The 54,751-nt window shown below is 62.9% G+C and carries 61 protein-coding genes, 1 tRNA gene and 1 pseudogene (1 of these 63 cut by a window edge); 4 read left to right on the top strand and 59 right to left on the bottom strand.

Annotated elements, in window-relative coordinates; genetic code table 11:
• The 7 genes in view from LGM89_RS33505 to LGM89_RS33475 are tightly spaced (at most 41 nt apart) and all read right to left on the bottom strand, a layout consistent with a single transcriptional unit that may run on beyond the window.
• On the bottom strand, window positions 1–585 hold the beginning of the coding sequence (locus LGM89_RS33505) for a deoxyguanosinetriphosphate triphosphohydrolase (protein WP_089493957.1). Its footprint begins 624 nt before the window's first position; the window shows 585 of its 1,209 coding nt (coding positions 1–585); it begins with the start codon at window positions 583–585; its stop codon lies beyond the left edge, outside the window.
• A 41-nt stretch (window positions 586–626) separates the two neighbouring features.
• Window positions 627–1,706 carry a 3-dehydroquinate synthase gene (gene aroB / locus LGM89_RS33500; protein ID WP_089439053.1) on the bottom strand — a complete coding sequence of 360 codons (1,080 nt, stop codon included), beginning with the start codon at window positions 1,704–1,706 and terminating at the stop codon, window positions 627–629.
• Complete coding sequence (locus LGM89_RS33495) at window positions 1,703–2,257, bottom strand: shikimate kinase (protein ID WP_089424313.1); 555 nt, start codon at window positions 2,255–2,257, stop codon at window positions 1,703–1,705. The genes aroB and LGM89_RS33495 overlap by 4 nt, the downstream gene beginning before the upstream one ends.
• Before the next feature lie 40 nt (window positions 2,258–2,297).
• On the bottom strand, window positions 2,298–3,929 hold the full coding sequence (locus LGM89_RS33490; protein WP_226275296.1) for a type IV pilus secretin PilQ: 1,632 nt from the start codon (window positions 3,927–3,929) through the stop codon (window positions 2,298–2,300).
• Window positions 3,926–4,795 (bottom strand): pilus assembly protein, encoded by an 870-nt coding sequence (locus LGM89_RS33485; protein WP_226275295.1) that lies wholly within the window; start codon window positions 4,793–4,795, stop codon window positions 3,926–3,928. The genes LGM89_RS33490 and LGM89_RS33485 overlap by 4 nt, the downstream gene beginning before the upstream one ends.
• Complete coding sequence (locus tag LGM89_RS33480) at window positions 4,792–5,400, bottom strand: fimbrial protein (protein WP_226275294.1); 609 nt, start codon at window positions 5,398–5,400, stop codon at window positions 4,792–4,794. Before LGM89_RS33480 ends, LGM89_RS33485 begins: the two co-directional genes overlap by 4 nt.
• Window positions 5,397–6,323: a competence protein ComA gene (locus LGM89_RS33475; RefSeq protein WP_226275404.1), complete on the bottom strand. Its 927-nt coding sequence runs from the start codon at window positions 6,321–6,323 to the stop codon at window positions 5,397–5,399. Before LGM89_RS33475 ends, LGM89_RS33480 begins: the two co-directional genes overlap by 4 nt.
• 220 nt (window positions 6,324–6,543) lie before the next feature.
• Here LGM89_RS33475 and LGM89_RS33470 point away from each other — a divergent pair, with 220 nt between their 5' ends.
• Entirely contained in the window at window positions 6,544–8,934 is a 2,391-nt protein-coding gene (locus LGM89_RS33470; RefSeq protein ID WP_226207868.1) for a penicillin-binding protein 1A, read from the top strand.
• A gap of 91 nt (window positions 8,935–9,025) precedes the next feature.
• On the opposite strand, the gene cyaY is transcribed toward LGM89_RS33470, so the two are convergent.
• A complete protein-coding gene (cyaY, locus tag LGM89_RS33465) occupies window positions 9,026–9,355 on the bottom strand; it encodes an iron donor protein CyaY (RefSeq protein WP_069246934.1) in 330 nt (109 codons plus the stop codon).
• Between the two features lie 36 nt (window positions 9,356–9,391).
• Here cyaY and lptM point away from each other — a divergent pair, with 36 nt between their 5' ends.
• Complete coding sequence (gene lptM / locus LGM89_RS33460; protein WP_089455451.1) at window positions 9,392–9,667, top strand: LPS translocon maturation chaperone LptM; 276 nt, start codon at window positions 9,392–9,394, stop codon at window positions 9,665–9,667.
• 78 nt (window positions 9,668–9,745) lie between these two features.
• Here lptM and msrQ read toward each other — a convergent pair whose 3' ends face one another.
• The 5 genes from msrQ to LGM89_RS33435 all read right to left on the bottom strand — a co-directional run bounded on the left by msrQ (window position 9,746) and on the right by LGM89_RS33435 (window position 15,874).
• On the bottom strand, window positions 9,746–10,432 hold the full coding sequence (gene msrQ, locus LGM89_RS33455; protein WP_226275292.1) for a protein-methionine-sulfoxide reductase heme-binding subunit MsrQ: 687 nt from the start codon (window positions 10,430–10,432) through the stop codon (window positions 9,746–9,748).
• 20 nt (window positions 10,433–10,452) lie between these two features.
• Window positions 10,453–11,448, bottom strand: a complete 996-nt coding sequence (gene msrP / locus LGM89_RS33450) for a protein-methionine-sulfoxide reductase catalytic subunit MsrP (RefSeq protein WP_089493949.1) — start codon at window positions 11,446–11,448, stop codon at window positions 10,453–10,455.
• A gap of 158 nt (window positions 11,449–11,606) precedes the next feature.
• On the bottom strand, window positions 11,607–12,797 hold the full coding sequence (gene ccsB, locus LGM89_RS33445; RefSeq protein WP_222215005.1) for a c-type cytochrome biogenesis protein CcsB: 1,191 nt from the start codon (window positions 12,795–12,797) through the stop codon (window positions 11,607–11,609).
• A 4-nt stretch (window positions 12,798–12,801) separates the two neighbouring features.
• Window positions 12,802–15,018 carry a cytochrome c biogenesis protein ResB gene (locus LGM89_RS33440; protein WP_089493947.1) on the bottom strand — a complete coding sequence of 739 codons (2,217 nt, stop codon included), beginning with the start codon at window positions 15,016–15,018 and terminating at the stop codon, window positions 12,802–12,804.
• Between the two features lie 202 nt (window positions 15,019–15,220).
• On the bottom strand, window positions 15,221–15,874 hold the full coding sequence (locus tag LGM89_RS33435) for a c-type cytochrome (RefSeq protein ID WP_089493946.1): 654 nt from the start codon (window positions 15,872–15,874) through the stop codon (window positions 15,221–15,223).
• A gap of 214 nt (window positions 15,875–16,088) precedes the next feature.
• On the opposite strand from LGM89_RS33435, the gene yihA reads away from it, so the two are divergent.
• Both yihA and hemB read left to right on the top strand, forming a co-directional pair.
• The gene (gene yihA, locus LGM89_RS33430; protein ID WP_089444802.1) at window positions 16,089–16,748 is read left to right on the top strand and encodes a ribosome biogenesis GTP-binding protein YihA/YsxC; all 660 of its coding nucleotides are present in this window, start codon (window positions 16,089–16,091) and stop codon (window positions 16,746–16,748) included.
• Window positions 16,749–17,000: 252 nt separating this feature from the next.
• The gene (gene hemB / locus LGM89_RS33425; RefSeq protein WP_089424302.1) at window positions 17,001–17,999 is read left to right on the top strand and encodes a porphobilinogen synthase; all 999 of its coding nucleotides are present in this window, start codon (window positions 17,001–17,003) and stop codon (window positions 17,997–17,999) included.
• A 151-nt stretch (window positions 18,000–18,150) separates the two neighbouring features.
• On the opposite strand, the gene dsbD is transcribed toward hemB, so the two are convergent.
• The 46 genes and pseudogenes from dsbD to LGM89_RS33195 all read right to left on the bottom strand — a co-directional run.
• On the bottom strand, window positions 18,151–20,007 hold the full coding sequence (gene dsbD, locus LGM89_RS33420) for a protein-disulfide reductase DsbD (RefSeq protein ID WP_226275290.1): 1,857 nt from the start codon (window positions 20,005–20,007) through the stop codon (window positions 18,151–18,153).
• Window positions 20,000–20,326: a divalent-cation tolerance protein CutA gene (cutA, locus tag LGM89_RS33415; protein WP_226208120.1), complete on the bottom strand. Its 327-nt coding sequence runs from the start codon at window positions 20,324–20,326 to the stop codon at window positions 20,000–20,002. The genes dsbD and cutA overlap by 8 nt, the downstream gene beginning before the upstream one ends.
• Window positions 20,327–20,528: 202 nt before the next feature.
• Window positions 20,529–20,924 carry a 50S ribosomal protein L17 gene (gene rplQ / locus LGM89_RS33410; RefSeq protein WP_006477175.1) on the bottom strand — a complete coding sequence of 132 codons (396 nt, stop codon included), beginning with the start codon at window positions 20,922–20,924 and terminating at the stop codon, window positions 20,529–20,531.
• Window positions 20,925–21,062: 138 nt separating this feature from the next.
• Window positions 21,063–22,040: a DNA-directed RNA polymerase subunit alpha gene (locus LGM89_RS33405; protein WP_006477176.1), complete on the bottom strand. Its 978-nt coding sequence runs from the start codon at window positions 22,038–22,040 to the stop codon at window positions 21,063–21,065.
• A gap of 124 nt (window positions 22,041–22,164) precedes the next feature.
• On the bottom strand, window positions 22,165–22,788 hold the full coding sequence (gene rpsD, locus LGM89_RS33400; protein WP_021161733.1) for a 30S ribosomal protein S4: 624 nt from the start codon (window positions 22,786–22,788) through the stop codon (window positions 22,165–22,167).
• Window positions 22,789–22,942: 154 nt separating this feature from the next.
• Complete coding sequence (rpsK, locus tag LGM89_RS33395; protein ID WP_004197937.1) at window positions 22,943–23,344, bottom strand: 30S ribosomal protein S11; 402 nt, start codon at window positions 23,342–23,344, stop codon at window positions 22,943–22,945.
• A 28-nt stretch (window positions 23,345–23,372) separates the two neighbouring features.
• On the bottom strand, window positions 23,373–23,738 hold the full coding sequence (gene rpsM / locus LGM89_RS33390) for a 30S ribosomal protein S13 (protein WP_006477178.1): 366 nt from the start codon (window positions 23,736–23,738) through the stop codon (window positions 23,373–23,375).
• A 38-nt stretch (window positions 23,739–23,776) separates the two neighbouring features.
• Complete coding sequence (gene rpmJ / locus LGM89_RS33385; RefSeq protein WP_004199844.1) at window positions 23,777–23,893, bottom strand: 50S ribosomal protein L36; 117 nt, start codon at window positions 23,891–23,893, stop codon at window positions 23,777–23,779.
• A gap of 20 nt (window positions 23,894–23,913) precedes the next feature.
• Window positions 23,914–24,132 (bottom strand): translation initiation factor IF-1, encoded by a 219-nt coding sequence (gene infA / locus LGM89_RS33380; RefSeq protein ID WP_004521905.1) that lies wholly within the window; start codon window positions 24,130–24,132, stop codon window positions 23,914–23,916.
• Between the two features lie 7 nt (window positions 24,133–24,139).
• A complete protein-coding gene (gene secY / locus LGM89_RS33375) occupies window positions 24,140–25,489 on the bottom strand; it encodes a preprotein translocase subunit SecY (RefSeq protein WP_006482915.1) in 1,350 nt (449 codons plus the stop codon).
• Between the two features lie 42 nt (window positions 25,490–25,531).
• Window positions 25,532–25,966 carry a 50S ribosomal protein L15 gene (gene rplO, locus LGM89_RS33370; protein ID WP_006482880.1) on the bottom strand — a complete coding sequence of 145 codons (435 nt, stop codon included), beginning with the start codon at window positions 25,964–25,966 and terminating at the stop codon, window positions 25,532–25,534.
• Between the two features lie 26 nt (window positions 25,967–25,992).
• Window positions 25,993–26,175, bottom strand: a complete 183-nt coding sequence (rpmD, locus tag LGM89_RS33365; RefSeq protein WP_006400644.1) for a 50S ribosomal protein L30 — start codon at window positions 26,173–26,175, stop codon at window positions 25,993–25,995.
• Between the two features lie 15 nt (window positions 26,176–26,190).
• A complete protein-coding gene (gene rpsE / locus LGM89_RS33360; RefSeq protein WP_006482895.1) occupies window positions 26,191–26,709 on the bottom strand; it encodes a 30S ribosomal protein S5 in 519 nt (172 codons plus the stop codon).
• A gap of 14 nt (window positions 26,710–26,723) precedes the next feature.
• A complete protein-coding gene (gene rplR, locus LGM89_RS33355; protein WP_006477183.1) occupies window positions 26,724–27,089 on the bottom strand; it encodes a 50S ribosomal protein L18 in 366 nt (121 codons plus the stop codon).
• Window positions 27,090–27,101: 12 nt separating this feature from the next.
• On the bottom strand, window positions 27,102–27,632 hold the full coding sequence (gene rplF, locus LGM89_RS33350) for a 50S ribosomal protein L6 (RefSeq protein ID WP_006758786.1): 531 nt from the start codon (window positions 27,630–27,632) through the stop codon (window positions 27,102–27,104).
• Window positions 27,633–27,650: 18 nt separating this feature from the next.
• Window positions 27,651–28,046, bottom strand: coding sequence for a 30S ribosomal protein S8 (rpsH, locus tag LGM89_RS33345; RefSeq protein ID WP_011350677.1), 396 nt, complete (start codon window positions 28,044–28,046; stop codon window positions 27,651–27,653).
• 14 nt (window positions 28,047–28,060) lie between these two features.
• Window positions 28,061–28,366, bottom strand: coding sequence for a 30S ribosomal protein S14 (gene rpsN / locus LGM89_RS33340; protein WP_011350676.1), 306 nt, complete (start codon window positions 28,364–28,366; stop codon window positions 28,061–28,063).
• Window positions 28,367–28,373: 7 nt separating this feature from the next.
• Window positions 28,374–28,913 carry a 50S ribosomal protein L5 gene (rplE, locus tag LGM89_RS33335; RefSeq protein WP_006477186.1) on the bottom strand — a complete coding sequence of 180 codons (540 nt, stop codon included), beginning with the start codon at window positions 28,911–28,913 and terminating at the stop codon, window positions 28,374–28,376.
• A 16-nt stretch (window positions 28,914–28,929) separates the two neighbouring features.
• Entirely contained in the window at window positions 28,930–29,238 is a 309-nt protein-coding gene (gene rplX / locus LGM89_RS33330; RefSeq protein ID WP_006477187.1) for a 50S ribosomal protein L24, read from the bottom strand.
• 9 nt (window positions 29,239–29,247) lie between these two features.
• Window positions 29,248–29,616 carry a 50S ribosomal protein L14 gene (gene rplN / locus LGM89_RS33325; protein WP_006482918.1) on the bottom strand — a complete coding sequence of 123 codons (369 nt, stop codon included), beginning with the start codon at window positions 29,614–29,616 and terminating at the stop codon, window positions 29,248–29,250.
• 309 nt (window positions 29,617–29,925) lie between these two features.
• Window positions 29,926–30,198 (bottom strand): 30S ribosomal protein S17, encoded by a 273-nt coding sequence (gene rpsQ, locus LGM89_RS33320; RefSeq protein WP_006477189.1) that lies wholly within the window; start codon window positions 30,196–30,198, stop codon window positions 29,926–29,928.
• The gene (rpmC, locus tag LGM89_RS33315) at window positions 30,195–30,389 is read right to left on the bottom strand and encodes a 50S ribosomal protein L29 (protein ID WP_006400652.1); all 195 of its coding nucleotides are present in this window, start codon (window positions 30,387–30,389) and stop codon (window positions 30,195–30,197) included. Before rpmC ends, rpsQ begins: the two co-directional genes overlap by 4 nt.
• Before the next feature lie 9 nt (window positions 30,390–30,398).
• The gene (gene rplP, locus LGM89_RS33310) at window positions 30,399–30,815 is read right to left on the bottom strand and encodes a 50S ribosomal protein L16 (protein ID WP_006482873.1); all 417 of its coding nucleotides are present in this window, start codon (window positions 30,813–30,815) and stop codon (window positions 30,399–30,401) included.
• A 2-nt stretch (window positions 30,816–30,817) separates the two neighbouring features.
• Window positions 30,818–31,618, bottom strand: coding sequence for a 30S ribosomal protein S3 (rpsC, locus tag LGM89_RS33305; RefSeq protein WP_006482899.1), 801 nt, complete (start codon window positions 31,616–31,618; stop codon window positions 30,818–30,820).
• Window positions 31,619–31,629: 11 nt separating this feature from the next.
• On the bottom strand, window positions 31,630–31,959 hold the full coding sequence (gene rplV, locus LGM89_RS33300) for a 50S ribosomal protein L22 (protein WP_004199272.1): 330 nt from the start codon (window positions 31,957–31,959) through the stop codon (window positions 31,630–31,632).
• Between the two features lie 12 nt (window positions 31,960–31,971).
• The gene (gene rpsS / locus LGM89_RS33295; RefSeq protein ID WP_004199273.1) at window positions 31,972–32,247 is read right to left on the bottom strand and encodes a 30S ribosomal protein S19; all 276 of its coding nucleotides are present in this window, start codon (window positions 32,245–32,247) and stop codon (window positions 31,972–31,974) included.
• A gap of 10 nt (window positions 32,248–32,257) precedes the next feature.
• Window positions 32,258–33,085, bottom strand: coding sequence for a 50S ribosomal protein L2 (rplB, locus tag LGM89_RS33290; RefSeq protein ID WP_006482900.1), 828 nt, complete (start codon window positions 33,083–33,085; stop codon window positions 32,258–32,260).
• 2 nt (window positions 33,086–33,087) lie between these two features.
• Window positions 33,088–33,402 carry a 50S ribosomal protein L23 gene (gene rplW / locus LGM89_RS33285; protein WP_004199275.1) on the bottom strand — a complete coding sequence of 105 codons (315 nt, stop codon included), beginning with the start codon at window positions 33,400–33,402 and terminating at the stop codon, window positions 33,088–33,090.
• Window positions 33,399–34,019, bottom strand: a complete 621-nt coding sequence (gene rplD, locus LGM89_RS33280) for a 50S ribosomal protein L4 (RefSeq protein WP_011350675.1) — start codon at window positions 34,017–34,019, stop codon at window positions 33,399–33,401. The genes rplW and rplD overlap by 4 nt, the downstream gene beginning before the upstream one ends.
• The gene (rplC, locus tag LGM89_RS33275) at window positions 34,019–34,669 is read right to left on the bottom strand and encodes a 50S ribosomal protein L3 (protein ID WP_006482922.1); all 651 of its coding nucleotides are present in this window, start codon (window positions 34,667–34,669) and stop codon (window positions 34,019–34,021) included. The genes rplD and rplC overlap by 1 nt, the downstream gene beginning before the upstream one ends.
• A gap of 177 nt (window positions 34,670–34,846) precedes the next feature.
• The gene (gene rpsJ, locus LGM89_RS33270) at window positions 34,847–35,158 is read right to left on the bottom strand and encodes a 30S ribosomal protein S10 (RefSeq protein ID WP_004199280.1); all 312 of its coding nucleotides are present in this window, start codon (window positions 35,156–35,158) and stop codon (window positions 34,847–34,849) included.
• A gap of 286 nt (window positions 35,159–35,444) precedes the next feature.
• Window positions 35,445–36,635 (bottom strand): elongation factor Tu, encoded by a 1,191-nt coding sequence (gene tuf, locus LGM89_RS33265; protein ID WP_011350666.1) that lies wholly within the window; start codon window positions 36,633–36,635, stop codon window positions 35,445–35,447.
• Between the two features lie 39 nt (window positions 36,636–36,674).
• Window positions 36,675–38,777 carry an elongation factor G gene (fusA, locus tag LGM89_RS33260; RefSeq protein ID WP_006482929.1) on the bottom strand — a complete coding sequence of 701 codons (2,103 nt, stop codon included), beginning with the start codon at window positions 38,775–38,777 and terminating at the stop codon, window positions 36,675–36,677.
• Between the two features lie 123 nt (window positions 38,778–38,900).
• Window positions 38,901–39,371, bottom strand: a complete 471-nt coding sequence (gene rpsG / locus LGM89_RS33255) for a 30S ribosomal protein S7 (protein ID WP_006477195.1) — start codon at window positions 39,369–39,371, stop codon at window positions 38,901–38,903.
• Between the two features lie 172 nt (window positions 39,372–39,543).
• Entirely contained in the window at window positions 39,544–39,924 is a 381-nt protein-coding gene (gene rpsL, locus LGM89_RS33250; RefSeq protein ID WP_006400662.1) for a 30S ribosomal protein S12, read from the bottom strand.
• Window positions 39,925–40,151: 227 nt separating this feature from the next.
• The gene (gene recQ, locus LGM89_RS33245; RefSeq protein WP_089460336.1) at window positions 40,152–41,999 is read right to left on the bottom strand and encodes a DNA helicase RecQ; all 1,848 of its coding nucleotides are present in this window, start codon (window positions 41,997–41,999) and stop codon (window positions 40,152–40,154) included.
• Between the two features lie 240 nt (window positions 42,000–42,239).
• On the bottom strand, window positions 42,240–46,484 hold the full coding sequence (rpoC, locus tag LGM89_RS33240) for a DNA-directed RNA polymerase subunit beta' (RefSeq protein WP_046544763.1): 4,245 nt from the start codon (window positions 46,482–46,484) through the stop codon (window positions 42,240–42,242).
• Window positions 46,485–46,505: 21 nt separating this feature from the next.
• Window positions 46,506–50,612 carry a DNA-directed RNA polymerase subunit beta gene (gene rpoB / locus LGM89_RS33235; RefSeq protein ID WP_039339224.1) on the bottom strand — a complete coding sequence of 1,369 codons (4,107 nt, stop codon included), beginning with the start codon at window positions 50,610–50,612 and terminating at the stop codon, window positions 46,506–46,508.
• A gap of 377 nt (window positions 50,613–50,989) precedes the next feature.
• Window positions 50,990–51,364 carry a 50S ribosomal protein L7/L12 gene (rplL, locus tag LGM89_RS33230; RefSeq protein WP_021161757.1) on the bottom strand — a complete coding sequence of 125 codons (375 nt, stop codon included), beginning with the start codon at window positions 51,362–51,364 and terminating at the stop codon, window positions 50,990–50,992.
• A 63-nt stretch (window positions 51,365–51,427) separates the two neighbouring features.
• Window positions 51,428–51,925 (bottom strand): 50S ribosomal protein L10, encoded by a 498-nt coding sequence (gene rplJ / locus LGM89_RS33225; protein WP_021161756.1) that lies wholly within the window; start codon window positions 51,923–51,925, stop codon window positions 51,428–51,430.
• A 308-nt stretch (window positions 51,926–52,233) separates the two neighbouring features.
• Window positions 52,234–52,932: a 50S ribosomal protein L1 gene (gene rplA / locus LGM89_RS33220; RefSeq protein WP_006482906.1), complete on the bottom strand. Its 699-nt coding sequence runs from the start codon at window positions 52,930–52,932 to the stop codon at window positions 52,234–52,236.
• On the bottom strand, window positions 52,933–53,364 hold the full coding sequence (rplK, locus tag LGM89_RS33215) for a 50S ribosomal protein L11 (RefSeq protein ID WP_006477201.1): 432 nt from the start codon (window positions 53,362–53,364) through the stop codon (window positions 52,933–52,935).
• 142 nt (window positions 53,365–53,506) lie between these two features.
• Window positions 53,507–54,064 (bottom strand): transcription termination/antitermination protein NusG, encoded by a 558-nt coding sequence (nusG, locus tag LGM89_RS33210; protein ID WP_006400672.1) that lies wholly within the window; start codon window positions 54,062–54,064, stop codon window positions 53,507–53,509.
• Window position 54,065: 1 nt separating this feature from the next.
• Entirely contained in the window at window positions 54,066–54,446 is a 381-nt protein-coding gene (gene secE, locus LGM89_RS33205; protein ID WP_006482892.1) for a preprotein translocase subunit SecE, read from the bottom strand.
• A 43-nt stretch (window positions 54,447–54,489) separates the two neighbouring features.
• Window positions 54,490–54,565: transfer RNA gene (locus LGM89_RS33200), tRNA-Trp, on the bottom strand.
• A 59-nt stretch (window positions 54,566–54,624) separates the two neighbouring features.
• Window positions 54,625–54,751: pseudogene (locus LGM89_RS33195) on the bottom strand (elongation factor Tu); the annotation flags it as partial.

Here is a 54,751-nt window from a genome sequence, read left to right as displayed (position 1 = left end):
GAGCTTGCGCGCATTCTCGCGCGAGCAGTGCTTCAGAATGCCTTCGCGCGTCTCGAAGCACAGGTTCAGCCCGTCGAACGCGCCGTAGTGCTCCTCGAGCTCGTCGACGACCGCGAGGCTCTGCAGGTTGTGCTCGAAGCCGCCATGCTCGCGCATGCAGGCATTCAGCGCGTCCTGCCCGGCATGGCCGAACGGCGTATGGCCGAGGTCGTGCGCGAGCGAGATCGCTTCGACGAGATCCTCGTTCAGGCGCAGGTTGCGCGCGACCGAGCGCGCGATCTGCGCGACTTCGAGACTGTGCGTGAGACGGGTGCGGAACAGGTCGCCTTCGTGATTGACGAAGACCTGCGTCTTGTATTCGAGCCGGCGAAATGCGGTCGAATGGACGATGCGGTCGCGGTCGCGCTGGAATTCGGTGCGCGCCGCCGGCGGTGCTTCCGGATGGCGACGGCCGCGCGACTGCGACGCATGTGCCGCATACGGAGCGAGATGGGCTTCCAGCGCCGCCAGCGTCGGCGGCTCGGCCACCGGCGCAACTGACGCGTGGCCGGCTTCGGGCAGTGTGCTGCTGGATGTCTCGCTCACGTCTCCTCCATGTCAGGGGCGCCGGGGCATCCGGGCCGCCGTTAGCGGGTGGTCTGCGCCAGTGTGGCGAACACGGCTTCGTCCGGCGCCTGCGTGATCAGCGTATCGCCGAATCGCTTCAGCAGGATGAACTTGATCGCGCCGGCCTCGGCCTTCTTGTCGACACGCATCAGGTCCATATAGCGCGCATCGCCGAGCGCGGGCCCGCGGGTCGGCAGGTGCGCAGCCGCGATCACCGCATCGAGGCGCTGCCGCGACGCTTCGTCGAGCAGGCCGAGCCGCACCGACAGATCACCCGCCATCACCATCCCACAGCCGACCGCCTCGCCGTGCAGCCATTCGCCGTAGCCGAGCCCGGCCTCGATCGCATGGCCGAACGTGTGGCCGAAATTCAGGATCGCACGCAGGCCGCCTTCGCGTTCGTCGGCCGCCACCACGCTTGCCTTGATCTCGCACGAGCGCTTCACCGCATGCGCGAGCGCAGCCGGGTCGCGACGGTTCAGCGCGTCGACGTTCGCCTCGATCCAGTCGAAGAATTCCGCATCGGCGATCGCGCCGGTCTTGATGATCTCGGCGACGCCGGCTGCCAGTTCGCGGTCGGGCAGCGTCGTCAGCGCGCCGATGTCCGCGATCACGGCCTGCGGCTGGTAGAACGCGCCAATCATGTTCTTGCCGAGCGGGTGGTTGATGCCCGTCTTGCCGCCGACCGACGAGTCGACCTGCGACAGCAGCGTCGTCGGCACCTGGATGAACGGCACGCCGCGCATGTAGCACGCGGCGGCAAAGCCCGTCATGTCGCCGATCACGCCGCCGCCGAGCGCGACGAGCGTCGTCTTGCGGTCCGCGCGGTCGGTCAGCAGGCCGTCGAAGATCAGGTTCAGCGTTTCCCAGTTCTTGTACGCCTCGCCGTCCGGCAGCACGACCGTCGACACGCGTTTGCCGAGCGGCGCAAGCGCCGCGCGCAGCGCGTCGCCGTAGAGCGGATCGACCGTCGTGTTCGTGACGATCGTGACGGACGAGCCCTTGATATGCGGCGCGAACAGCTCGGCGCGACCGATCAGGCCGGCGCCAATGTGAATCGGATAGGCGCGGTCGCCCAGGTCGACGTTGACAGTAATCATGCTTGTAGCGGCTTGGCGATGACGCCGGCCAGTTCGAGTTGCATCAGCACCATGTTGACGAGACCGTTGACCGACGGACGGCCGGTCTCGATGACGAAATCCGCGCATTCGCGGTACAGCGGGTCGCGTACCTCGTACAGCGCTTCGAGACGCCCCTTCGGATCTTCGGTCTGCAGCAGCGGGCGATTCTTGTCCTTGCGCGTGCGCAGCCACAGATCGTGCGGATTGGCACGCAGGTAGACGACGATGCCGTGGTTTTTCAGGCAGTCGCGGTTTTCCGGGCGCAGCACCGCGCCGCCGCCCGTCGCGAGCACGATGTTCTCGCGCTGCGTGAGATCGGCGATCACCTGCGTTTCGCGATCGCGAAACCCGGCCTCGCCCTCCATCTCGAAGATCACCGGAATGCGCGCGCCCGTGCGGGCCTCGATTTCGTGGTCGGAGTCGAAGAACGTCCTGTCGAGACGGCGCGCGACCGCACGGCCCACGGTGGTCTTACCCGCTCCCATAAGGCCGACGAAAAATACGTTTGCATGTGGGTCCCGCGCTTGCAACGGCTTCCTCTGCTTCAATCTTGCTGGTGTGTGGCGCAGCTTACTGGCAAAGCGGCTGCCTTGTCGAGCCTGCGCCGGCGGCTTCCGGCCCCGTTTTCTCGGCATCCGTGCTGACCGCGCCGCGCGCATTACAGCGCGCATCGACGACGGTCGGCGTGATGAAGACGACCAGCTCGTTACGTTGATCGCGTTGCGCGCGGTGCCGGAAAAGCGCGCCCAGAAACGGTATTTTGCCCAAGAGCGGCACGCGCGTCACATCGTTCCGGTTCAGTTGTTCATAGATCCCGCCGATCGCGACCGTCCCGCCGTTCTCGACCTCGACGCGCGTCTGGACGTGCTTCGTATGGATCGCCGGGCCGGCCGCCGTCGGCTCGCCGATACTGTCCTTCGTCACGTCCAGGTCGAGCACCACGCGCCCGTCCGGCGTGATTTGCGGCTCGACCTCCAGTTTGAGCGTGGCCCGGCGGAACTGCACGCCGCTCACGCCGTTCCCGACCTTCGCCTGGTACGGCAACTCCGACCCCTGTTCGACGATGGCCTTGACGCGGTCGGCGGTCACCACGCGCGGGCTCGAAACGATCTGGCCCCGCCCCTGTGCCTCGAGCGCGCTCAGTTCGACGTCGAGCACACGGCTGAGCGGCGCGGCGAACAGCGTGAAGCCGGCGGTTGCCGCTTCGAAGCCGCCGAGCGGCCGTGCAGCCAGGTCGAGCGCATTGCGGGCACCGGTCGCTAACGTGGCGCTCTCGCCCGACGGCGGCCGCTCCTGCGCGCGCAGCGCGACACGTGCGCCGAGATTGCGCGAAAAACCCTGCTCGCCCTCGACGATGCGGGCCTCGATCCGGACCTGCCGCGACGGCCGGTCGATCGCCTCGATCAGGCTCGCGACCTGGTCGAGACGCGGCGCGAGATCGGTGACGAACAGCAGGTTCGTGCGCGGATCGGCCGCCGCTGCGCCACGCTTCGACAGCAGCCGCTGGCCGGTCGCGCCGGCCAGCAGTCGCTGCACGTCCTGCGCGCGCGGGTAGTGCAGCGCGAACGTCCGGCTCGCAAGCGGCTCCAGATCGGCGGCCCGCGCGTGCATTTCGAAGCGCTCGCGTTCGCGGGCGGCCAGTTCGACCGCCGGCGTGACCCATATCACGTTGCCCCGCCGGGTCATCGCGAGCCCGTGCGTGTCGAGTAGCGTGTCGAAGGCATCGCGCCAAGGGACATTGTTCAGACGTAACGTGACGGTGCCGCGCACCTGCTCGCTGACGACGATATTGAGCCCCGTGAACCGCGCGAACGCGTCGAACGCGGCCGCAAGCCCTGCGCCCTGCAGATTCAGCGAGATCCGCCGCGTGTCGTCCGCATCGCCCGGTTGCCGGGCCGCAGCGTCGCCCATCCGGGCCGGCGGCGCCAACGGGATCGGCGGCCCCTCCAGCCCGGGTGCCGAGGTGGCGGCCTCCGCCTGAAACGCCGCGCGAGCCGCCTGGTCGAACGGCGGCGGCCCGGCCTCCGTCGCTACGGCGTGATCCGCCCCGTCCACCCCGCCTTGTGGCAATGGAAGGCCCGGCACCTGCGCATCCAACGATGCGGCAGGCCAGACGGCCGGCAGCGGCGGCAATGACGCGCTTGCACTGGCCGCGGTCAAGCCGACCCAAACGGCGAGCACCCGGCATCCGTGCTTGATCATGGCCGCCTCCCGTCGTCCAGCGTGACCCGGTACGCGCCATCCGCCGTTGCGAGCGTCACGGTGACGGGGTCGACGCGCACCACTCGCGCGGCCCCGAGGGTATCGCCGGGAACCACGGCCGTGAACGCGCCGCCACCGTCGTCGAACAGCGCGAGACCTGCATGACCGTCGCGAATCGTGCCAGCCAGGCGGGCAGCCGCCCCGTGCGCTTCGGACGAACCGGCCTCGCCGAACGGATCGGCGCCGGGTGCGCCGGCCAGAACCGACGCCTCCCCGCCTGTGAACGTTGGCGCCGGCAACGCCGGAAACACGTCGACGGACATTTCAACGCGCGCGGCCTCCTTTCCCCGTTCGACACGCAGCGCGGACGGCACTGCCAGCACCGGGAAGCGGGCCAGCTCGCCGACCATCTGCAGCAACGCGTGAAAGCGGCCCTCCGCGACGATGCGCACCGTGCGCCTGCCGTCCGGCACTGCGCCGTCGGCGCGCAACGGTTCGATCGATACGTCGCGCAGCCCGCTCGACGCGGCGCGATCCGCCAGTTCCAGCATCAACGCAGCCCATTCCGGCGTACGCGGCGAGCGATCGCCGTGTGCCGCCGCCGGCTGCACGCCGCGTTGCCGTGCAGCGGCAGCCAGGACACGCCGCGCGTCGGCCTCCCGCATCTGCGCCGCGGCGAGCAACGCGCGGCCATGCGCGAGCCCGCTCCAGTCGGCAGCATTCGCCAGATGAATGCCGCCCGCGAGCACGGCCGCGAATGCGAGCCCACAGCCTGCGAGGTGCGCAGCCGCCGGCGACACGCGCCGCATGCCGCCTCGCCATCCGTCGCTGCGCAGTGCGGACCGATGCGCGAGCACCGCCGTCATGCGCCACCTCCCGACGCTTTCCGGGACGCCATCGCGTCGAGCCAGCGCAGCTGGATCGAGAACCGGAACGGCATCCCGCCTGTCACGACCGGAGCACCGGAAGCAGGCTTCAGTGCATCGATATCGATCCGCCAGCCACGTTGCTCGCGCGCCATCCCCCCGAGCCATCGCGCGGCCGCCCGGTAGCTCGCGGCACGCGCGTCGAGCACGGCACCGGCCGACGTCGTGCGCAGCGCATCGAGCCGGACGGTGCCGTCGCGCACCTGCGCCAGTGTGGCCAGCAGCCCTGCGACGTGCCGATAAGGCGCGGCGAGCGCGGCCGCCTGCGCGTCGCGTTGCGCGGCAACGGCCGCAGCCTTGGCTGCGCGTGTCGCGGCCCCCACCTGCGGCTGCAACTGCCGCAGCCGCGCCTCCACACTCGCGCGCTCGGCATCCACGCGCCACCGCGCCCCGGTGGCGGCGCCCGTCCACAGGCCGACGCCGAGCACACCAAGCAGAATCGCCGCACCGCACTGCGCGGCGCGGCGACGTCGCAACGCCTGCGCCAGCCGCTCGCGGTACGGCAGCAGGTTGAAGCCGCCCGGCTCCGCACGACAGGCCGTCATTCCCACACCCCGCGCAATGCCAGCCCGAATGCGACCGCCCATGCCGGGCCGCCCGGCATGCCGGCGGGCAGGCATGGCTGCCCATTCCAGCCGGTGCAGTCGAACGACACCGCAACCGCGCCGAGCACGTCGCCAATCTCGGCGACGGACGTGTCGAAGCGGGCGATACACCGCTCGTCCCCTGACACGAGTACGCAACACACGGCCCCGAGCGCGCGCTGGCGCAATGCATCGGAGAACGCCCCCGGCACGGCGCCGGACAGCGTCAGCACCGGTACGGCCAACGGGCCGTCAATCCGCCAGCCGTGCACGCCCGAGTCATGGAACCAGAGCGCCGCGTAGGGGCCCGCCTGCGCGTCGGGTTCGAATTGCGCGGCATAGCGCAACGCACGCAGCGCCGCGGCCGACTCGCCGTCGACCACCGTCAGGTCGACACCGGCCTGGGCGGCCACGTCGATCCGCCGTTCGAGCAGCGCCAGCGGAGCCACGGCAATCTCGATCTCGCCGGCTCCCGCGCCGCCGTCCTGCCGCCAGTCGAACGCGAGACTGTCCGGCGCCAGCCCCGAAATGCGTTCGGCCGCCTGCCGCGCAGCGTCCTCGACATCGGCCCGCCCGGCCAGGTCGAGCGTCGCGGTGCGCATCTCGTCATCGTGCAACGCCATCACGCCGCGCGCGTCGCACCGCACCCCGGCCGCCGACAGCCTCGACACGGCGGCGGCCAGCGCACGCGCAACCGCCGCCCAGCGCGCATCCTCCGGGCCGCCCGCCAACCCGACCGGCTCCCGCTCCAGCCCCTCGACGCACACCTCCGCGCCCCGGCCGCACCGGCTCAGCACGGCCACCCTCACCTCGTCTGCACCGACGTCGATTCCCGTCGACCGATGCCCACCCTGCGCAAACCGCGCTCGCCATCGTCCCGCCATCCCATCCTCCCGAAATCGTCGCGGCCCATGCCGCGTTTCCGAGACCTGATTCTGCAAATCGGCGCGTGCGGCCGACAGTCGGCCTAACGGCCAGCATCCGCTCGCGACGGCCATGCGCAGGCTATGCTGGAAGCACGCCAGACCGCGTCTTCGCGGCGGGCGCCCCCCGCGTCAGGACCGGTCTTACCGGGCAGCTATAATCGCGAGACTGTTTTCCGGTATGCCTATGCAATCCACGACTCCTACGTCCCCGCCTCCCGCCCCGGAGCCGAAGAAGCGGCCCTGGTGGCAAAAAGTCCTGCTCGGATTCGCCACGATGTGCGTCGCGCTCGTCGTGGCCGGCGGCCTCGTGCTCGGCTACGCGCTCGTCGTTGCGTGGCCGAACATGCCGTCGCTCGACGCGCTGACCGACTATCGGCCGAAGGTGCCGCTGCGCATCTATACGTCCGATCACGTGCTGATCGGCGAATTCGGCGAAGAGCGCCGCGACGTCGTCCATTTCAAGGACGTGCCCGATTCGCTGAAGAAGGCGATCCTCGCGATCGAGGATGCACGCTTCTACGATCACGGCGGCGTCGACCTCACCGGCATCGTCCGCGCCGGCATCGTCGCGCTGACGAACGGCCATGCGTCGCAGGGTGCGAGCACGATCACGATGCAGGTCGCGCGCAACTTCTTCCTGTCGAGCGAGAAGACCTACACGCGCAAGATCTACGAGATGCTGCTCGCGTACCGGATCGAGCGTGCGCTGACGAAGGATCAGATTCTCGAGGTCTACATGAATCAGATCTATCTCGGCCAGCGCGCGTATGGCTTCGCCAGCGCCGCGCGGGTCTACTTCGGCAAGGACCTGAAGGACATCTCGCTCGCCGAAGCCGCAATGCTTGCCGGGCTGCCGAAGGCGCCGTCCGCGTACAACCCGGTCGTGAACCCGAAGCGTGCGAAGGTGCGCCAGGAATACATCCTGCAACGGATGCTCGAGCTGAACTTCATCTCGCGCGAGCAGTATGACGAGGCCGTCGCGCAGCCGCTCGTCGTCAAGGGCCCGGGCCGCGATTTCAGCGTGCACGCCGAGTACGTCGCGGAAATGGTCCGACAAATGATGTACGCGCAGTACCGTGAGGAAACCTACACGCGCGGCTTCAACGTCGTCACGACGATCGACTCCGCGGATCAGCAGGTCGCGTACACCGCGCTGCGCAAGGGCATCATGGATTACGAACGCCGGCACGGCTATCGCGGGCCGGAAGGCTTCATCGAGCTGCCGGCCGGTGCCGACGACCGCGAACAGGCGATCGACGATGCGCTGCTCGAACACCCCGACAACGGCGAACTGATCGCCGCGGTCGTCACGGCCGCCAGCCCGCGCCAGATCACGGTCGCATTCATCGACGGCAGCAATGCGACGATCGAGGGCGACAACCTGCGCTTCGCGTCGGGCGCGCTGTCGGCCAATGCGCAGCCGAATCGCCGCATCCGCCCGGGCGCGATCGTCCGCGTCGTGAAGAACGACGCCGGCAAATGGTCGATCACGCAGTTGCCGCAGGTCGAGGGGGCGTTCCTGTCGATCGTCCCGCAGGACGGCGCGATCCGCTCGCTCGTCGGCGGCTTCGACTACAACAAGAACAAGTTCAACCACGTCACGCAGGCGTGGCGGCAGCCGGGTTCGTCGTTCAAGCCGTTCATCTATTCGGCGTCGCTCGACAAGGGCCTCGGGCCGGCCACCGTGATCAACGACGGCCCGCTGTATTTCAGCGCCGCCGAAACGGGTGGCCAGCCCTGGGAGCCGAAAAACTACGGCGGCGGCTTCGAAGGCCCGATGTCGATGCGCACCGCGCTGCAGCGCTCGCGCAACCTCGTGTCGATCCGGATCCTGAACCACATCGGCACGAAGTACGCGCAGCAGTACATCACCCGCTTCGGCTTCGACGCCGAACGCCATCCGGCCTACCTGCCGATGGCACTCGGCGCGGGCCAGGTCACGCCCCTGCAGATGGCGGGCGCGTACTCGGTCTTCGCGAACGGCGGCTACCGCGTCAATCCGTACCTGATCGCCGAAGTCACCGATCCGAACGGCGCGATCGTCGTGCGTGCGCAGCCGCTCGTCGCCGAGCAGAATGCGCCGCGCGCGATCGACCCGCGCAACGCGTACGTGATGAACAGCCTGCTGCAGAGTGTCGCGCAGCGCGGCACGGGCGCACGGACCAACGTGCTGAAGCGCACCGACCTCGCGGGTAAGACCGGCACGACGAACGACTCGCACGACGCGTGGTTCGCCGGCTACCAGCACACGCTCGCCGCGATCGCGTGGATCGGCTACGACAATCCGCGCAGCCTCGGCGATCGCGAAACGGGGGGCGGCCTGTCGCTGCCGGTCTGGATCGACTACATGGGCGCCGCGCTGAAGGGCGTGCCCGAGTTCAAGCCGACGATGCCGGACGGTGTCGAATCGCTCGGCGGCGAGTTGTACTTCACCGAGTTCGCGCCGGGCCACGGCTTCGTGTCGACGGTCGGCGTACCGCAGGCACCGGCCGCGCAGAACGTCGACGCCACCGTGCCGCACGTCGACGAGCAGGAAAAGCAGGACATCATGAACCTGTTCGCGCACTGACCACCGGCCCGGACATGAAAAAAGCGCCCCGCGGGGCGCTTTTTCCTTGGCACGACGCGTCGACGCGCAGCCCCGGCTTCGGCCGGAGCGGTTACGGCGCGCTGAACGTGATCGGCAGGCCGGCCTGCTGCGTCGCGTATTCGGTGAGCGCCGAGAAAAACTCGGTGCCCGTGCGCGTGTCGCGCCATTCGCCGTCGATGAAACGGTAGTGGAAACCGCCCGCCCTCGCGGCGATCCACACTTCCTTCATCGGCGGCTGCAGGTTGACGATGATCTTCGAGCCGTTCTCGAACGTCAGCGTCAGGACGCTGCCGTTGCGCTCCAGATCGATGTCGTGATCGCCGTCGTTGGCGTCGTCGACGGTACGCTCGACGGCCGCCAGCACGGCCTCGGCACGGGTCAGGTATTCGGTATCGGACATGCTAAACTCTATCGGTTCAATTGTTCAGGGACGATCATGCGAGTCGTTTTCCGGATGAGCGCGATTGTAGCGGCTTTGGCGATTCTTGCTGGCTGCGGTCAAAGCGGCGCGCTCTATCTGCCCACCGTGCCTCCGATGCCCAAGCCACTCCAGCAGCAGGACACCCCGCCGTCGGACGTGAAGCCGACCGATGAAAACGCGTCGTCCGACAGTGTGCCCGATTCGTCCGGCACGCCGCTCACGCTGTCACCCGAACTGTCGAGCAGCGCATCGTCGATGCCTGCACCAGCGTCGAGCCCGGCCGCGAAGTAACGACGCGCCGCCTGCACGGCTCACGAAACAAGGCGATGACATCCCGGTCATCGCCTTTTGTTTTTTCAGGCTGCGCCGTCACGCGCGCACGCGCCGCCATCCCCATGCGATGAGCCGCCAGCCGAGCAGCACGGCGACGATTCCCGCATACAGCTTCGGCTGCGCCAGATTGTGCTTGCCGGCTCGCATCCACCAGAAGTGCAGCACGGCGAGCAGCGCGATCACGTAGATCGCGCTGTGCAGCGTCGCCCAGTGGCGGCCCAGGCGGCGCACCATCGCGCGCGGCGACGTCGCCGCGAGCGGAATCAGCAGCACGAACGCGGCGAAACCGACCGTGATGAACGGGCGCTTGCCAACGTCCTTCAGGATCGCGACGACGTCGAACCACTTGTCGAACCACAGGTAGGTCGTGAAGTGCAGCGTCGCGTAGAAGAACGCGAACAGCCCGATCATCCGCCGAAAGCGCAGCAGCGTGGCGAACCCCGTCATGCGCCGAAGCGGCGTGACGGCGAGCGTGATGCACAGGATCACGAGCGTCCAGAGCCCCGTCGAGCGCGTGATGAACTCGATCGGATTCGCGCCGAGCCGGTCGGTCAGCCCGAACAGCACGAGTCGCGCGAGCGGATAAAGGCCGGCCGCGAAAACCAGCACCTTAGCCGGCGCGAGCCAGCGCGGCGCAGCGGGACGGACCGCGCCGCGCCGTGCGGCACGTGCAGCCTGGCCGGCGCCGGTCGTGGGCGCGGCCGTCAGCGTCGAAGGGGGCATGTCGTTTCTCACCATCGCCCTCAGAAGTTCTTCTTCAGGTCCATGCCCTGATACATCGACGCGACCAGGTCGCCGTAGCCGTTGAACATCAGCGTCTTGCGCTTCGGCGTGAAAAAGCCGTCCTCGCCGATGCGCCGCTCGGTCGCCTGGCTCCAGCGCGGATGATCGACGTTCGGGTTCACGTTCGAATAAAAGCCGTACTCGTTCGACGCGTACGTGTTCCAGCTCGTCTTCGGCTGCTTGTCGACGAAGCGGATCTTCACGAGCGACTTCGCGCTCTTGAAGCCGTACTTCCACGGTACGACGATCCGCACCGGCGCGCCGTTCTGGTTCGGCAGCACCTGCCCGTAAACGCCCATTGTCAGCAGCGTCAGCGGATTCATCGCCTCGTCCATCCGCAATCCTTCCGAGTACGGCCAGTCGAGCACGGGCGTCGAGAGGCCGGGCATCTGCGACGGATCGGCCAGCGTGACGAACTGCACGTATTTCGCGTTGCCGGTCGGCTGCACGCGCTTGATCAGCTCGGACAGCGGCACGCCGATCCACGGGATCACCATCGACCAGCCCTCGACGCAGCGCAGCCGGTACACGCGCTCCTCGAGCGGCGCGAGCTTCAGCAGTTCGTCGAGATCGAACACCTTCGGATGCAGCACCTCGCCCTCGACGCTCACCCGCCACGGGCGCGGCCGCAGCGTGCCCGCGTTTTGCGCGGGGTCGCTCTTGTCGGTGCCGAATTCGTAAAAGTTGTTGTAGGTGGTGATGTCCTTGAACGGCGTCACCTTGTCGGCCGCGACGAACTTCGGATTCGTCTTCGCCGCGAGCTTCGCGGCCCGCGCATCGGGCGACGCATAGCCGGCCAATGCTGCGCCGCTGCCGCCGAGCAACCCGCCCGCCGCCGCGAGGCCGGCCGCCTGCAATACGCGCCGCCGGTTCTCGAACACCGCTCGCGGCGTGATTTCGCCGGGCGCAATATCGCCGCCGGTCAGTACGTTCCGCAAAGGGCGTTTGATCCACATCGTGCTGCTCCTCCTGCCTGCGCCGCGCGCAGTTTCATGAGCGTTCGACCCGGCCCGTCTTGCGCCGTTCGACGCCCGGACCGCCCGCCCGTTACAAAAGAAAACCGCCGGGCACGCAGTGCACCGGCGGTCTCATAGTCGGACGAACAGCGGAAATCTTACAGCTTGCCGTAGCTGTGCAGCCCGGACAGGAACATGTTGACGCCGAGGAACGCGAAGGTCGTCACGAGCAGGCCCGTGAGCGCCCACCATGCGGCCACCGTGCCGCGCAGGCCCTTCATCAGGCGCATGTGCAGCCACGCCGCGTAGTTGAGCCACACGATCAGCGCCCAGGTTTCCTTCGGGTCCCAGCTCCAGTAGCCGCCCCATGCTTCGGCGGCCCACAGCGCGCCGAGGATCGTCGCGATCGTAAAGAACGCGAAACCGACCGCGATCGACTTGTACATCACGTCGTCGAGCACGTCGAGCGTCGGCAGGCGATCGGCGAGCACGCCGCGCTCCTTCATCAGGTACGCGACCGACACCATCGCCGACAGCGCGAAGCTGCCATAGCCGATGAAGTTCGCCGGCACGTGGATCTTCATCCACCAGCTTTGCAGCGCCGGCACGAGCGGCTGGATCTGCTGCGCGTCGCGCGCGACCGAGTACCACATCAGGAAGCCGACGGCCGCGCTGATCACCAGCAGCACGAATGCGCCGAGCGAGCGCGTGCCGTAGTGGCCTTCGTAATACAGATAGAGCAGCGCAGTGATCAGGCTGAACAGCACGAACACTTCATACAGGTTCGATACCGGAATGTGCCCGACGTCCGCACCGATCAGGTAGGACTCGTACCAGCGCACCATCAGGCCGGTGAAGCCCATCAGCACGGCGACCCACGTGAGCTTCTGGCCGATCGCGGAGCCCGACTCCGAGCGCGCGAGCAAGCCGATCCAGTAGAAGATCGTCGCGAGCACGAACAGCGCGCTCATCCACAGGATCGCCGACTGGCTCGACAGAAAGTATTTGAGGAAGAACGCCGAATCGGCGCGCGCGAGATCGCCCTGGTAGATCTGGATCGACAGCAACGCCAGCACGGCGATCGACGCCATCATCAGTCGCGCGGGCTTCCAGCGCCAGCCGAGCGCGATGAGCGCCGGCACGGTGCCGATCATCACCGCCTTGTCGTAGTAATCCATGTGCGCGTTGTAGTGCACGAGCGCATAGCCCGCGCCCACCACGAGCGCCAGTGCGAACAGCCAGTCGAGCAGCGACAGGCGCGCGAGGAACGGACGGTCGTCGAACAGCGGCGCCGTAACCGGAGCCTGGGCCGACGCCCGATGGGAAGAGGAGACTTGCGTGAGATCCATGATGTTACCGGGTGGAATTCTCGGAATCGGAACCGCCGCCGGCAGGCGGACGGGCCGTCGATACCGCACCGGCCGGTGCGGCGTCGCGAGGTGCGGCGTGCAAGGCGGCACCGGCCGCGTCGCGCGTCTGCACGAACTCTTTCTCGAAATCGAAGGTCTTGCGGGCCGTGGACATTGCCATCACCACATCGACGCCCGAACCGGCGTCCTTCAACCAGAACCAGAGGCGCCGCTCGCGCACGTAGAACATCGAGAAGATGCCGGCGACCAGCAGCAGGCTGCCAAGATACACCAGATTCTTGCCGGGTGCGCGCGTCAACTGAAATACCGAAGCTTGCACCTGCTTGAATGAGTCAAGCTGCAAATAGACCGGCGATCCATACAAAAAGCTGTCGGATAGCGCGTTGATCGCGTTCTGCACGAAGCGGATCGTGTCGGTGCCCTGCTGCGCCGCCGGCTCGCCCGCACGCTCGCGCGCGATCTGCCAGACCTCCCACATCGAGCCTTCGAGCATGCGCAACAGCAGGCTCGCGGCCTTCTCCTGCTCGGCCTTCGGCACCGAGCGGTCGATGAACGTCGCCACGGCCTGGAAGCCGCCGATCGGCTGGCCATCGGCGCCACGGCCGACGCTGTCGTCGCCCGCCGCAAAAAGGGTCAGCACCTTCAGCGCGCTGTCCTGCAGGCGGCTGCGCAGCGATGCGTCCATGCCCGGCAGCGAACGCTGCGCGAAGCGCGCAGCGGCCTCGGCGCGCGCGGACGGATCCTCGAGCGCGGCACGCAGGTGCATCCATTCGCCGATCGAATCCTGGCTGTCGGCCGGAATCCGCATGTAGCGGAACGGGTCGTTCGGGCTCGCACGAACGCCGGCGAGGAACACGCGCTCGCCGTTCATGTCGACGGGCAGCATGTAGTTGTTGAATTCGCGCGCCTGGCCGTCCTTGCCGCGGATCTTGTACTGCACGGACGGGCCGATGTTGTGGAGCTGCGTCGGCTTCGACGTCTTCGCGCCGGAGCCCAGGCGTTCGTCGAACGCTTCCTTCAGCGAGCTCGTCGTCGCGACACCGCGCACGTCCGGCTTGCCGTTCGCGTCGGCCATGTTCTCGACGTTGATCGCGCGGAAATCGGAGAACTCGATCGTGTCGCCGTCGTTGCCCGGCATCTGCAGCGGCGCCGAACTGCCGATCGTCCCCTTCACGGGGAAGGTTTTCGCGTTGCCGCCGGTCATCGGGTAGGCCGTCATCTGCATCTGCGAGCCGCCGTCCTGGAAGCTCGACTGGTAGATCGACACGCCCTTGTACGTGAACGGCTTGTTGACCTCGACGCGCGCCGGGATCTTCTGGCCGGTCTCGCGATCGATCACGACGATGTCGCTCGCGAACAGCTTCGGCATGCCCGTCGTGTAGTAGTCGACGATGAATTTGTTGAGCTGGATCGAGAACGGCAGGTCCTGGATCAGCGAGCCGCTCGGCTGGTTCAGGATCGCGGTCGACACGAACTGCCCCTCGGGCACCCACGCGTAGCCGCGGAACGTCGGGTTCGACGCGGACAGGCGATGGTCGGGCGAGATCTCGCTGATCGTCGCGCTCGTGTTGACCGGGCTCTTGCCGAACATCCACATCTGGAATTTGATCGGCAGGTTGCTGTCGAGCAGGCCGCCGATACAGATCACGACGATCGCGAGGTGCGCGGAGATGTAGCCCCACTTGGTCATTGCACCGCGCTTCGCGGAGATCAGCGTCGCGCCGTCGTTCTCACGCACGATGTGCTTGTAGCCGGCCTTGGTGACGAACGTCGCGAGCGTCGCCGTGACCGTCGCGCGCGTGCCGGACGTCGTGTATTCGGCCTTGTGGTGGAACGCCCGCAGGCTGCCTTCGCGAACCTTGTCCTTCCAGCTCTTCGCATCGGCGAGCATCTTCGGCGCGTTGCGGATCACGCACAGCGAGATCGACACGACGAGGAAGATCAGGATCAGCATGAACCACCACGCGCTGTACACGTTGTACAGGCCGAGCGAGCGGAAGATGTCCGCCCAGAACGGCCCGAACTGGTTCACATAATTCGGATACGGATCGTCCTGGGTCAGGACCGTGCCGATGATGCTCGCAATCGACAGCACCACCAGCAGCGCAATCGCGAAGCGCATCGAGCTCAGCAACTCGACCGCACGCTTCGGTGCACCCTGACCCGACTTCGACTGCAACCCCGACGTGGTAACGCTCATTCAAACTCCGACTCAGGGGAAACAGCCCCCAACGCTCACTTTGATTATTGCCCCCGAAGGGGCGGCCAGCACGCTCGTGACGGCCGGCGCGCTGACAAAAAAGAAGGGCGAGGCAACCGCAACGATGCGGCGCCCCACCCTTTTCTTGTTCTGACTCCGGCCGCCCTTCGGGCGCCCGGTCATTCCGTTCGCGGCTGACCGCTCAACGCAGGCCCGCGATGTAATCCGCGACGGCCTTGATCTCGTTGTCCGACAGCCTCGTGGCGATCTGATGCATCGCCTCGTTGTTGTTGCGCGCGCCGGCACCCTGCTGGAACGCGGTCAACTGCGCGACCGTGTAATCGGCCCATTGCCCCGACAGACGCGGGTACTGAACCGGGATCCCTTGCCCTGTCGGCCCGTGGCAGCTCGCGCAGGCGGGTACGCCCTTTTCCGCGATGCCGCCGCGATAGATCTTCTGGCCGATCGGCACGGTTGCCGCATCGCGTGCGGTGCCGAGCTTCGTCGTCTGCGACCCGTAGTACGCCGCGACGTTGCGCATGTCGTCCGCGCTCAGCGCACTCGCGAATCCGACCATCACCGCGTTGGTACGCACCGGCCCCTTCGCGCCCGGCTGCGTCTTGAAGTCGTTCAACTGCTTGACCAGATATTCGGGATGCTGGCCGGCGAGCTTCGGGAAACTGCCCGACGCGCTATTGCCGTCGGCGCCGTGACACGACGCGCAGACTTGCCCGGCAATCGCCTTGCCACGGTCGAGATCCGGCTTTGCCGCATCCGCCGCGTTTGCCTCCGCTACCAAACCTACGAACCCTGCTGCAACCTGAAGCACCATCAGAGACTTGCACAGTCGATTCATTCGCACACCCTGTTTCGTCTTGTGGGAATTTGAGGTTCTGCAAAAAACGACGGCGTTCAGTCTACCGCAGAAGCTACATAAAAGCGCGAGGCAGGCGCCCGGTAGCCATCGGTAAAACCGCCGTATTGTACAATATCGTGTTGAAAGCTCCGGCGCCTATCGGGGCTACCCCGCCTCCACCAAGCGGCTCGCGCCGCCCGTCCTTCCGGTTCCCATGGCCTTTCTGCTCCATCAAGCCCGCTTCTACACGACCGTCAACCATCTGCGCGACCTGCCGCCGACGGTCCAGCCGGAAATCGCGTTCGCGGGCCGCTCGAATGCCGGCAAGTCGACGGCGATCAACGTGCTGTGCAACCAGAAGCGGCTCGCCTTCGCGTCGAAGACGCCCGGCCGCACGCAGCATATCAACTACTTCTCCGTCGGCCCGGCCGCCGAACCCGTCGCAAACCTCGTCGACCTGCCCGGCTACGGCTACGCGGAAGTGCCCGGCGCCGCCAAGGCGCATTGGGAAATGCTGCTGTCGTCCTACCTCGCGACCCGCTCGCAGCTCTGCGGCCTGATCCTGATGATGGATTCGCGCCGTCCGCTGACCGATCTCGACCGCCGCATGATCGAGTGGTTCGTGCCGACCGGCAAGCCGATCCACACGCTGCTGACGAAGTGCGACAAATTGACGCGGCAGGAAAGCATCAACGCGCTGCGGACCACGCAAAAGGGGCTCGATGCGTATCGTGACCAGGGCGTTCAGGGCAAGCTGACGGTCCAGCTGTTCTCGGCGATGAAGCGCATTGGGCTCGACGAGGCGCACGAATTGATCGAAAGCTGGGTGCGGCCGTCCGTCGCCGACGAAAAAAGCGAGCCTGTAGCACAATGATCGGGCAACGCGCGGCCGGGATCGGCGGCGCGCACCTGACGGCGCCTGCGGTTTCGGCCGGCTCATAAAAAAACCCGCCGTTGAACGGCGGGTCAAACAGCCTAATCGAAAAACGACAGGCACCCGCTCAGGGAGGAGAAGCGGGGAGCTGCACGCGACGCGTGCCGCTCGATCGCTATCATATACCAACGCTCCCGAAAATGACCTAAGGGTTCCGTAAGGTCTTACTGCCCTGATTTCTACCCAATCGCCATGAGCTTCCATCCGCTTCATCGTCCGCGCCGGATGCGCCGCGACGACTTCTCCCGGCGCCTGATGCGCGAAAACCGCCTGACCACCGACGACCTGATCTATCCGGTGTTCGTCGTCGAAGGCACCAACGAACGGCAGCCGGTGCCGTCGATGCCCGGCGTCGAACGCGTGTCCGTCGATCTGCTGATGCAGGTCGCCGAGCAGTGCGTCGAACTCGGCGTGCCCGTGCTGTCGCTGTTCCCGGCCATCGAGCCGTCGGTGAAAACGCCTGACGGTCGCGAGGCAGCCAATCCGGAAGGCCTGATCCCGCGCGCGGTGCGCGAGCTGAAGAAGCGCTTCCCCGAACTCGGCGTGCTGACCGACGTCGCACTCGATCCGTACACGAGCCACGGCCAGGACGGCGTGCTCGACGAAAACGGCTACGTGATCAACGACGACACGATCGAAATCCTGATTGATCAGGCGCGCGCGCAGGCGGAAGCCGGCGTCGACATCGTCGCGCCGTCGGACATGATGGACGGCCGCATCGGCGCGATCCGCGAAATGCTGGAAAGCGACGGTCATATCCACACGCGGATCATGGCCTATTCGGCCAAGTTCGCGTCGGCGTTCTACGGCCCGTTCCGTGACGCGGTCGGCTCGGCGTCCAATCTGGGCAAGGGCAACAAGATGACCTACCAGATGGATCCGGCGAACAGCGACGAAGCGCTGCGCGAAGTGCGCCTGGACATCGACGAAGGCGCCGACATGGTGATGGTCAAGCCCGGCATGCCGTACCTCGACATCGTGCGCCGCGTGAAGGACGAGTTCCGCTTCCCGACCTACGTGTACCAGGTGAGCGGTGAATACGCGATGCTGAAGGCCGCCGCGATGAACGGCTGGCTCGATCACGACAAGGTCGTGCTGGAATCGCTGCTCGCGTTCAAGCGTGCGGGCGCCGACGGCGTGCTCACGTACTTCGCGCTCGACGCCGCGCGTCTGCTGAAAGCACAGCGCTAAGCGCCTGCCGGCAGGTGGAAAGAAAAACGGCGGGACACTTCGGTGTCCCGCCGTTTTTTTGTTTGCTGTCGATCGCGGCCGTATGCCTCGATCGTCAATTCATGCCACGAAAGCGCGCCGGTTGGCACCAGCGCGCCCGCGACGCGCATGGTCATACCGTCGGGACCGCAGCCCGGTCGAGGCTGCGCAGGAACGTCTCGGCCGCCTGATAGCCGACCACGCGCCCGATCTCGTTGCCGCTTCGATCGAAGAAGATGATGCCCGGCGGGCCGAACAGGTTGAAGCGCTTCAGCAGCGCCTGGTCATCCGGGTTGTTCGCGGTGACGTCCGCGCGCACCAGGTGAAGCTGCGCGAGTCGCGCCTGCACGCGCGCGTCGGTAAACGTCAGATGCTCCATCTCCTTGCAGCTCACGCACCAGTCGGCGTAGAAGTCGAGCATCACGGGCTGGCCCGCCGTCTTCAGCAGCGTGTCGAGCTCGCCGCTCGAGCGCACCGATGCGAACGCGGGACCGTCCTGAGCAACGGCCGCGCCTGCTGCCGCCGTACCGCCCGACGCAACCGTGCGTGCCGCCAGCACCGCCAGCGGCTTGACCGGATCGGTCGAGCCCGCGGCCAAGCCGACGAGCAGCGTGGCCGCCCAGATCGCGAGCGCAGCGCCCAAGCCACGGCCAAGGCGACGCCAGATCGACGTGGCGCCAGCATTCGGCGTGAACAGCCCAAGCGCCGCGGCCGCGATCAGCAGCCACAACGCAGCGAGCACCATCTTCAGGCCACCGGCCAGCACCGGCCACACGATCCACAGCGCGGCTGCGAGCAGCACGATGCCGAAGAACACCTTCACGCCGTCCATCCAAGCGCCGGCGCGCGGCAGTACCGTCCCGGCCCCGACACCGACGACCAGCAGCGGCACGCCCAGCCCCAGCCCCATCGCGAACAATGCAGCGCCGCCGAGCAGCGCATTGCCCGTGTGCGCGATGAAGGCGAGCACCGCGAACAGCGGTGCCGTCATGCATGCGCCGACAACCAGTGCGGACAGCGCGCCCATCGCCGCGACCGCGACGAAATGACCGCCCTGGCGCGCGCTCGATGCCTCGGCCGCGCCGTTCTGCCAGCGTGCGGGCAGCGCGATGTCCTTGCCCGAGATCAGCGAGACGGCAAACGCGGTCAACAGCACGCCGAACGCGCCGAGCACCCACGGGTTCTGCAGCCACGCGCCGAGGCTCTGGCCCACCAGCGCCGCGGCGATGCCGAGCACCGTGTAGACCAGCGCCATGCCGACCACATAGGTCAGCGACAACGCGAAGCCGCGCGCATGCGTCGCGCGTGTGCCTTGTCCGATGATGATCGCCGACACGATCGGAATCATCGGATACGAACACGGCAGGAGGCTCAGCACGACGCCCGCGACGAAATACAGTCCGACGATCGTGAAGAAGCCATGCCCTTCGAGCAGCGACTGCGCGAAATCGGCGCTCGTGACCTTGTCGAACCAGCTGCCCGCGGCAACCGCATCGGCGGACGACGGCGACGACGAGGCGGCGCCCAGCGCGGCGCCATCGACCTTCACGACGTGCTCGGCCGGCGGATAGCAGATGCCCTCGTCCGCGCACCCCTGCGACGTCACCGCGAGCTCGAACGGACCTGACGCCTGCTTGACGGGCACATGCACGACGACTTCGTCACGGTAGGTCTCGACGTCCTTCTGGAACGTCTGGTCGAACTTCACGTGGCCGGCCGGAAATTGCGGATCGCCGAGCGTCGCCTGCCCGCTCTTCACCGCGAACGCAAACCGCTCGCGGTACAGGTAATAGCCGTTGGCGACCTTGAAGTGGACGTCCACCTGCCCCGGCGATTCACTCGCACTGAACTTGAACGCAACTGACGGATCGAGGAAATCGTCGGCCGCGCGCGCGACCGACAGGCTGCCGAGCACGAGCATGAACGACAACAGGACTGCGAGGAATCGCAGCGCGCGCACGCGCACGGGAAGCGCCATACCGTTAAACATGAAATAGACGTTGAGTTTCGCTCGTCACCCACTGGCCGTACGCGGCCGATGCCGTCGTCTGCCACGAGACGATTTCGGGCGTCTCGTAAGGATGATGCGCGAGAATAAATCGCTCCAGTTCGAGCGCCCGCACAGGGCTCGTCTTGAACAGCAACTGGATCTCGTCGGCCGTTTCGACCTTGCCCTGCCAGTGGTAGCGCGACTTGATCGCGCCGAGCTCCGACACGCACGCGGCAAGCCGCCCATCGAGCGCACCGTCGGAAAGCGTCTTGGCGGTCTCGGCATCGGGCACCGTCGTCAGCATCAGCACCACTATCATCCGCGCCCTCCTGGCTGGTCTATCGGCTCCTGCCGACGCGAATTGCCCACCTGGAGCGCGCGCCGGCTGCCCCGTATCGTAGCGCAGCCCGCGCAACGCTGCCGGCACCGCCCTGCGACAATCGATCGCAGCCGGCGCCGGAAAAACAAAAAGGGCCAAGCAATTGCTCGGCCCCTTTCAGATACTGCTGCGTACCGGAAGCTTACTCAGCTTCTTGCACGTTTTCCGTTTCGTCGACTTCCGGACGATCGAGCAGCTCGACCAGTGCCATCGGCGCGTTGTCGCCCACGCGGAAGCCGAACTTCAGCACGCGCAGGTAGCCGCCCGGACGGTTCGCGAAACGCGGACCGAGCACGTCGAACAGCTTCGCCACCGAGTCACGATCGCGCAGGCGGTTGAACGCCAGGCGACGGTTTGCCAGCGACGGCTTCTTGCCGAGCGTAATCAGCGGCTCGACGACTTTACGGAGTTCCTTCGCCTTCGGCAGCGTCGTCTTGATGACTTCGTGCTCGATCAGCGAGTTGGACATGTTACGGAGCATAGCCAGACGGTGGCTGCTCGTGCGGTTCAGTTTCCGCAGACCATGACGATGGCGCATTTCAGTTTCCTTGATTCAAAGTTTTGATCCAGCTCTTCTATCGCACCTCGATGGGTGCACGGGCCGGTAACGAAAAAAAGCAAGATGCGGATTTTAAAGGAAAATCCGCATCTTTGCCAACTACAGCAACAACCAGGCTTACTTGTCGAGACCAGCCGGCGGCCAGTTTTCGAGCTTCATGCCCAGCGTGAGACCGCGCGAAGCGAGTACTTCCTTGATCTCGTTGAGCGACTTGCGACCGAGGTTCGGCGTCTTCAGCAGCTCGTTTTCCGTGCGCTGGATCAGGTCGCCGATGTAGTAGATGTTCTCGGCCTTCAGGCAGTTCGCCGAACGAACCGTCAGCTCGAGATCGTCCACCGGACGCAGCAGGATCGGGTCGATCTGCGGTGCACGCGACGGCGCTTCGGCTGCCGTTTCCGTGCCTTCCAGCGCCGCGAACACGGACAGCTGGTCGACCAGGATGCGGGCCGATTGACGGATCGCTTCTTCCGGCGTGATCACACCGCTCGTCTCGATGTTCATCACGAGCTTGTCGAGGTCGGTACGCTGCTCGACACGTGCGCTTTCGACAGCGTAGCTCACGCGGCGAACCGGCGAGAACGATGCGTCGAGGACGATGCGGCCGATGATCTTGGCCGTGTCTTCGCCGTAGCGACGAACGTTGCCGGGCACATAGCCGCGACCCTTTTCGATCTTGATCTGAACGTCGAGCTTGCCGCCCTTCGACAGGTGCGCAATCACGTGATTCGGGTTGATGACTTCGCAGTCGTGAGCCAGCTCGATATCGCCGGCCGTGACAACGCCTTCACCTTCCTTGCGCAGCGTAACCGTCACTTCGTCACGGTTATGCAGCTTGAACACCACGCCCTTCAGGTTCAGCAGCAGGTTGACGACGTCTTCCTGCACGCCATCCAGCGTCGAGTACTCGTGCACCACGCCCGCGATCGTCACTTCGGTCGGCGCGTAGCCAACCATCGACGACAGCAGCACGCGGCGAAGCGCATTGCCCAAGGTGTGGCCGTAACCGCGTTCGAACGGTTCCATGACCACCCTCGCGTGGTTCTCGCCCAGCGATTCCACGGCGATGATCTTGGGTTTCAGCAAACTGGTTTGCATGGGCTTTCCTTTTCAATACCCTCGGCTCGTTACACCGATAAGGCTGACCGGTAACAACCAGAAAATAAACAGCCGAGGCCCCTCCTTGCGCAACGCAATCGGGGTACCTCGGCCGTCAATCGGATTAACGCGAATACAATTCGACGATCAGGCTTTCGTTGATGTCGCCTGCGATTTCAGCGCGTTCCGGCATTTGCTTGAACGTGCCTTCGAACTTCTTCGCATCGACTGCAACCCAGCTCGGCATGCCGCCTTGCTCGGCCAGCGACAGCGCTTCGACGATACGCGCCTGCTTCTTCGCCTTTTCGCGGATCGCGACGATGTCACCTGCCTTCACTTGCTGCGACGGGACGTTCGCAACGACGCCGTTCACGGTGATCGACTTGTGGCTCACCAGCTGACGCGCTTCAGCGCGGGTCGAGCCGAAGCCCATGCGATACACGACGTTGTCGAGACGCGACTCGAGCAGTTGCAGCAGGTTTTCACCCGTGTTGCCCTTGCGGCGGTCGGCTTCAGCGAAGTAGCGGCGGAACTGACGCTCCAGCACGCCGTAGATACGCTTGACCTTCTGCTTTTCGCGCAGCTGCGTACCGTAGTCGGACGTACGTGCGCCCGAGGTACGGCCGTGCTGACCCGGCTTGCTGTCGAGCTTGCACTTGTCGGCGAGCGAGCGGCGTGCGCTCTTCAGGAACAGGTCGGTGCCTTCACGGCGGGACAGCTTGGCCTTCGGGCCGATATAACGTGCCACTTTGCATTCCTCTATCAATCAGTCACGCAGATCTGAATCCGCGCTAGTTCGCGCCCTTTGGGGCGAACGGTGGGCTTAGTCAATCAAAAAAGCAACGCCCGTCGACGCTAAGCGGCGACAGGCAATGTGCTAGCACGAACGTGCCAGCACACCTTTAGATACGACGACGCTTCGGCGGACGGCAGCCGTTGTGCGGAATCGGGGTGACGTCCGAAATCGCGGTGATCTTGATGCCGAGGCCGTGCAGTGCGCGCACTGCCGACTCGCGACCCGGGCCCGGGCCCTTGATCCGCACTTCCAGATTCTTCACGCCGTATTCCATCGCGACGCGGCCAGCCGACTCGGCTGCGACCTGGGCAGCGAACGGCGTCGATTTGCGCGAGCCCTTGAAGCCCTGACCGCCCGACGTCGCCCATGCCAGTGCGTTGCCTTGGCGATCGGTGATCGTGATGATCGTGTTGTTGAACGACGCGTGAACGTGAACCACGCCTTCAGCGACGTTCTTCTTAACCTTCTTGCGAACGCGTTGCGCCGCGGTGTTCGAAGCCTTAGCCATTACGTTTTCCTGTAACTGTCAGTTCCGCTTACTTCTTCAGCGCTTGCGCTGCACGACGCGGACCCTTGCGAGTACGTGCGTTCGTACGCGTACGCTGACCGCGCATCGGCAGGCCCTTGCGATGACGAACACCACGGTAGCAACCGAGGTCCATCAGGCGCTTGATGTTCATCGTCACTTCACGGCGCAGATCGCCTTCGACGACAAACTTGCCCACTTCTTCACGCAGCTTTTCCAAGTCTGCGTCGGTCAAGTCCTTGACCTTCTTCGAAAAATCGACGCCAGCTGCCACGCAGATGCTGCGCGAACGGGTGCGGCCGACACCAAAGATTGCCGTCAGGCCGATCTCGGTGTGCTGGTGATTCGGGATGTTAACCCCTGCGATACGAGCCATTGTTTTTCCTCAAACAAAAAGCGCAAACAAACGCGCGGTCAGCCTTGGCGCTGCTTGTGGCGCGGATCCGAGCTGCAGATCACGCGAACGACGCCTTTGCGCTTGATGATCTTGCAATTGCGGCAAATGCGCTTAACCGATGCCATCACTTTCATGATAATACCCTTTTTTCAAATCACTTCGCCCGGAACACGATCCGCGCACGAGACAGATCGTAAGGCGTCAATTCAACCGTCACCTTGTCGCCCGGCAGGATGCGGATGTAGTGCATCCGCATCTTTCCGGAAATATGCCCCAACACGACATGGCCGTTTTCCAGCTTCACACGGAAGGTCGCATTCGGGAGGTTTTCGATCACCTCACCCTGCATCTGGATTACATCGTCTTTGGCCATAGTCCTTTCAACGCATCGGGATGTTGCCGCCCTTGAAGTTCGCCTTCTTGAGCAGTGACTCATACTGTTGCGACATAACGTACGACTGCACCTGCGCCATAAAGTCCATCGTGACGACGACAATGATCAGCAGCGACGTTCCACCAAAATAAAACGGCACGTTCCAGCGCAGCACCAGAAACTCTGGCAGCAGACACACGAAGACGATGTAGATCGCACCGGCCAGCGTCAGACGCGTGAGGATGCGGTCGATATATCGTGCGGTCTGATCGCCCGGGCGGATGCCCGGAACAAACGCGCCACTCTTCTTCAGGTTGTCTGCGGTTTCCCTGCTGTTGAACACCAGTGCGGTGTAGAAGAAGCAGAAAAACACGATCGCCAGCGTGTACAGCAGCACATAGACCGGCTGGCCCGGCTTCAGCGCTTCCGCAACGTTATGCAACGTATTGGAAATCCAGCTTCCCGTCGGCTGACCGGTACTGAACCAGCCGAGAATCGTTGCCGGGAACAGAATGATCGACGATGCGAAGATCGGCGGAATCACACCCGACATGTTCAGCTTCAGCGGCAGATGCGACGACTGCCCACCGTAGATCTTGTTGCCGACCTGGCGCTTCGCGTAGTTCACGAGGATCTTGCGCTGACCGCGTTCGATGAACACGACCAGGTAAGTCACCGCGGCAATCAGGACGACGATGATGATCGCCGAAATGATGCTCATCGAACCCGTACGCACCAGCTCGAACAACCCACCGACGGCATTCGGGAACCCTGCTGCGATCCCGCCGAAGATGATGATCGAGATACCGTTGCCCAGACCACGCTCGGTAATCTGCTCGCCGAGCCACATCAGGAACATCGTACCGGTAACCAGCGTCACGACCGTCGTCAGACGGAACAGCATGCCGGGGTCAGTAACGAGGCCCGGCTGGTTTTCCAGCGCAGCCGCGATACCGAACGCCTGGAAGGTCGCGAGCACCACGGTGAAATACCGCGTGTACTGCGTGATCTTCCGTTGCCCTGCCTGCCCTTCCTTCTTCAGCGCCTCGAGCTGCGGCGAGACAATCGCCAGCAACTGCATGATGATCGACGCCGAGATGTACGGCATGATCCCCAGCGCAAAGATCGTGAAGCGGGAAAGCGCGCCACCCGAGAACATGTTGAACATGCCCAGGATGCCGCCCGCCTGGCTCTGGAACAGCTTAGCCAGTTGATCCGGATCGATGCCCGGCACGGGAATGTGCGCGCCGATGCGATAGACGATCAGCGCCAGGAGCAAGAACATTGCTCGCCGGCGCAGATCGCCGAATTTCGCCGTGCTTCGACCGGGTTTTGCAAGACTCGGGCTGTTAGCCAAGTACCTTCTCCGATGAATGCAAGTGACGACGCGCTACGCGTGTCACTCGGCGAACGAACCGCCAGCCGCTTCGATCGCAGCGCGCGCACCCTTGGTGGCACCGAGACCCTTCACGACGATCTTGCGCTTCAGTTCGCCCGTCGCGATGATCTTTGCGCTCTTCGTCAGCTCGCCGACCAGGCCGGCTTGCTTCAGTGCGAGCAGATCGATCTCATCGACCGGCAGCTTCTCGAGGTCGCCCAGGCGCACTTCACCGACGAATTCCTTCGTCAGCGACGTGAAGCCGCGCTTCGGCAGACGACGTTGCAGCGGCATCTGACCGCCTTCGAAACCGACTTTGTGGAAGCCGCCCGAACGCGATTTCTGACCCTTGTGACCACGGCCAGCCGTCTTGCCGAGGCCCGAACCGATGCCACGGCCGACGCGACGCTTGGCGTGCTTGGCGCCAGCTGCCGGCTTCAGGTTATTCAATTCCATATCAACTCCTTGATCCGTAGGGCCGCTTACGCGATGACCTTAACGAGGTACGAGACCTTGTTGATCATGCCGCGGACCGCCGGCGTGTCCTGAAGCTCGCTGACCGAGTTGAGTCGGCGCAGGCCCAGGCCACGCACGGTCGCGCGGTGCGATTCGCGGGTCCCGATCAGGCTCTTAACGAGCTGAACCTTGACAGTTTTTTCAGACATGGTGACCACCCGGGCTTAGCCCAAAATTTCTTCGACGGACTTGCCGCGCTTCGCCGCGATGTCTGCCGGGGTGGACTGCTTGCGCAGACCGTCCAGCGTGGCGCGAACGAGGTTGTACGGGTTCGTCGAACCGTGGCTCTTTGCCACAACGTTCTGAACGCCCATCACGTCGAACACTGCGCGCATCGGGCCGCCGGCGATCACGCCCGTACCTGCCTTCGCCGGAGCGAGGAGGACAGCGGATGCGCCATGCTTGCCGTGCACTTCGTGTTGCAGCGTGCCGTTCTTGAGCGGCACCTTGAACATGTTGCGGCGAGCTTGTTCCATTGCCTTCTGGACAGCGACCGGCACTTCCTTCGCCTTGCCCTTGCCCATACCGATGCGGCCATCACCGTCGCCAACCACGGTCAGTGCGGCGAAGCCGAGAATACGGCCACCCTTCACGACCTTGGTCACGCGATTGACCGAAATCATCTTTTCGCGAAGGCCGTCGTCGCGCTCGTCAGCCTGAACTTTCGCTTGCATCTTTGCCATGACGAATTCCTTCCTTAGAACTTGAGCCCAGCTTCGCGAGCTGCCTCAGCCAGCGCCTTGACGCGGCCGTGGTAGCGGAAGCCCGAGCGGTCGAAGGCGACGGATTCGATGCCGGCAGCCTTTGCCTTTTCGGCAATACGCTTGCCGATCAGCGTCGCGGCATTGACGTTGCCGCCCTTGCCCGACTTGTCGGCCAGTTCTGCGCGCACTTCTGCTTCGAGCGTCGACGCGCTGGCGAGCACCTTGGTGCCGCACGGCGAGAACACTTGAGCGTAGATGTGCGTGTTCGTGCGATGCACGGCGAGACGCGCGACCTGCAGCTCAGCGATCTTGATACGCGTCTGGCGAGCGCGGCGCAGGCGAGATTGAGTCTTATCCATGATTGCGCACCCTTACTTCTTCTTCGTTTCTTTGAGGATCACAACCTCGTCGGAATAGCGCACGCCCTTGCCCTTGTAGGGTTCCGGCGGACGGTAACCGCGGACTTCCGCAGCCACTTGACCGACTTGTTGCTTGTTGATCCCCTTGATCACGATTTCGGTTTGCGTCGGGGTTTCTGCCTTGACGCCTTCCGGCATCTGGTGCACCACCGGGTGCGAGAAACCCAGCGACAGGTTCAGCTTGTCGCCTTGCGCTTGCGCACGATAACCGACGCCAACCAGCGTCAGCTTGCGCTCGAAACCCTTGGTCACGCCGTGCACGGCATTCGCGATAATCGCGCGCATCGTGCCCGACAGTGCATTTGCTTCGCGGCTTTCGTCCACCGGCGACAGGTTCAGCGTGCCGTCGTTGTTCGCCACGTTCACGAGCGGATTGATCGCTTGCGTGATGGTGCCCAGCGGGCCCTTGACGGTGATCGCACCGTCGGCCAGCTTGACTTCCGCGCCTTGCAGCGCGATCGGGCTCTTACCTACTCGAGACATGTTTCTCTCTCCTCGGCTTTAAGCGACGTAGCAGATGACTTCGCCGCCGACGCCGGTAGCGCGCGCCTTGCGGTCGGTCATCACGCCCTTCGGCGTCGACACGATTGCCACACCGAGGCCATTCATGACCTGCGGGATGTCGTTACGGCCGCGGTACACGCGCAGGCCAGGCTTCGACACGCGTTCGATGCGTTCGATGACCGGACGGCCGGCGTAGTACTTCAGCGCGATATTCAGTTCGGACTTCGCACCTTCCGCCTTCACGGCGAAATCGTCGATATAGCCTTCGTCTTTCAGGACTTGCGCGATTGCAACCTTGACTTTCGACGAGGGCATCGACACCGATACCTTCTCGACCATCTGCCCGTTGCGGATGCGAGTCAGCATATCGGCGATAGGATCACTCATGCTCATTTACGTTTCTCCTATTACCAGCTCGCCTTGGTCAGGCCAGGAATCTCGCCACGGAATGCGATTTCACGAATCTTGTTACGCGCGAGGCCGAATTTACGGAACGTGCCACGCGGACGGCCCGTGATCGCGCAGCGGTTACGCTGGCGGGTCGGGTTTGCGTTGCGGGGCAGTTGCTGCAGCTCAAGGCGTGCTTCGTAGCGCTCTTCTTCCGACTTGCTTTGGTCTTCGACGATCGCCTTCAGCGCATCGCGCTTTGCTGCGAACTTCGCGACCAGGCGGGCGCGCTTCTTTTCACGTTCGATCAGTGCCAGTTTAGCCACGGTAACCTCAGTTTCTGAACGGGAACTTGAAGCTGGCGAGCAGAGCCTTTGCTTCGTCGTCGGTCTTCGCAGTCGTCGTGATGCTGATGTTCAGCCCACGCAGTGCGTCGATCTTGTCGTAGTCGATTTCGGGGAAAATGATCTGCTCTTTCACACCGATGTTGTAGTTGCCACGGCCATCGAAAGCACGACCCGACACGCCGCGGAAGTCACGCACGCGGGGCAGGGCAACCGTCACGAAACGGTCGAGGAATTCGTACATCGCTTGGCCACGCAGCGTCACCATCGCGCCGATCGGGTAGCCCTGGCGGATCTTGAAGCCTGCGATTGCCTTGCGTGCCTTGGTCACGACCGGCTTCTGACCAGCGATCTTCGTGAGGTCGCCAACGGCGTTCTCGATGATCTTCTTGTCAGCGATCGCTTCGCCAAGACCCATGTTCAGCGTGATCTTGGTGATGCGCGGCACTTCCATGACCGACTTGTAACCGAACTTCTCGATCAGGCCGGGCACAACCTTTTCTTTGTAAAACTCTTGAAAACGAGCCATTTTTTACTCCGCTGCGTCAGGCGCTCAGTACAGCACCGGTCGTCTTCAGGAAGCGAACCTTCTTGCCTTCCTCGACCTTGATGCCAACACGCGACGCCTTGCCATTCGCGTCGACCAGTGCGACGTTCGAAATATGCAGGGGCATCGTCTTCGCTTCCACGCCGCCCGTCGTACCCTTCATCGGGTTCGGCTTCACATGCTTCTTGACGAGGTTGATACCTTCAACCGTCACATGCTCTGCACCGACAGCCAGCACGACGCCGCGCTTGCCCTTGTCCTTGCCAGTGACGACGATGACTTCGTCACCTTTGCGAATCTTGTTCATCGCGACTCCTTACAGCACTTCCGGCGCCAGCGAAACGATCTTCATGAATCGTTCGCTACGCAGCTCACGCGTGACCGGCCCGAAAATACGGGTGCCGATCGGCTCGAGCTTGTTATTCAAAAGCACAGCGGCGTTGCCGTCGAACTTGATCAGCGAGCCGTCTTGACGGCGCACGCCCTTGGCGGTGCGGACCACCACGGCGTTGTAAATTTCGCCTTTCTTCACGCGCCCGCGCGGCGTTGCCTCTTTGACGCTCACCTTGATGATGTCGCCAATGCCGGCATAACGACGCTTCGAGCCGCCGAGCACCTTGATGCACAGGACTTCACGTGCACCCGTGTTGTCGGCTACTTCGAGCCGAGATTCGGTCTGGATCATGGTTTGTCTTTCCCAACTTAATCCGGATGCACCACCATGATGCATTCGGTCAGTCTTGGTCCCGTCAGCCAATCGGCTGCTTGGGTTGGAACAGCAGCGACGGCAAACGAAACCCGCCATCGCAATTCGGTGAATCTTTCGGACAGGCAGGCGCCAGTCCGCTTCCCCCACCAACTTCGCCCGCGACGGGGCTCCCATAAAGAGGGAAGACCAGGATTATAACAAATAATCCTGGTCACGCAAGCAAATACTTTGCGATTTCAAGCACTTCGCGGAGAAGTGCCTGTTACTGCCTACTGCGCTGCCCGCTTAGATGACGCGAGCTGCTTCGACGAGGCGCGACACCGTCCAGGCCTTCGTCTTCGAAACAGGACGGGTTTCCTGGATTTCGACGAGATCGCCTTCGTTGTAGGTGTTCGCTTCATCGTGCGCGTGGTACTTCTTCGAACGCACGACATACTTGCCGTAGATCGGGTGCTTGACGCGGTGCTCGATCAGCACGGTGACGGTCTTGTCCATCTTGTTGCTGACGACCCGACCGACCAGCGTCCGCTTCAGCGAGGTTTTCACGCTATCGTTCATTTCTGGTTCGCCTTCTGAGTCATGACGGTCCGCACACGTGCGATGTCGCGACGAACCTTCTTCAGCTGGCTCGTGTTCGTGAGCTGCTGGGTCGCGAGTTGCATGCGCAGGCCGAATTGCGCCTTCAGCAGGTCCGCCAGCTCCTTGTTGAGCGCGGCCTGGTCTTTCTGGAGAAGTTCGGAAGCCTTCATATTTTCTCCTTAGGCGCCGAGCTGGCGCACGATGAACGCCGTCTTCAGCGGCAGCTTGGCTGCAGCCAGACGGAACGCTTCGCGTGCCAGTTCTTCGGTTACGCCGTCCATTTCATAGAGCATCTTGCCCGGCTGAATCTCGGCGACGTAGTACTCCGGGTTACCCTTACCGTTACCCATACGCACTTCGGCCGGCTTCTGCGAAATCGGCTTGTCCGGGAAGATCCGGATCCAGATGCGGCCGCCACGCTTGATGTGACGCGTCATTGCACGACGCGCCGCTTCAATCTGGCGTGCGGTCAGACGACCGCGACCGATAGCCTTCAGGCCGAATTCACCGAACGACACTGCGTTGCCGCGCGTCGCCTTGCCGGTGTTACGACCCTTCTGCTCTTTACGATACTTTCTGCGTTTCGGTTGCAGCATCGTTATTCTCCAGTCTTGCCGTCTTCGGGCTTGCCGGCGCCGCGGCGCGGTGCGCCACGACGAGCACCCGGAGCGCCGCCTTCGCCGTCACGGCGCGGACGACGGTCGCCCGGACGCGCATTGCGACGCGGACGCTTGTCTTCGGCTACTTCTTCCACCACCGGTGCGTCGTTGCGGCCGAGCGTATCGCCCTTGTAAACCCACACCTTGACGCCGATGATCCCGTAGGTCGTCTTCGCTTCCGAGGTCGCGTAGTCGATATCAGCACGCAGCGTGTGAAGGGGCACGCGACCTTCGCGATACCACTCCGTACGAGCGATTTCGATACCGTTCAGACGGCCCGCGCTCATGATCTTGATGCCTTGGGCACCCAGACGCATCGCGTTCTGCATCGCACGCTTCATCGCGCGACGGAACATGATCCGGCGCTCGAGCTGTTGCGTGATCGAGTCAGCGATCAGCTGAGCATCGGTTTCCGGCTTGCGGATTTCTTCGATGTTGACGTGAACCGGAACGCCCATGCGGCGTTGCAGTTCCGTCTTCAGCTGCTCGATATCCTCGCCCTTCTTGCCGATGACCACACCCGGACGCGAGCTGTAAATCGTGATGCGCGCGTTCTTCGCCGGACGCTCGATGACGACCCGACCGACCGAAGCGTTCTTCAGCTTCTTCTTCAGGTATTCACGAACACCGATGTCTTCCTGCAGCATCGCCGCGAAATTGTTGTTGTTCGCGTACCAACGCGAAGCCCAATTGCGGCTGACAGCCAGGCGGAAGCCAGTCGGATGAATTTTCTGTCCCATCGTATGGCTCCTTAATTCCCGACCGTCACAGTGATGTGACAGGATTGCTTCTCGATGCGGTTACCGCGGCCCTTGGCGCGCGCGGTGAAACGCTTGAGCGATGCAGCCTTGTCGACGTAGATGCTCTTGATCTTGAGCTCGTCGATATCAGCGCCTTCGTTGTGCTCCGCATTCGCGATTGCCGACAGCACAACCTTCTTCACGATGCCAGCCGCCTTCTTCGGCGAGAACGTCAGAACGTTCAGCGCCTTGTCGACCGGCAAACCGCGGATCTGGTCAGCCACAAGGCGCGTTTTCTGCGCCGAGATGCGGGCACCGCGATGAATTGCTTTCACTTCCATCTTGATTGCCCCTTATTTCTTGGCCTTCTTGTCGGCTGCGTGACCCTTGAACGTACGGGTCAGTGCGAACTCGCCAAGCTTGTGGCCGACCATGTTTTCCGAGATGTACACCGGAACGTGTTGACGGCCGTTGTGAACAGCGATCGTCAGGCCGATGAAATCCGGCAGAATCGTCGAACGACGCGACCAGGTCTTGATCGGCTTTTTGTCGCGCGAAGCTGCAGCCGCCTCAACTTTCTTCAGCAAATGGGCGTCGCAGAACGGACCTTTTTTAACAGAACGTGCCATTGCCTACTCCTTAACGCTTGTGACGGCGCTGGACGATCATCGTCGTCGTGCGCTTGTTGCTACGGGTGCGATAACCCTTAGCCGGCGTACCCCACGGGCTAACCGGATCGCGACCTGCAGCCGTCTTGCCCTCACCACCACCGTGCGGGTGATCAACCGGGTTCATCGCAACGCCACGCACCGTCGGGCGGATACCGCGCCAGCGGTTCGCGCCAGCCTTGCCGATCTGGCGCAGGCTATGCTCTTCGTTGCCGACTTCACCGATCGTTGCACGGCACTCGATGTGCACGCGGCGGATTTCGCCCGAACGCAGACGAACCTGCGCGTAGACGCCTTCACGGGCGAGCAGCATGGCCGACGTACCGGCCGAACGCGCCATTTGCGCGCCCTTGCCCGGCAGCATCTCGATGCAGTGAATCGTCGTACCGACCGGAATGTTGCGGATCGGCAGCGTGTTGCCTGCACGGATCGGCGCTTCCGAACCCGACATCAGCTGTTGGCCGACGGTCAGGCCCTTCGGGGCGATGATGTAGCGACGTTCGCCGTCTGCGTAGAGCACCAGCGCGATGTTCGCGCTACGGTTCGGGTCGTACTCGAGACGCTCGACCTTTGCCGGAATGCCATCCTTCGTGCGACGGAAATCGACGATACGGTAGTGCTGCTTGTGACCACCACCCTTGTGACGCGTGGTGATACGACCGTTGTTGTTACGGCCGGCGGTCGAGCTCTGCGAGTCGAGCAGTGCCGCGAACGGCTTGCCCTGGTGCAGGTTCTTGTTGACCACCTTGACCATCGCGCGGCGACCCGGCGATGTCGGCTTAACTTTAACGATTGCCATGATTACTTGGCCTCCGCTTCAAAGTTGATTTCCTGGCCGGGCTTCAGGCAAACGTACGCCTTCTTCACGTCCTTGCGACGGCCCATCGAACGGCCGAAGCGCTTTTGCTTGCCCTTCTGAACCAGCACGTTGACCGAATCAACCTCAACCTTGAACAGCAGCTCGACAGCCGCCTTCACTTCCTGCTTCGTGGCATCCGGTGCGACTTCGAACACGACTTGCTCGTTCTTGTCGGCAACCAGCGTCGCCTTTTCCGAGATCACCGGCGCGAGCAGGACCTGCATCAAACGATGATCGTTCTTGCGAATCTCGCTCATGACAGCAACTCCTCGATCTGGGCGACCGCAGCCTTCGTGACCAGCACTTTCTTGAAGTAGATCAGCGACAGCGGGTCAGCGTAGCGCGGCTCGACAATCGCCACGTGCGGCAGGTTGCGCGAAGCCAGGTACAGGTTCTCGTCGACCGTATCCGTAATGATCAGCACGGAGTCGAGACCCATGGTCTTGAATTTTTCGGCCAGCAGCTTGGTCTTCGGCGCTTCGAGGATGATGTCCTCGACGACCGACAGACGGCCTTCACGGGCCAGCTGCGAGAAGATCGAGCAGAGACCTGCGCGATGCATCTTCTTGTTGACCTTGTGCGAGAAGTTTTCTTCCGGCGAATTCGGGAAGATACGACCACCGCCACGCCACAACGGGCTCGACGACATACCGGCACGAGCGCGGCCCGTACCCTTCTGGCGCCACGGCTTCTTCGTCGTGTGCTTGACTTGCTCACGGTCCTTCTGTGCGCGGTTACCCTGGCGAGCATTCGCCTGGTAAGCGACGACGACCTGGTGGATCAGCGCTTCGTTGTAGTCACGACCGAACACGACGTCCGATGCGTTGACCACTGCACCTTCCTGACCATTTTCGTTCAGGAGCTTGAGTTCCATTATTTCGCCCCCTTGGTCTTGACGGCCGGCGTCACGAAGACCTTGCCGCCCTTCGCGCCCGGAATCGCACCCTTCACGAGCAGCAGCTTGCGCTCTGCGTCGATACGGGCGATTTCGAGGTTCTGCACCGTCACCGTCACGTCACCCATGTGACCCGTCATGCGTTTACCCGGGAAAACACGACCCGGATCCTGCGCCATACCGATCGAGCCCGGCACGTTGTGCGAGCGCGAGTTACCGTGCGTGGCACGGCCGGAGGAGAAGTTGTAACGCTTGATCGTACCGGCGTAGCCCTTACCGATCGACACGCCTTGCACGTCGACCTTCTGGCCCACTTCGAAAAGATCGGCACCGACCACGGCGCCATTCGACAGCTCAGCCGCCTTGGCCGCGTCAATGCGGAATTCCTTGAGGATTTCACCGGCTTCGACACCGGCTTTGGCGAGATGACCTGCCAGCGGCTTCGTCACGCGCGAGGCACGACGGGAGCCGAATGCAACCTGCACGGCCGTGTAGCCGTCGGTTTCAACAGTCTTGATCTGCGTCACGCGGTTGTCCGACACGTCCAGCACGGTGACGGGAATCGAATCCCCTTCCGCCGTGAAGATACGGGTCATGCCAACCTTGCGACCTACGAGTCCAAGGCTCATCATTTTCTCCATTCCCGACTGCGATTGGTCGGGGCTGATTTACAAAATGCCGGGCACGCAAGGCCCAACTTTTTTACGCGAATACGCGAAAAGCCAAGCATTATAGCCCGCCTTCGCGTTTTCCGCAAGCAATCAAAGACTTAGCGCCGCCCGGCAAGCCGATCGGCGCTGGAAGCCTTACTGCAGCTTGATTTCCACGTCGACGCCAGCCGGCAGGTCGAGCTTCATCAGCGCGTCAACCGTCTTGTCGGTCGGATCGACGATGTCCATCAGGCGCTGGTGGGTACGGATTTCGAGCTGATCGCGCGACGTCTTGTTGACGTGCGGCGAACGCAGGATGTCAAAACGCTGAATGCGCGTCGGCAGCGGCACCGGGCCACGGACGATTGCGCCAGTCCGCTTCGCGGTATCGACGATCTCGGCAGCCGATTGATCGATCAGACGATAGTCGAATGCCTTCAGGCGAATGCGGATTTTCTGTTGCTGCATGACGATTCCTTGGAAAGAGCGAGGCGATGTTGCATCGCCGGACACTAAAAGAACGTGAAACTTGACGCCTGCGGGGAGCGAGGCATCAGGTTCCGGACGGTACTTCCACTGCTAAGCCCGCGATTCTACACGAAATTCTGGAGCGATGGTGCGAGTTTCTCGCGCCGCGCGTTCGCTTGACGGAAAAACAAAACCGGGTGCCAGCGCAAGCTGGACACCCGGTTTCGACGGCACGGACTGCATACCGCGGAAGCGCGGATCCCGTGGGATCCGCGGATCGTCGATATTACTCGATGATCTTGGCGACGACGCCGGCGCCGACCGTACGGCCGCCTTCGCGGATTGCGAAGCGCAGACCTTCTTCCATCGCGATCGGAGCGATCAGCTTCACCGTGATCGACACGTTGTCGCCCGGCATCACCATTTCCTTGTCCTTCGGCAGCTCGATCGAGCCCGTCACGTCCGTCGTACGGAAGTAGAACTGCGGACGGTAGTTGTTGAAGAACGGCGTGTGACGGCCGCCTTCGTCCTTGCTCAGCACGTACACTTCAGCCGTGAAGTGCGTGTGCGGCGTGATCGAACCCGGCTTCGCCAGAACCTGGCCACGCTCCACGTCTTCACGCTTCGTGCCGCGCAGCAGGATACCAACGTTGTCGCCTGCCTGACCTTGGTCCAGCAGCTTGCGGAACATTTCAACGCCCGTGCAGGTCGTCTTCACCGTCGGCTTGATACCGACGATTTCGATTTCTTCGCCGACCTTCACGATGCCGCGCTCAACGCGACCCGTCACGACCGTGCCACGACCCGAGATCGAGAACACGTCTTCCACCGGCATCAGGAACGCGCCGTCAACTGCACGCTCCGGCGTCGGGATGTACGTGTCCAGCGCGTCGGCCAGGCTCATGATCGCCACTTCGCCCAGCTCGCCCGTGTCGCCTTCCAGCGCCAGCTTGGCCGAACCCTTCACGATCGGCGTGTCGTCGCCCGGGAAGTCGTACTTCGACAGGAGTTCGCGAACTTCCATCTCGACCAGCTCGAGCAGTTCAGCGTCGTCCACCATGTCGCACTTGTTCAGGAACACGATGATGTACGGAACGCCAACCTGACGTGCCAGCAGGATGTGCTCACGCGTCTGCGGCATCGGGCCGTCTGCTGCCGAGCAAACCAGGATCGCGCCGTCCATCTGCGCTGCGCCCGTGATCATGTTCTTCACATAGTCAGCGTGGCCCGGGCAGTCGACGTGTGCGTAGTGGCGGTTAGCCGTTTCGTACTCGACGTGTGCCGTGTTGATCGTGATGCCGCGCGCCTTTTCTTCCGGTGCCGCGTCGATCTGGTCGTATGCCTTCGCTTCGCCGCCGAACTTCTTCGTCAGAACCGTCGTGATCGCTGCCGTCAGCGTCGTCTTGCCGTGGTCAACGTGACCAATCGTACCAACGTTCACGTGCGGCTTGGTCCGCTCGAATTTACCTTTTGCCATGATTCTCTTCTTTCAAAAATTATCGATTGAGATAACGAATTACTTCGACTTCGCGCTGATGATCGCTTCAGCAACGTTGCGCGGAGCTTCAGCGTAGTGCTTGAACTCCATCGTGTACGTTGCACGACCTTGCGTCAGCGAACGCAGCGACGTCGAGTAACCGAACATTTCCGACAGCGGTACTTCGGCGCGCACGATCTTGCCGCCGCCAACCATGTCTTCCATGCCCTGGACGATACCGCGACGGCCCGACAGGTCGCCCATCACGTTGCCCATGTAGTCTTCCGGCGTCTCGACTTCGACAGCCATCATCGGCTCGAGGACGACCGGGTTCGCCTTGCGCATCGCTTCCTTGAACGCCATCGAACCGGCCATGCGGAACGCGTTTTCGTTCGAGTCAACGTCGTGGTACGAACCGAACGTCAGGTGAACCTTCACGTCGACGACCGGGAAGCCAGCCAGCACGCCCGACTTCAGCGTGTCCTGGATACCCTTGTCGACCGCCGGGATGTATTCACGCGGAATCACACCACCCTTGATCTCGTCGAAGAACTCGTAGCCCTTGCCTTGTTCGTTCGGCTCGAGCGTGATGACTGCGTGACCGTACTGGCCGCGACCACCCGACTGCTTGACGAACTTGCCGTCGACGTCCTTCGCCGTCGAACGGATCGTTTCGCGGTAGGCAACCTGCGGCTTGCCGACGGTTGCTTCCACGCCGAATTCACGCTTCATCCGGTCGACCAGAATTTCGAGGTGGAGTTCGCCCATGCCCGAAATGATGGTCTGGCCCGACTCTTCGTCGGTCTGCACGCGGAACGACGGGTCTTCCTGAGCCAGACGGTTCAGTGCGAGGCCCATCTTTTCCTGGTCAGCCTTGGTCTTCGGCTCGACAGCCTGCGAAATCACCGGCTCCGGGAACACCATGCGTTCGAGAACGATCGGGTTCGCCGGGTCGCACAGCGTGTCGCCCGTGGTCGCTTCCTTCAGGCCGACCGCTGCGGCGATGTCGCCTGCGCGGACTTCCTTGATTTCTTCACGCTGGTTCGCGTGCATCTGCAGAATACGGCCGAGGCGTTCCTTCTTGCCCTTGGTCGAGTTCAGCAGCGTGTCGCCCGAGTTGACGACGCCCGAGTACACACGGAAGAAGATCAGCTGGCCGACGAACGGGTCGGTCATGATCTTGAACGCGAGCGACGAGAACTTCTCTTCGTCCGACGCCTTGCGCTCTGCTTCTTCACCGTTTTCGAGCTCGCCCTTGACCGGCGGGATGTCGACCGGCGACGGCAGGAAGTCGATCACGGCGTCGAGCATACGCTGCACGCCCTTGTTCTTGAACGCGGTACCGCACAGCATCGGCTGGATTTCGCACGCGATCGTACGATCACGCAGCGCCTTGACGATGTCGGCTTCCGGCAGGTCGCCTTCTTCCAGGTACTTGTTCATCAGGTCTTCGCTGGCTTCAGCAGCCACTTCGACCATCTTTTCGCGCCATTCCTTGCAGGTCTCTGCGAGCTCGGCCGGGATGTCGACGTAGTCGAACTTCGTGCCTTGCGACGCTTCGTCCCAAATGATCGCCTTCATCTTGATCAGGTCGACGACGCCCTTGAAGTTCTCTTCCGCGCCGATCGGCACCACGACCGGAACCGGGTTCGCCTTCAGGCGCAGACGGAGCTGGTCGTAGACCTTGAAGAAGTTCGCGCCGGTACGGTCCATCTTGTTGACGAACGCGAGACGCGGCACCTTGTACTTGTTAGCCTGGCGCCACACCGTTTCCGACTGCGGCTGCACGCCGCCCACTGCGCAGTACACCATGCACGCGCCGTCGAGCACGCGCATCGAGCGCTCAACTTCAATCGTGAAGTCGACGTGGCCCGGGGTGTCGATGATGTTGATGCGGTGTTCCGGATAGTTGCCGCCCATGCCCTTCCAGAAGGCGGTGGTAGCAGCGGACGTGATCGTGATGCCACGCTCCTGTTCCTGCTCCATCCAGTCCATCGTGGCTGCGCCGTCGTGGACTTCACCGATCTTGTGGTTCACACCGGTGTAAAACAGAATGCGCTCGGTCGTCGTCGTTTTGCCGGCGTCGATGTGAGCGCTAATACCGATATTGCGGTAGCGCTCGATAGGAGTCTTGCGAGCCACTTTGATCCTCTACTGGGATGACACGATGCAGCCCTGCTGCATCATGCTTCAACACAAACGGGCGAGGCGCCTGAAAAGCGCACCCGCCCGGAATTTATTTCCGCTAAAAGCCCAGCCAGGCGCTTAGAAACGGAAATGCGAGAACGCGCGGTTGGCTTCTGCCATGCGGTGAACTTCGTCGCGCTTCTTCATCGCGCCGCCACGGCCTTCGGCCGCTTCGGAGAGTTCACCTGCCAGGCGCAGGGCCATCGACTTCTCGCTACGCTTCTTCGCAGCCTCACGCAGCCAGCGCATCGCCAATGCCATACGACGCGACGGGCGCACTTCGACCGGAACTTGATAGTTGGCACCACCAACGCGACGGCTCTTCACTTCGACCACCGGCTTGACGTTGTTGAGCGCAACCGTGAACACTTCCAGCGGGTCCTTGCCACCCTTGGTCTGGATTTGTTCGAATGCGCCATAAACGATGCGCTCTGCGACCGACTTCTTGCCGGACAGCATCAGCATGTTCATGAACTTGGCTACATCAACGTTACCGAACTTCGGATCCGGCAACACTTCCCGCTTGGGGACTTCGCGACGACGCGGCATGATTCTTCCTTTACTTGTTCAGTTGGAGCTGGTTCCAGCTCCGCGGCCACCAACAAACCCGATCACATCTTCACGACTAACCAGCTTGGCCGGGTGACCACTTACTCGACAGCACCGGCAATCCGGCACTCCCGCCTTGACCGCCCTGTGGCGATCCCTGATCAAAAACTGCTTACTTGGCAGCCTTTGCACGCTTCGCGCCGTACTTCGAGCGCGCTTGCTTACGGTCCTTGACGCCCTGGGTATCCAGCGAGCCGCGAACCATGTGGTAACGCACACCCGGCAAGTCCTTCACACGGCCGCCGCGGATCAGCACAACCGAGTGTTCCTGCAGGTTGTGGCCTTCACCGCCGATGTACGAAATCACTTCGAAGCCGTTCGTCAGACGAACCTTGGCGACCTTACGGAGTGCCGAGTTCGGCTTCTTCGGCGTCGTCGTGTACACACGGGTGCACACGCCGCGACGCTGGGGGCAGTCCTGCAGGGCCGGGCTCTTGCTCTTCGTCGTTTCCGACTGACGGCCTTTGCGAACCAGTTGGTTGATGGTTGGCATTGTTTATTCCTGAAATTGAACAAAATCTGCGCATCGATTTCGGGCAAAGCGAGAATCGGCGCACAGTTGACTTCCGAACCGGCGAAACGGGTGCGAACCTTGGAACGCGACTCGGCCCACCGAATACCGGAACCCAGCATGATATTCCGGAAATACCAACTAAGTCAACGGCTTGCGTGATTCGCCAGCCGAACGCGTGGTTTACCGGAGGGGTCTGAACACCTGCGTCAGGCTGACTCGACGACGTCGATGATCTCGTCGCCGAAGCGTTCGAGCTTGCGCACGCCCATGCCGGGGATATGGCGCAGGTCGTCGATCGTCTCCGGCGCGTTGCGTGCGATCTCGGCGAGCGTTGCGTCGTGGAAGATCACGTAGGCCGGCACGCCGTCCGTTTTCGCCGTTTCCGCACGCCACGCGCGCAGCGCATCCCACCGTGCGCGCTCACGCGTGCCCATGCCGGCCGTCGGATCGACGCGCGTACCGCTGCGGCTCGACGACTGGCGCGTGCGCTGCGGCTTCACGTAGCGGCGCAGCGTGACCTTCTCCTCGTTCTTCAGCACGGGCTTCGCGGCTTCGGTCAGCACGAGCGCGCCGAAGCCGCCATGATCGACGGCCAGGTAGCCGTACGCGACGAGCTGCCGGAAAATCGCCCGCCATTCGGGCTCCGACAGCGACGCGCCGATTCCGAACGTCGTGAGCTGGTCGTGGCCGCGCTGCAACACCTTCTCGGTGCGCCCGCCGCGCAGGATCTCGATCAGGTGGCTCGAGCCGAAATTGAAGCCGCTTGCACGCTGCGCGCGGAACACACACGACAGCGCCATCTGCGCCTCACGCGTGGCGTCCCACGACGCCGGCGGCTCGAGGCACGTATCGCAGTTGCCGCACGGCTTGCTCTCCTCGCCGAAGTAGTTCAGCAGCCGCACGCGGCGGCACGAGATCGTCTCGCACAGCCCGAGCAGCGCGTCGAGCTTCGACGTCTGGACGCGCTTGTGCGCATCGTCCGCATCGGACTCGTCGATCATCTTGCGCTGCTGGACGACGTCGCCGAGGCCGTACGCCATCCATGCGTTCGCGGGCATCCCGTCGCGGCCGGCGCGGCCCGTTTCCTGGTAGTAGCCTTCGACGCTTTTCGGCAGATCCAGGTGCGCAACGAAGCGCACGTCCGGCTTGTCAATGCCCATGCCGAACGCGATCGTCGCGCACATCACGATGCCTTCCTCGCGCTGGAACATTTCCTGATGCTTCTGCCGCACCTCGAACTCCATCCCCGCGTGATACGGCAGCGCACGCACGCCCTGCGCCTTCAGCCATTCGGCCGTTTCCTCGACCTTGCGGCGCGACAGGCAATAGACGACGCCTGCATCGGTCGTACCGTCGGCATTCGTGTGCTCGGCACGAATGAAATCGAGCAGTTGCGAACGCGCGTTGTCCTTTTCGACGATCCGGTAGCGGATGTTCGGGCGATCGAAGCTCGACACGAACACGCGTGCATCGTCGAGCGCGAGACGGTGGATGATCTCGTCGCGCGTGATCGCATCGGCCGTGGCCGTCAGCGCGATGCGCGGCACCGCCGGGAACCGCTCGTGCAGCACCGACAGTTGAATGTATTCCGGGCGGAAATCGTGCCCCCATTGCGACACGCAGTGCGCTTCGTCGATCGCGAACAGGCCGATCTTCGCGCGCTCGAGCAGGTCGAGGAAGCGCCCCGTCATCAGCCGTTCCGGCGCGACGTACAGCAGGTCGATTTCGCCCTCGCGCAGCGCGCGCTCGGTCGCCGCGGCCTCGGCGCCCGACAGCGTCGAATTCAGGTACGCGGCGCGCACCCCCACTTCGCTCAGTGCGGCGACCTGGTCCTGCATCAGCGCGATCAACGGCGATACGACGATGCCGGCGCCCTGCCCGGCCTCGCGGCGCAGCAACGCCGGAATCTGGTAGCACAACGACTTGCCGCCGCCGGTCGGCATCAGCACGAGGCAATCGCCGCCACCGGCGACGTGTTCGACGATCTCGCCCTGCTGGCCGCGAAATGCGGGATAACCAAATACTTCGTCGAGGATTTCGAGGGCGCGGGACATGAATGAGGGCAGGGACGGCTAAGCGATGACCGCAATTTTAACAACCCGCTCGCGCGACGCGTGGCGAATCGTGCGGATTTGGCCGATTGGCCAGGATTCGTTCGCGCGCATGACGGGCCTGCGGCAGCCGCGCGGCAGGCCCGTCATGCGCATGAACGACAGATGAAAAAAAACCGCCCGGCATAACCGGGCGGTCTCGGTGACAGCAAGGTAACGCAAGGCGGCTCGCGCCGCCCGCACTTACTCGGCTGCCGGGTGTTGCTGCGGCTCTTCTGCCGGCGCGCTCGGCGTGCCGAAGTCGAATGCCTCTTCCGCTGCGATCTGGTCGAAACGCTCGCGATCCGACGATTCCTTCGCCTTGCGCGCCTTGTGGAACGCGAGACCCGTACCGGCCGGAATCAGACGGCCGACGATCACGTTTTCCTTCAGGCCACGCAGATCGTCGCGCTTGCCCATGATCGCCGCTTCGGTCAGCACGCGGGTCGTTTCCTGGAACGATGCCGCGGAGATGAACGAGTCGGTCGACAGCGATGCCTTCGTGATACCGAGCAGCACGTTGTCGTACGAAGCCGGACGCTTGTCCTCGGCGATCATGCGATCGTTCTCGTCCAGCATGTCGGAACGCTCGACCTGTTCGCCCGGGATGAAGCGCGTATCACCGTTGTCGGTGATCTGCACACGACGCAGCATCTGGCGAACGATCACCTCGATGTGCTTGTCGTTGATCTTCACGCCCTGCAGACGATACACGTCCTGCACTTCGTCGACGATGTAGCGCGACAGCGCCTCGATACCCTGCAGACGCAGGATGTCGTGCGGATCGGCCGGACCGTCCACGATCATTTCGCCCTTGTTGACCACCTGGGCATCGTGAACCAGAACCTGCTTTTCCTTCGCGATCAGGAACTCGTGCTGATTGCCTTCGAGGTCCGTGATGACGAGACGCTGCTTGCCCTTCGTGTCCTTACCGAACGACGTCGTACCGGTGACTTCCGCGAGAATGCCGGCATCCTTCGGCGAACGCGCTTCGAACAGTTCCGCCACCCGCGGCAGACCGCCGGTAATGTCACGCGTCTTCTGCGCTTCCGTCGGGATACGTGCGAGCACTTCACCGACCTGCACCTGCTGACCATCCTTCACGGTGATCAGTGCGCCGACCTGGAAGCCGATCTGCACCGCGTGCTCCGTGCCCGGAATCTTCACTTCGTCGCCGTTCGCGTCGAGCAGCTTGACCTGCGGACGCACGCTCTTCGAAGCTTGCGAGCCACGACGCTTCACGTCGATCACGACCAGCGTCGACAGGCCGGTCACGTCGTCGATCTGCTTCGCGACGGTCACGCCTTCCTCGACGTTCTCGAACTTCACCGTACCACCGTACTCGGTGATGATCGGACGCGTCAGCGGATCCCACGTGGCGAGCTGCGTGCCTGCCTTGATCGTCGCACCGTCGAGCTGCAGCAGCGTCGCGCCGTACGGCACTTTGTGACGCTCGCGCTCGCGACCGAAATCGTCGGTGATCATCGCTTCGCCCGAACGGGAAATGACGATCTGCTCGCCCTTCGCGTTCGTGACGTAGCGCATCGTCGCCGTGAAGCGCACGATACCGTTGCTCTTCGCTTCGACCGACGAAGCCACTGCCGCACGCGATGCCGCACCACCGATGTGGAACGTACGCATCGTCAGCTGCGTGCCCGGCTCACCGATCGACTGTGCCGCGATCACGCCGACTGCTTCGCCGACGTTCACGAGCGAGCCGCGGCCGAGGTCACGGCCGTAGCAGGCCGCGCACAGGCCGTAGCGCGTTTCGCAGGTCAGCGGCGTGCGCACGCGCACTTCGTCGATGCCGAGGCGTTCGATTTCCTCGACCGCCGTTTCGTCGAGCAGCGTGCCCGATTCGTACACCGTTTCCTGCGTTTCCGGGTTCACGACGTCCGCCACCGCAACGCGGCCGAGGATACGGTCACGCAGCGCTTCGACGACTTCACCGCCTTCGACGAGCGCCTTCATCGCCACGCCGTTCGACGTGCCGCAATCGTCTTCCACCACGACCAGATCCTGCGTGACGTCGACGAGACGACGCGTCAGGTAACCCGAGTTCGCGGTCTTCAGTGCCGTATCAGCCAGACCCTTACGTGCACCGTGGGTCGAGATGAAGTACTGCAACACGTTCAGACCTTCGCGGAAGTTCGCGGTAATCGGCGTCTCGATAATCGAGCCGTCCGGCTTCGCCATCAGGCCTCGCATACCGGCCAGCTGACGAATCTGAACCGCCGAACCCCGGGCGCCCGAGTCGGCCATCATGTAGATCGAGTTGAACGATTCCTGGCGCGTTTCCTTGCCGTCGCGGTCCGTCACCGGCTCCGTCGACAGCTGCTCCATCATCGCCTTGCCGACCGCTTCCGACGTTGCCGACCAGATGTCGACCACGTTGTTGTAGCGTTCCTGCGCGGTGACGAGACCCGACATGTACTGGCGGTCGTACTCCTTCACCTTCTTCGCGGCGTCGCCGACGATCGTTTCCTTCTGCGGCGGCACGAGCATGTCGTCCACGCAAATCGAAATACCGGCACGCGTCGCGAGACGGAAACCCGACTGCATCAGCTGGTCGGCAAACACCACCGTCGCGCGCAGACCGCACTTGCGGAACGCCGTGTTGATCAGGCGCGAGATTTCCTTCTTCTTCAGCGGCTTGTTCAGCACCGAGAACGGCAGGCCGTGCGGCAGGATCTCCGACAGGATCGCGCGGCCGACGGTCGTCGCGTACAGCGAGATCTTCGGTACGAACGGCGGTGCGCCTTCCGACGTGTCTTCGTTGTGGACCATTTCGGTGATCCGCACGTTGACACGCGATGCCAGCTCGACTTCCTTGTTCTCGTACGCGCGGATCACTTCCGACACGCCCGTGAACGACAGGCCCTCGCCCTTGGCGTTAACCGCTTCGCGGGTCGCGTAGTACAGACCCAGCACGATATCCTGCGACGGCACGATCGACGGATCGCCGTTGGCCGGGAACAGCACGTTGTTCGACGCCAGCATCAGCGTACGCGCTTCCATCTGCGCTTCGAGCGACAGCGGCACGTGAACGGCCATCTGGTCACCGTCGAAGTCGGCGTTGAACGCCGCGCAGACGAGCGGGTGCAGCTGAATTGCCTTGCCTTCGATCAGCACCGGCTCGAACGCCTGGATACCGAGACGGTGCAGCGTCGGCGCACGGTTCAGCATCACCGGGTGCTCGCGGATCACCTCTTCGAGGATGTCCCACACCACCGGCGTCTGGTTCTCGACTTCCTTCTTCGCAGCCTTGATGGTCGTCGCGACACCCATCACTTCCAGCTTGTTGAAGATGAACGGCTTGAACAGCTCGAGCGCCATCAGCTTCGGCAGGCCGCACTGGTGCAGCTTCAGCGTCGGGCCGACCACGATGACCGAACGGCCCGAGTAGTCGACGCGCTTGCCCAGCAGGTTCTGACGGAAACGACCGCCCTTACCCTTGATCATGTCGGCGAGCGACTTCAGCGGACGCTTGTTCGCGCCCGTCATCGCCTTGCCGCGACGACCGTTGTCGAGCAGCGAGTCGACGGCTTCCTGCAGCATCCGCTTTTCGTTGCGGACGATGATTTCAGGTGCCTTCAGCTCGAGCAGGCGCTTCAACCGGTTGTTACGGTTGATCACGCGGCGATACAGGTCGTTCAGGTCCGACGTCGCGAAACGGCCGCCGTCCAGCGGCACGAGCGGACGCAGTTCCGGCGGCAGCACCGGCAGCACTTCGAGGATCATCCACTCGGGCTTGATGCCCGAGCGCTGGAATGCCTCGAGGACCTTCAGGCGCTTCGCGTACTTCTTGATCTTCGCTTCCGAGCCGGTGTTCTTCAGCTCGGTGCGCAGCGTCTCGACCTGCTCGTCGATGTTGATCGCGCGCAGCAGTTCACGCACGCCTTCCGCGCCCATTTCGGCACGGAATTCGTCGCCGTATTCCTCGACCTTGTTGTAGTAATCCTCTTCGGTCATGATCTGCCGCGCCTTCAGCGGCGTCATGCCCGGTTCGATCACCACATAGGCTTCGAAGTACAGCACGCGTTCGATGTCGCGCAGCGTCATGTCGAGCACCATGCCCAGACGCGACGGCAGCGACTTCAGGAACCAGATGTGAGCGACCGGCGAGGCCAGCTCGATGTGGCCCATCCGTTCGCGACGCACCTTCGCCAGCGTCACTTCGACGCCGCACTTCTCGCAGATCACGCCGCGGTGCTTCAGACGCTTGTACTTGCCGCACAGGCACTCGTAGTCCTTGATCGGCCCGAAGATCTTCGCGCAGAAGAGACCATCGCGTTCCGGCTTGAACGTACGGTAGTTGATGGTCTCCGGCTTCTTCACTTCGCCGAACGACCACGAACGGATCTTGTCCGGCGAGGCCAGACCGATCTTGATCGCGTCGAAAACTTCTTCCTGTTGGACTTGCTTGAATAGATCGAGCAGAGCTTTCATTGCTTTCTCTCCGTAGTCCGATTAATTGCGGTCGAGATCGATATCGATACCGAGCGAGCGGATTTCCTTCACGAGCACGTTGAAGGATTCCGGCATGCCTGCATCGATCACGTGATCGCCCTTGACGAGGTTTTCGTACACCTTCGTCCGGCCGGTCACGTCGTCCGACTTCACCGTCAGCATTTCCTGCAGCACGTAGGACGCGCCGTACGCTTCGAGTGCCCACACTTCCATTTCACCGAAACGCTGGCCACCGAACTGCGCCTTACCACCCAGCGGCTGCTGCGTGACGAGCGAGTACGGGCCGGTCGAACGCGCGTGCATCTTGTCGTCGACCAAGTGGTGCAGCTTCAGGTAGTGCATGTAGCCGAGCGTCACGCGACGTTCGAACATTTCACCCGTGCGGCCGTCGTACAGACGGACCTGGTTCTTCGACGGGTTCATGCCGAGCTGTTCAGCGATGTCGTCCGGGAACGCGAGGTCGAGCATCTTGCCCATTTCTTCCTCGGTCGCACCGTCGAACACCGGCGTTGCGAACGGCACGCCTTCGCGCAGGTTCTTCGCGAGTTCGAGGATCTCTTCGTCGGTGAAGCTTTCCAGGTCTTCCTGGCGGCCCGAGTCGTTGTAGATCTTCGTCAGGAACACGCGCAGTTCCTCGATCTTCGCCTGACGCTGCAGCATTTCGCCGATACGCCAGCCGAGGCCCTTCGCGGCCCAGCCGAGGTGCACTTCCAGAACCTGACCCACGTTCATCCGCGACGGAACGCCCAGCGGGTTCAGCACGACGTCTGCCGGACGGCCATCGGCCATGTACGGCATGTCTTCGATCGGGACGATCTTCGACACGACACCCTTGTTACCGTGACGGCCTGCCATCTTGTCGCCAGGCTGCAGGCGACGCTTGACCGCGAGGTACACCTTGACCATCTTCAGCACGCCCGGCGGCAGTTCGTCGCCTTGCGTGAGCTTCTTGCGCTTCTCTTCGAACGCGAGGTCGAACTGGTGACGCTTTTCTTCGATCGAGTTCTTGATCGCTTCGAGCTGCGCCGCTGCTTCGTCGTCCGCGAGGCGGATGTCGAACCAGTGGTAGTGGTCGAGGTCTTCCAGGTAAGCCTGGTCGATCTTCGTGCCCTTCGCGAGCTTCTTCGGACCGCCGTTCGCGACCTTGCCCACGAGCATGCGTGCGAGACGCTGGAACGCGTCGCCTTCCACGATGCGCAGCTGGTCGTTCAGGTCGAGACGGTAACGCTTCAGTTCGTCGTCGATGATCTGTTGCGCACGCTTGTCGCGCTGGATGCCTTCACGCGTGAACACCTGGACGTCGATCACGGTGCCGCTCATGCCCGACGGCACGCGCAGCGACGTGTCCTTCACGTCCGAGGCCTTCTCGCCGAAGATCGCGCGCAGCAGCTTTTCTTCCGGCGTCAGCTGGGTCTCGCCCTTCGGCGTGACCTTGCCGACCAGCACGTCGCCTGCTTCGACTTCAGCACCGATGTACACGATGCCCGATTCGTCGAGACGGCCGAGCTGGACTTCCGCCAGATTCGAGATGTCGCGCGTGATTTCTTCCGGCCCGAGCTTCGTGTCGCGTGCAACGACGTTCAGCTCTTCGATGTGGATCGACGTGTAGCGATCGTCGGCCACGACCTTCTCCGAGATCAGGATCGAATCCTCGAAGTTGTAGCCGTTCCACGGCATGAACGCGATCAGCATGTTCTGGCCGAGCGCGAGCTCACCCAGGTCCGTCGAGGCGCCGTCGGCCAGCACGTCGCCGCGCGAGACCTTGTCGCCCATCTTCACGATCGGACGCTGGTTGATGTTCGTGTTCTGGTTCGAACGCGTGTACTTGATCAGGTTGTAGATGTCGACACCGACTTCACCTGCGACTGCTTCGTCGTCGTTCACGCGAATCACGATACGGCCTGCGTCGACATAGTCGACGACGCCGCCGCGGAACGCCTGGACCGTCGTACCCGAGTCAACCGCACAGGTGCGCTCGATGCCCGTACCGACGACCGGCTTTTCCGGACGCAGACACGGCACGGCCTGACGCTGCATGTTCGAACCCATCAGCGCACGGTTCGCGTCATCGTGCTCGAGGAACGGAATCAGCGAAGCTGCGACCGACACGATCTGCGACGGCGCGACGTCCATGTACTGGATGCGGTCCGGCGTGACCATCATCGTTTCGCCGGCTTCACGCGACGACACGAGTTCGTCGATCAGCTGGCCGTTCTCGTCGATCGCGGCGTTTGCCTGAGCGATCATGTAGCGGCCTTCTTCGATCGCCGACAGGTAGTCGATCTGGTCGGTCACCTTGCTGTCCACGACCTTGCGGTACGGCGTCTCGAGGAAGCCATACTCGTTCAGGTGCGCATACAGTGCGAGCGAGTTGATCAGGCCGATGTTCGGACCTTCCGGCGTTTCGATCGGGCACACGCGGCCATAGTGGGTCGGGTGCACGTCGCGGACTTCAAAGCCTGCGCGTTCGCGCGTCAGACCGCCCGGGCCCAGTGCGGAAACACGACGCTTGTGCGTGATTTCCGACAGCGGGTTGGTCTGGTCCATGAACTGCGACAGCTGCGACGAACCGAAGAACTCGCGGATCGCCGACGAAATCGGCTTCGAGTTGATCAGGTCGTGCGGCATCAGGTTTTCGCTTTCGGCCTGGCCGAGGCGTTCCTTGACCGCGCGCTCGACACGCACGAGACCTGCGCGGAACTGGTTTTCCGCCAGTTCGCCGACGCAACGCACACGACGGTTGCCGAGGTGGTCGATGTCGTCCACTTCGCCCTTGCCGTTGCGCAGCTCGACGAGGATCTTGATCGTCGCGAGGATGTCGTCGTCCTGCAGCGTCATCGGGCCGGTGATCTCGTCACGGCTGACGCGGCGGTTGAACTTCATACGGCCGACCTTCGACAGGTCGTACGCTTCTTCGCTGTAGAACAGACGGTTGAACAGTGCCTCGACCGCTTCTTCGGTCGGCGGCTCGCCCGGACGCATCATGCGGTAGATCGCGATGCGCGCGGCCGTCTTGTCGGTCGTTTCGTCGACACGCAGCGTCGACGAGATGTACGGGCCCTGGTCCAGGTCGTTCGTGTAGAGCGTCTGGATGTCCTTGATGCCCGCTTCGCGCAGCTTCTCGAGCACGCTTTCCGTGACTTCGTCGTTCGCGCTCGCGATCACTTCGCCGGTGTCGCCGTCGACGACGTTCTTCGCCAGCACGCGGCCGAGCAGATAGTCTTCCGGCACCGAGATGAACTTGGTCTTCGCGGCTTCGAGGTCGCGAATGTGCTTCGCGTTGATCCGCTTGTCCTTCTGGACGATGACCTTGCCATCACGGTCCGTGATGTCGAAGCGCGCGACTTCACCACGCAGGCGCTCGGGCACGAACTCGAGTTGCGCGCCTTCGTCCATCAGCGTGAAGTTGTCGAACACGAAGAAGTTCGCGAGGATCTGTTCCGGCGTGAGGCCAATGGCCTTCAGCAGGATCGTGACCGGCATCTTGCGGCGACGGTCGACGCGGAAGTACAGGATGTCCTTCGGATCGAATTCGAAGTCGAGCCACGAGCCGCGGTACGGAATGATCCGTGCCGAGAACAGCAGCTTGCCCGAGCTGTGCGTCTTGCCCTTGTCGTGTTCGAAGAACACGCCCGGCGAACGGTGCAGCTGCGAGACGATGACACGCTCGGTGCCGTTGATGACGAACGAGCCCGTCGGCGTCATGAGCGGAATTTCGCCCATGTACACTTCCTGCTCTTTCACTTCCTTGACGACCGGCTTGTTCGGCGATTCCTTGTCGAGGATGACAAGGCGGACCTTCGCGCGCAGCGCGGAGCAGTACGTCAGGCCGCGCTGCTGGCATTCCTTGATGTTGAATGCCGGCGCGGACAACGCATAGCTCACGAACTCGAGACGTGCGAAACCGTTGTGCGAAACAATGGGAAATACCGATGTGAACGCGGCCTGCAAACCTTCAGGCTTGCGTTGCGTGGCCGGCACATCGGCTTGCAGAAACGTGCTGAATGATTCAAGCTGGGTAGCCAGCAAGAAAGGAACTTGGTGAACGATGGGGCGCTTCGCGAAACTCTTGCGAATGCGCTTCTTCTCGGTGAAGGAATATTGCATACGATCTCCGAATCACGGCGGGTGCTATCGAGGCGGAATACCTGGACGTTTCAAACCCGAGTGTTCACCGACTGAGACCCGATGGCCGTCCGACGGCTTGAACGAGCCGAGAAGCTTGGTGGTTGGCCGCTACCAACCGCTGGCTGACGGCAGCGGATGCCTGTGTTGCCCGCTACCCGACCAAACTTGCCTTCTGCAGTCGCTTCAGAAGACAAAGAGAACCGCCATTCGTGACCCATGACAACGATCAGGCGGTTTTCTTTGGCTTCTGGGGCCGATTATTCGGGCTCCCGAATGAGTGCCAGAATAACGTCCCCACAAAGCACAAAAAGGCCGGCGGTGAAAATACCGCCAGCCTTCGCACAGCGCGCCGAAACTTACTTGACTTCGACCTTCGCGCCTGCTTCTTCCAGCTTCTTCTTGGCTTCTTCAGCAGCAGCCTTGTCGACGCCTTCCTTGACAGCCTTCGGTGCGCCGTCAACGACGTCCTTCGCTTCCTTCAGGCCCAGGCCCGTCAGTTCGCGAACTGCCTTGATGACTGCAACCTTGTTGCTGCCTGCTTCAGCCAGAACGACCGTGAATTCGGTCTTTTCTTCTGCTGCAGCAGCTGCGCCGCCGCCTGCCGGGCCAGCGACTGCCACTGCAGCTGCCGACACGCCAAACTTCTCTTCGAATGCCTTGACCAGTTCGTTCAGTTCCAGAACGGTCATCCCTTCGACTGCTGCCAGGATGTCTTCTTTTGCGATTGCCATTTGAAATACTCCTAAATTGAATTCGGATACAGCCAGCGATCAATGACGCTGATGCACGCTCGATTACGCAGCTTCCGCTTGCTTCTTCTCGGCCAGCGCGGCCAGAGCGCGCGCGAAGCCCGAAACAGGCGATTGCATAACGAACAGCAGCTTCGAGAGCAGTTCTTCGCGGCTCGGGATGCTTGCCAGCGCTTGCACGCCAGCCTTGTCCATCACCTTGCCATCGAACGAACCAGCCTTGATGACCAACTTGTCATTGCTCTTGCTGAAGTCGTTGACGACCTTAGCAGCAGCAATTGCATCTTCCGAGATGCCGTAGATCAACGGGCCAGTCATCTGCTCTGCCAGCGGAGCAAACGGGGTACCTTCAACAGCGCGACGCGCCAGCGTGTTCTTCAACACGCGCAGGTACACCTGTTGCTCACGCGCTTTCGCGCGCAGCTTGGTCAGATCGCCAACCGCAATTCCACGATACTCAGCCAGCACAACGGTCTGGGCCTTCGCGACTTGCGCGGAAACCTCAGCGACGACGGCTTGCTTGTCTTCTCTATTAAGCGGCACGGTTAGCCTCCAGAAACGATACGTTCGGCGCGGCCGGCATGGCCGAAACCTCACGTACCTCGTTCAACAACGGCGTCCGACCTCGTTAGGAGTATTTCCACCTCACGCCGGGAATCGCTTCACGGCCTGCGGCTTCACCACTGCAAAACTTTTTCGGGTTCGCCATCTGCGTTGGCTTGAATTAAGGGATCACCTGACTGCTGCGCCCCACCAACGGTCTTTGATAACCGGTTGCCCGCCCTACTGCACGAACAACCGCCCAAAGCCCATGTAGGCCGCTTCGCGAACGAAGCGGCCCGAATACTTGCTTACTGTGCTGCCAGCGTAGCCTGGTCGACACGCACGCCGACGCCCATCGTGCTCGACAGTGCGATCTTGCGCAGGTAGACGCCCTTGCTCGTTGCCGGCTTTGCCTTCTGCAGCGCTTCGATCAGCGCCGACAGGTTCGAACGCAGTGCGGTCGGTTCGAACGATGCACGGCCGATGGTCGCGTGGATGATACCGGCCTTGTCGACACGGAATTGCACCTGACCAGCCTTCGCGTTCTTGACGGCGGTTGCGACGTCCGGCGTGACCGTGCCGACCTTCGGGTTCGGCATCAGGCCGCGCGGGCCCAGGATCTGACCGAGCGTACCGACGATACGCATCGTGTCCGGCGAAGCGATCACGATGTCGAAGTCCATCTGGCCAGCCTTGATCTGCTCTGCCAGGTCTTCCATACCGACGATTTCCGCACCTGCTGCACGTGCTTGTTCAGCCTTCTCGCCTTGCGCGAACACAGCAACGCGAACCGACTTGCCCGTACCTGCCGGCAGAACGACCGAACCACGAACGACTTGATCCGACTTCTTTGCATCGATGCCGAGCTGGACCGCGACGTCGATCGACTCGTCGAACTTCGCGCTCGCGCATTCCTTCACGAGGCTCAGTGCGTCTTCGATCGCGTACAGCTTCTGACGATCAACCTTGGCGGCAAATGCCTGACGGCGCTTGGAGATCTTAGCCATTTACACGCCCTCCACAGTGATGCCCATCGAGCGTGCGCTACCAGCGATGGTGCGAACGGCTGCGTCCAGATCAGCTGCCGTAAGGTCCGGCATCTTGGTCTTCGCGATTTCTTCAGCTTGAGCGCGCGTGATCGAACCGACCTTGTCGGTGTGCGGCTTGCTCGAGCCCTTGTCCACCTTCGCCGCCTTCTTGATCAGGACGGTCGCCGGCGGCGTCTTCATCACGAACGTGAAGCTCTTGTCAGCGAATGCCGTGATGACCACCGGCACCGGCAGACCCGGCTCCATGCCTTGAGTCTGCGCGTTGAACGCCTTGCAGAACTCCATGATGTTCAGGCCGCGCTGGCCCAGTGCCGGACCGACCGGCGGCGACGGGTTGGCTTTACCTGCAGGGATCTGCAGCTTGATAAAGCCGATAATCTTCTTTGCCATTTGTGAACCTCATTGGAACGCCAGAGAAGGCGTTCGGTGAGTAATAACGCGCTTTCGCCACGGGCTACTGACGCTCCTCAACGGCCATGACGCGGACCGTAAGCGCGAAGGTGGGCAGCCGAGGCTGCCCACCGAATCGGGATCAAACTTTTTCGACCTGACCGAACTCGAGTTCGACCGGGGTGGATCGGCCAAAAATGGTGACCGATACACGCACGCGCGATTTTTCGTAGTTGACTTCTTCGACGGTGCCGTTGAAGTCCGTGAACGGGCCTTCCTTGACACGCACCATCTCGCCGACTTCGAACAGGGTCTTCGGGCGCGGCTTCTCAACGCCTTCCTGCATCTGCGACATGATCTTCTCGACTTCCTTCGGGGAAATCGGGGTCGGGCGGTTGCGCGCACCGCCGACGAAACCGGTGACCTTCGCGGTGTTCTTCACGAGGTGCCACGTTTCGTCCGTCATCTCCATCTCAACCAGCACGTAGCCGGGGAAGAAACGACGCTCAGTCACTGCCTTGTGGCCGCCTTTGACTTCGACCACTTCTTCGGTCGGGACCAGAATCTGACCGAATTTGTCCTGCATGCCAGCACGTTCGATGCGCTCCTGAAGCGCGCGCTGCACGCTCTTCTCCATGCCGGAGTAGGCGTGCACGACGTACCAACGCTTTCCGCTCGGGGATGCCGGAGTATCGCTCATATCATTTCCAACCCAGAATCGCCGAGAAAATCACCCATTCGATCGATTTGTCACTCAACCAGAGGAAAATCGCCATCACGAGCACGAAACCGAACACGACGAGTGTGGTTTGCGTTGCTTCCTTGCGGGTGGGCCAAACGACCTTCCGGACTTCCTTGTACGAATCCTTGGCAAAGGCGATGAGACTCTTGCCAGGTGCGGACATCAGCCCGACGGCAACGCCGGCGATGATACCGACCGCCAACGCAGCACCGCGGACATACCATTGCTGATTGGCCAGCCAGAAGAAGCCCACGAATCCGGCCAAGACCAACAATACGCCCAGGGCCAGCATCAGCTTATCGCCGGAGGTATTTACAGTTTCGACGGATGGATTCGCCATAACACCTTAAAACAAATGCCACGTAGGACACGTGGCTATTTTTTGGCAGGGGCAGAGGGAATCGAACCCCCAACCTTCGGTTTTGGAGACCGACGCTCTGCCAGTTGAGCTATACCCCTAAACCATGCTGGGGCTGGCTGTTGCCAGCCCCAAAACTGTCGATCAACGAATAACTGGCTTACTCGATGATCTTGGCGACGACGCCGGCGCCGACCGTACGGCCGCCTTCGCGGATTGCGAAGCGCAGACCTTCTTCCATCGCGATCGGAGCGATCAGCTTCACCGTGATCGACACGTTGTCGCCC

The organism is Burkholderia sp. AU31624 (genome assembly GCF_020420065.1).
In the GTDB taxonomy this organism is placed as follows: Bacteria; Pseudomonadota; Gammaproteobacteria; order Burkholderiales; family Burkholderiaceae; genus Burkholderia.
This window is presented reverse-complemented; position numbering and strand designations above follow the sequence as displayed.

What these genes read in the sequence shown, in the direction of transcription:
- aroB (WP_089439053.1), bottom strand. Translation starts at nt 1,706, where the DNA reads ATGATTACTGTCAACGTCGACCTGGGCGACCGCGCCTATCCGATTCAC.
- LGM89_RS33490 (WP_226275296.1), bottom strand. Translation starts at nt 3,929, where the DNA reads ATGATCAAGCACGGATGCCGGGTGCTCGCCGTTTGGGTCGGCTTGACC.
- LGM89_RS33485 (WP_226275295.1), bottom strand. Translation starts at nt 4,795, where the DNA reads ATGACGGCGGTGCTCGCGCATCGGTCCGCACTGCGCAGCGACGGATGG.
- LGM89_RS33480 (WP_226275294.1), bottom strand. Translation starts at nt 5,400, where the DNA reads ATGACGGCCTGTCGTGCGGAGCCGGGCGGCTTCAACCTGCTGCCGTAC.
- LGM89_RS33475 (WP_226275404.1), bottom strand. Translation starts at nt 6,323, where the DNA reads ATGGCGGGACGATGGCGAGCGCGGTTTGCGCAGGGTGGGCATCGGTCG.
- LGM89_RS33470 (WP_226207868.1), top strand. Translation starts at nt 6,544, where the DNA reads ATGCCTATGCAATCCACGACTCCTACGTCCCCGCCTCCCGCCCCGGAG.
- cyaY (WP_069246934.1), bottom strand. Translation starts at nt 9,355, where the DNA reads ATGTCCGATACCGAATACCTGACCCGTGCCGAGGCCGTGCTGGCGGCC.
- lptM (WP_089455451.1), top strand. Translation starts at nt 9,392, where the DNA reads ATGCGAGTCGTTTTCCGGATGAGCGCGATTGTAGCGGCTTTGGCGATT.
- msrQ (WP_226275292.1), bottom strand. Translation starts at nt 10,432, where the DNA reads ATGCCCCCTTCGACGCTGACGGCCGCGCCCACGACCGGCGCCGGCCAG.
- msrP (WP_089493949.1), bottom strand. Translation starts at nt 11,448, where the DNA reads ATGTGGATCAAACGCCCTTTGCGGAACGTACTGACCGGCGGCGATATT.
- ccsB (WP_222215005.1), bottom strand. Translation starts at nt 12,797, where the DNA reads ATGGATCTCACGCAAGTCTCCTCTTCCCATCGGGCGTCGGCCCAGGCT.
- LGM89_RS33440 (WP_089493947.1), bottom strand. Translation starts at nt 15,018, where the DNA reads ATGAGCGTTACCACGTCGGGGTTGCAGTCGAAGTCGGGTCAGGGTGCA.
- LGM89_RS33435 (WP_089493946.1), bottom strand. Translation starts at nt 15,874, where the DNA reads ATGAATCGACTGTGCAAGTCTCTGATGGTGCTTCAGGTTGCAGCAGGG.
- yihA (WP_089444802.1), top strand. Translation starts at nt 16,089, where the DNA reads ATGGCCTTTCTGCTCCATCAAGCCCGCTTCTACACGACCGTCAACCAT.
- hemB (WP_089424302.1), top strand. Translation starts at nt 17,001, where the DNA reads ATGAGCTTCCATCCGCTTCATCGTCCGCGCCGGATGCGCCGCGACGAC.
- dsbD (WP_226275290.1), bottom strand. Translation starts at nt 20,007, where the DNA reads ATGTTTAACGGTATGGCGCTTCCCGTGCGCGTGCGCGCGCTGCGATTC.
- cutA (WP_226208120.1), bottom strand. Translation starts at nt 20,326, where the DNA reads ATGATAGTGGTGCTGATGCTGACGACGGTGCCCGATGCCGAGACCGCC.
- rplQ (WP_006477175.1), bottom strand. Translation starts at nt 20,924, where the DNA reads ATGCGCCATCGTCATGGTCTGCGGAAACTGAACCGCACGAGCAGCCAC.
- LGM89_RS33405 (WP_006477176.1), bottom strand. Translation starts at nt 22,040, where the DNA reads ATGCAAACCAGTTTGCTGAAACCCAAGATCATCGCCGTGGAATCGCTG.
- rpsK (WP_004197937.1), bottom strand. Translation starts at nt 23,344, where the DNA reads ATGGCTAAGGCTTCGAACACCGCGGCGCAACGCGTTCGCAAGAAGGTT.
- rpsM (WP_006477178.1), bottom strand. Translation starts at nt 23,738, where the DNA reads ATGGCTCGTATCGCAGGGGTTAACATCCCGAATCACCAGCACACCGAG.
- rpmJ (WP_004199844.1), bottom strand. Translation starts at nt 23,893, where the DNA reads ATGAAAGTGATGGCATCGGTTAAGCGCATTTGCCGCAATTGCAAGATC.
- infA (WP_004521905.1), bottom strand. Translation starts at nt 24,132, where the DNA reads ATGGCCAAAGACGATGTAATCCAGATGCAGGGTGAGGTGATCGAAAAC.
- rplO (WP_006482880.1), bottom strand. Translation starts at nt 25,966, where the DNA reads ATGGAATTGAATAACCTGAAGCCGGCAGCTGGCGCCAAGCACGCCAAG.
- rpmD (WP_006400644.1), bottom strand. Translation starts at nt 26,175, where the DNA reads ATGTCTGAAAAAACTGTCAAGGTTCAGCTCGTTAAGAGCCTGATCGGG.
- rpsE (WP_006482895.1), bottom strand. Translation starts at nt 26,709, where the DNA reads ATGGCAAAGATGCAAGCGAAAGTTCAGGCTGACGAGCGCGACGACGGC.
- rplR (WP_006477183.1), bottom strand. Translation starts at nt 27,089, where the DNA reads ATGGATAAGACTCAATCTCGCCTGCGCCGCGCTCGCCAGACGCGTATC.
- rplF (WP_006758786.1), bottom strand. Translation starts at nt 27,632, where the DNA reads ATGTCTCGAGTAGGTAAGAGCCCGATCGCGCTGCAAGGCGCGGAAGTC.
- rpsH (WP_011350677.1), bottom strand. Translation starts at nt 28,046, where the DNA reads ATGAGCATGAGTGATCCTATCGCCGATATGCTGACTCGCATCCGCAAC.
- rplE (WP_006477186.1), bottom strand. Translation starts at nt 28,913, where the DNA reads ATGGCTCGTTTTCAAGAGTTTTACAAAGAAAAGGTTGTGCCCGGCCTG.
- rplX (WP_006477187.1), bottom strand. Translation starts at nt 29,238, where the DNA reads ATGAACAAGATTCGCAAAGGTGACGAAGTCATCGTCGTCACTGGCAAG.
- rplN (WP_006482918.1), bottom strand. Translation starts at nt 29,616, where the DNA reads ATGATCCAGACCGAATCTCGGCTCGAAGTAGCCGACAACACGGGTGCA.
- rpsQ (WP_006477189.1), bottom strand. Translation starts at nt 30,198, where the DNA reads ATGAACGATAGCGTGAAAACCTCGCTGAAGCGGACGCTGGTCGGTCGG.
- rpmC (WP_006400652.1), bottom strand. Translation starts at nt 30,389, where the DNA reads ATGAAGGCTTCCGAACTTCTCCAGAAAGACCAGGCCGCGCTCAACAAG.
- rplP (WP_006482873.1), bottom strand. Translation starts at nt 30,815, where the DNA reads ATGCTGCAACCGAAACGCAGAAAGTATCGTAAAGAGCAGAAGGGTCGT.
- rpsC (WP_006482899.1), bottom strand. Translation starts at nt 31,618, where the DNA reads ATGGGACAGAAAATTCATCCGACTGGCTTCCGCCTGGCTGTCAGCCGC.
- rplV (WP_004199272.1), bottom strand. Translation starts at nt 31,959, where the DNA reads ATGGAAGTGAAAGCAATTCATCGCGGTGCCCGCATCTCGGCGCAGAAA.
- rpsS (WP_004199273.1), bottom strand. Translation starts at nt 32,247, where the DNA reads ATGGCACGTTCTGTTAAAAAAGGTCCGTTCTGCGACGCCCATTTGCTG.
- rplB (WP_006482900.1), bottom strand. Translation starts at nt 33,085, where the DNA reads ATGGCAATCGTTAAAGTTAAGCCGACATCGCCGGGTCGCCGCGCGATG.
- rplW (WP_004199275.1), bottom strand. Translation starts at nt 33,402, where the DNA reads ATGAGCGAGATTCGCAAGAACGATCATCGTTTGATGCAGGTCCTGCTC.
- rplD (WP_011350675.1), bottom strand. Translation starts at nt 34,019, where the DNA reads ATGGAACTCAAGCTCCTGAACGAAAATGGTCAGGAAGGTGCAGTGGTC.
- rplC (WP_006482922.1), bottom strand. Translation starts at nt 34,669, where the DNA reads ATGAGCCTTGGACTCGTAGGTCGCAAGGTTGGCATGACCCGTATCTTC.
- rpsJ (WP_004199280.1), bottom strand. Translation starts at nt 35,158, where the DNA reads ATGCAGCAACAGAAAATCCGCATTCGCCTGAAGGCATTCGACTATCGT.
- tuf (WP_011350666.1), bottom strand. Translation starts at nt 36,635, where the DNA reads ATGGCAAAAGGTAAATTCGAGCGGACCAAGCCGCACGTGAACGTTGGT.
- rpsG (WP_006477195.1), bottom strand. Translation starts at nt 39,371, where the DNA reads ATGCCGCGTCGTCGCGAAGTCCCCAAGCGGGAAGTGTTGCCGGATCCG.
- rpsL (WP_006400662.1), bottom strand. Translation starts at nt 39,924, where the DNA reads ATGCCAACCATCAACCAACTGGTTCGCAAAGGCCGTCAGTCGGAAACG.
- recQ (WP_089460336.1), bottom strand. Translation starts at nt 41,999, where the DNA reads ATGTCCCGCGCCCTCGAAATCCTCGACGAAGTATTTGGTTATCCCGCA.
- rpoC (WP_046544763.1), bottom strand. Translation starts at nt 46,484, where the DNA reads ATGAAAGCTCTGCTCGATCTATTCAAGCAAGTCCAACAGGAAGAAGTT.
- rpoB (WP_039339224.1), bottom strand. Translation starts at nt 50,612, where the DNA reads ATGCAATATTCCTTCACCGAGAAGAAGCGCATTCGCAAGAGTTTCGCG.
- rplL (WP_021161757.1), bottom strand. Translation starts at nt 51,364, where the DNA reads ATGGCAATCGCAAAAGAAGACATCCTGGCAGCAGTCGAAGGGATGACC.
- rplA (WP_006482906.1), bottom strand. Translation starts at nt 52,932, where the DNA reads ATGGCTAAGATCTCCAAGCGCCGTCAGGCATTTGCCGCCAAGGTTGAT.
- rplK (WP_006477201.1), bottom strand. Translation starts at nt 53,364, where the DNA reads ATGGCAAAGAAGATTATCGGCTTTATCAAGCTGCAGATCCCTGCAGGT.
- nusG (WP_006400672.1), bottom strand. Translation starts at nt 54,064, where the DNA reads ATGAGCGATACTCCGGCATCCCCGAGCGGAAAGCGTTGGTACGTCGTG.
- secE (WP_006482892.1), bottom strand. Translation starts at nt 54,446, where the DNA reads ATGGCGAATCCATCCGTCGAAACTGTAAATACCTCCGGCGATAAGCTG.